This window comes from Methylobacterium nonmethylotrophicum, from assembly GCF_004745635.1.
Lineage (GTDB): Bacteria > Pseudomonadota > Alphaproteobacteria > Rhizobiales > Beijerinckiaceae > Methylobacterium > Methylobacterium nonmethylotrophicum.
This window is the reverse complement of record NZ_SRLB01000004.1, coordinates 282510-340180: the sequence shown is the minus strand read 5'-3', so window position 1 is coordinate 340180 and position 57671 is coordinate 282510. Positions and strand designations below refer to the sequence as shown.

Sequence of the window (57671 nt, the reverse complement as noted above, 5' to 3'; positions counted from 1 at the left end):
TCCCGGGACGAAACCTTGTCAGGCGCGTCTGCGCCAAGTCGATCGCTGAAACGAGGGCCGGCGGAAGGTTGATAACCTAGCGTCAGACCCTCATCGAAAACTTAACGACATTCCGCAGCGGCAATCCGCCCGCCGCCGGCGGCACGCCGGACGGCGCGTGCGGGTCGTTCGCGAAGGGTCTCGGGCCGGGATCCGCGGGCAGGTAGCCCTCGCGCCCGAGCCACTGGGCGAGGATCAGGAGCACGGCCTCGTCCCGGGTCAGGAAGGGCGCGTTCTCCGCACGCCACCGGTTGACGGCGGCCCTGACGCTGTCGAAGTCGCAGGGCGTCACGCAGAGCGGGCGGTTCATCGGGCGCCTCCCCCCGCCGGCACCGGCCCGGCCCGCATCGCGGCGGCCCCCGGGGCGGGACCGACGCGCTCCGTCCGCCGGAGGCGGGCCGCGAGAAGCACGAGCCGCAGCGCGCTCGTCGCGAGGATCGCGAGCATCACGCCGTTCAGCCCCATCCCGGCCGGGAACGCGAAGGCCGCCGCCAGGAGCGGGGTGACGGCCAGCACGGGCAGCTGGACCGCCGTCGATCCGGCAACGTCGCCCCGCGCCCGCAGGGCGGCGCCGACGCCGTAGCTCAGGCCGTCGAGGAGCAGGACCGTGCCGCCGACCGGGAGGAGCCCGGCGATGACGGTGCGCAAGGCCGGCTCGGGGGTGTAGAGGGACGCGACGCCCTCGGGCGCCGCCCAGAGCGCGAGGGAGAACGGCAGGAGGACGGCGGACAGCCAGGCGAGGTCGCGCCGCAGCCTCCCCGAGCCGCACGGCTCGGCGGCCGCCCGCAGGCCGACGGCGTCGCCGATCCCGATGGCCAGCAGCATCGCCGGCATCGTCAGCACCCAGCACGACGCGAAGGAGGCCAGCGCCAGCGGCCCGAGCCAGCCCGCGAACAGGATCAGCCAGACCGCGGAGGCGTGGAAGGCGGCGATCGTCCCGCCGGTCCCGAGAGCGAGGCGCCATTGCGCCCCGGCGCCGGCCCGGTCGCGACCCGCGCCGGGGGGCTCGCGCCCGTCGACCCGCAGCACCGCGGCGAGCAGGATTGCGGCGAGCGCGACCCGCACGAGCGTCGTGGCGAGCGCCGATCCGTAGGCGCCCCAGGCCGGGAAGCCCGCATGACCGCCGATCAGGAGCCAGTTGAGCAGGAGGTTGAGCGCGTTGGCGGCGAGGATCCACGCCGCCACGACGCCGCTGCGCCCGATGCCCTCGAGATACATCGCCGAGGCAAGCGCCGCGAGGGCCGCCGGCAGGCCGAGCGCCATGGCCCGGACGACCGCCGCCGCTCCCTCCGCGAGGTCCGGACGGTCGACGGCGGCCTGCAGCACCGGGCCTGCACCGGCCGCCGCGGCGAGCCCGGCGATTCCGAGCCCCAGGGCGAGGAGATTCGCCCGCCGCCAGTAGCCGCGGCGGGCGCCGCCCCGGTCCGACGCGGCGGCCACGAGCGGGAGCGCGCTCAGGATCGCCGCGCCGAAGACCTCCGTGAGGCGCCCGAAGGTGCCGGCCGCGAGGCTCGCCAGGGCGACCTCGCGGACGTCGTGGCGGGCGACCATCCAGCCGTTCGTGACGATCATCGCCGCGAGGCCCGCCCGCGAGACCACGAGCGGCAGGGCCACCCGCAGCAGCGGCAGGAGGCCCGACCCGGGCGGCCCCGAGGGGGCCGCGCCGGGCCGCGCGGCGAGGGCGACGCCCGCCATCACGCCGCCTGACGGATCGGCGGGGCGGCCTCGTCGGCGGGCTTGGTGCGGAAGCCCCGCAGCACCACCTCGACGACGCCCCCCACGGTGCCGGCCTGGATGATCTGCATCACGGAGACCGGGCGCCCGATGTCCTGCTCCAGGCCTTCGGCGAGTTCGACCGCCATCAGCGAGTCGAGCCCGAGTTCGGACAGGGGACGGTCGGGGCCGATCTGGGCTGCGTTCGTGCCGACGACGCGGGCGATCAGCTCCGGGATGCGGGTGAGGAGGAGCGCGCGGCGCTCGTCCTCGCCCAGGGCCTCCAGGGTCGCGGCGAGGGAATTCGCCCCCTCCACGGTCATGCTGACGCCCTGGGGCACCAGGCCGGAGAACCGGGGCGTGCGCGCGCCGGCCAGCATCTGGCCCAGCCGCATCAGGTTGAACTGCGCCGCCGACACCCGGCAGGCCTCGGCCGCCAGGAGGGATTCCAGCTCCTGGAACGCGTCCCGCACGGGCGTGGCCTCCATGCCGGTGCGCGAGGCCAGCATGTCCTGGACGGCCCGGTTGCGGGTGAGGAACCCCGCATCCTTGATCGCGCCCCATCCCACCGAGAGCGCCGGCAGGCCCTCGGCGCGCCGGCTCTGGGCAAGCGCGTCGAGGTAGCTGTTGGCGGCCACGTAGCAGCCCTGGCCCGGATTGCCGACCACGGCGCTCGACGAGGAGTAGAGCACGAAGGTCTCGAGCCCGTCCTCGCGCGTCAGCCGGTCGAGGGCGAAGGCGCCGATGACCTTGGCCGCCATAACGCGGTGCAGGAGCCCGCGGTCGACCTTGATCAGCGGGGCGTCCTCGATGAGCGCGGCGGCATGGAAGACGCCCTTCAGGGGCGCCATCGCGGCCCGGATCTCGGCGAGGACGGCCGCGACCGCCGCGGGATCCGAGACGTCGGCCGCGAAGGCCCGGATCGCGGCGCCCCCCGCCGCGAGCTCGGCGAGCGCCGCCCGCTCCTCCGCCCCCTCGCCGCCCCGGCGGCCGAGGAGCGCGAGGGATGTCGCGCCGCGCGCGACGAGCCAGCGCGCCGTCGCGAGGCCGAAGCCCGAGAGGCCGCCGGTGACGAGGTAGGTGACCCCGGGGCGGATCACCCCGGCGGCGGCGGGGACGACGGGCATCGCGGCCGCCCCGGTCTCCATCGAGACGACGAGCTTGCCGATGTGGCGCGACTGCTGCATCGCCCGGAACGCCTCGACGGCGCGCGAGACCGGGATCGCCTGATGGGGCAGCGGCCTCAGGTCGCCGCGCGCCATCGCCGCCAGCACGGCCTCGAACACCCGCCTGGCGAGGTCGGGCCGCTCGACCAGCAGCGTGTCGGCGTCGATGCCGAAATAGCTGAGGTTCTGGCGGAAGGGCCGCAGGCCGATCCGGTTGTTGGCGTAGAGGTCGCGCTTGCCGATCTCGAGGAAGCGCCCGAACGGCTTGAGCACCTGCAGGCCCTTGGTGATCGCCTCGCCGGCGAGCGAGTTGAGCACGACGTCGACGCCCCGGCCGCCCGTCAGGCGCATGATGTCGTCCGCGAAGGCGAGCGAGCGCGAGCTGACGACGTGGTCGGCGCCCATGGTGCGCACGAGCCGCTGCTTGTCGGCCGAGCCGGCGCTGGCGAAGACGATCGCCCCGCGCAGCTTGGCGATCTGCAGGGCCGCGAGCCCGACGCCCCCGGCCGCGCCGTGGATCAGCACGGTCTCGCCCGGTTCGAGGCGGGCGAGGTGGTCGAGGGCGTACCACGCGGTGACGAAGGCGGTCGGGATGGTGGCGGCGGCCTCGTGGCTCAGGCCCGCCGGCATGGGCGCGGCGGAGCCCGCCGAGGTCGTGACGTGGCTCGCGAAGCAGGACGATGCGAAGGCGATCACCCGGTCGCCGACCGCGTGCGTCGTGACGCCGGGGCCGACCCGGACCACCTCGCCGGCGCATTCCATGCCGATGGTCGGCCCGGAGAAGCCCTTCTCGACGGCCTCCTCGGGCAGGACGCCCATGGCCCAGAGCACGTCGCGGAAGTTGAGGCCCGCGGCCTTGACGGCGATCTCGATCTCGCCCGGGCCGGGCTCGCGCCGCTCGATCCCGCGCAGGTGCAGGGAATCGAGCCCGCCGCCGGGCCGGAAGTCGAGCCGGAAGGCCTGGGGCGGCGCGCCGGCGGCAGACGGGCGGGCGATGCGGGCCTGCTCGGCGCCCGAGGACAGCCGCGCCCGGGAGACGAAGCGCAGCCCGTCGCGCAGCAGGGTCTCGGTTTCGGCGTCGCGCCGCAGGAGGGCGGCGGCGATGTCCTCGCCCGCCTGCCCGTCATCCGCCGCGGCGTGGACGTCGATGAGGCGCACGCCGAGGCTCGGCTGCTCGTTGGCGATCACCCGCCCGAGGCCGCGCAGGGGCGCCTGGAACGGGTCCACCGCCTCCCGCGCGTCCGGCCCGGCCGAGGCGTGGCGGGTCACGAGGGTCAGGACCGGGGCGTAGTCCGCCACCTCCACGGCCCGCGCCTCGATGGCGCGCGCGAGCAGGATGGTCGAGAGGCAGCGCAGGTCCTGGCCGGCCAGGATGTCGGCGGCCTCCTCCGGGGTCGCGGCCCAGCCGGCGAGGTGCACGACCTCGCCGACATCGCTCTCCTCTGCGACCAGCGCCGCCATCGCCTCGTCGTTCAGGTCGGCCGCCGTGAGCGTGCGGGTGCGGACGGCCTGGCCGGCCGCCGCCAGGGCGGCGGCGGCCCGCGCCACGAAGGCGGAACCGGCCTCGGCCTCGCCGACGAGGAGCAGGCGCGCCGCGCCGCCTCCTGCGACCGCGCCGGCGGTGTCCGGCACCGCGTCGGAGGCGGGCCTGCGGGCGAGCACCAGGAACGGACCCGGCTCGGCGCCGAGCGGCGTCCCGGTCTCGAAGCCCGCGAGGCCGAGCCCGGCCAGCGCCGCCTCGGCGTCGAGCGCCTCCGCCTCGGGGAACAGGAGGGTCTCCATCAGGCCCTGGCCGGGCGCCACCACGAAGGCGAGCCCGCCGGGCGCGAGGGCGCCCGAGAGGTCGCGCGCATCGAAGGCGCCGTTCACCACCACGATGTCGGCAGCCCCCCGCGGCAGGTCGCCGAGCGCCTTCGTGTCCGCGCGGAAGAAGTGGTGGCCCGAGAACCGGCTCTGCGCCCGGCCGACCGTCTGCTCGGCGGCGTCCAGGAACAGGTAGTCGCTGCGCTCGGGCGGCAGGACCGGCAGCAGCGCGGCGGCGAGGCCGCCGGTGCCGCCGTTCGTCTCGACGACCCGCACCGGCCGGCCCGCGGGCCAGGCCGCCACCGCCGCCGCGAGGGCGTCCGCGACGAAGCGGTTGAAGCCGGCGCGCGTCGGCGCGGTGTCCTCCAGGCTCTCCAGCATGGCGACCGGCGTCTCGCCGGCGCCGCGCAGGCGGGCGGGCAGCTGCTCGGCGGCCCTGGCGACGGCCACGAGCTCGGCCCCGACCTGCGGGTGGGCGAGCATGGCCGCCCGCCAGAGGGCGTCCGCATCCTGCCCGGCGCGTGCCGGGGTTCCCGCCGCCTCCACGCGGGCGACGAGGCGGGACAGCAGCGCCTCGCCGTTCGCGTCGAGGCCGCCCTGCACCCCGTCGAGCACCGCCGCGACCTGCGCGGCGGCGACGGCCTCGACCGCAGCCCGGGCCTCAGTCGGCGCGGTCTCGTGCAGCTTACCGAGGGCCGGGGCGAGGGTCGCGGCGAGGTCGCCCGGGGCGGGCAGGAAGAGGGCGGTGGGGTGCCGCGGCGTCCAGGCCGGGTCCGGCCGCCAATCCTCCGCGAGGATCGGCAGGACGCTGCTGCGGAACTCCACCTTCTGGAAGCGAGCGCCTTCGAGCACCATCACGACGCGGCCGTCTGTGTCGGCGACCGTGATGTCGGCAAGCCCCGAGCGCGCCGATTCGTGCCGGAGCGCCACGTGGCAGAGGATGCGGGCCGGCAGGGGCGCGAGGGAGAGGATCCGGTCGACCTGGACGGGGATCGTGGCGCAGTCGCGGGGCTCGCACTGGCCGATCAGGCTCACCAGCACCTGCAGGCAGCTGTCGAGCAGGGCCGGATGCGCGTGGTAGCCCGACAGCGCGCCGTCGAGGGCCGGCAGGGCGACCTCGCCCAGAGCGGCGCGCCGGGCCTCCCCGGGCTCCGTCATGGCGACGGAGATCACGCCCTGGAAGGCCGGGCCGTAGCTCATGCCGCGGCGGTGGCAGCCGGCATAATGCGCGGCGGCGTCCAGGACCGCGGGCATCCCGGCGAGGAGCGCGGCGCGGTCGAGGCTCCGCACGCCGTCGCCGTCGGGGAGCTTCGTCACCCGGCCCTTGACGTGGTCCGTCCATTCCGGCGCGGCGGCATCCGGCCGCGACCGGATACGCAGGGTGCCGTCCGCCGCGTCGAGGCAGGTCTCGACCATCGGCTCGACGCCCTCCGGCAGCGTCAGGGGCCGCAGGATGTCGAAGGTCTCGAGGGCGAGCGCCGCGCCGCCGTGGACCATGCGGCCGGCCGCCAGGCTGAGCTCGATGTAGCCGGCCGCCGGGAACAGCGGTGTGCCCTGCACGACGTGATCATTCAGGTAGGGCAGCAGCGTCGTCTGGATCAGGTTGTTCCAGACCCCGTCGCCGCCGGGCAGGCGGTGCCCCAGCAGCTCATGGTCGCGCTCGACGATGATGGGGCTCGCCGGCAATTCGCAGCCGCCGCGCCAGTGCCGCTCGCGCATCCACGGATAGGAAGGGAGCTCGGCGAGGATTGCGGGCCGGCGGAAGATCGCCTCCGGGGTTCCGGCGCCGGCCGCGTAGGCGGCGCAGACCGCATTGGTGACGGCCTCGTCCTCGGGGGTGACCTTGCCGCGGGTGGGGCGCCGCAGGGTTCCGAAGGCGGTCGCGGCCGAGCCCTGGCTCGCCTTGATGGCCTGGTTCAGGTAGTCGACCAGGACCGGATGCGGGCCGATCTCGATGAAGGCCTCGATACCCTGCTCGGCGAGCGCATGCTCGGCGGCGTCGGCGAACTTCACCGGCGCGCGCACGTTGCGCCACCAGTAGCCCGCGTCGAGGGCGGTGCCGTCGAGGATTGTCCCCTCCACCGTCGAGACGAACGGGACCGTGGCGGCGCCGGGCGCGAGGCCCTGGAGCTGCAGCAGCAGGCTCGCCTGGATGGAATCCATGGCCGAGGTGTGGAACGGGTAGTCGATCTGGAGCAGGCGGGCGAAGTGGCCCTCGTCGGTCAGCCGGTCGACCAGGGTCTCGAGCGCGGCGGGATCGCCCGCCACCGTCACGGCCTGCCGCGCGTTCACCGCGGCGATCTCGAGCCAGCCGCCGGTCGCCGCCATCGCCTCGGTGGCCTCGGCGGCGCTCAGCGAGATGGCGGCCATGCGGCCGCGGCCGGCGGTCTGCGCCTGGAGGCTGCTGCGGTGGAAGATGACCGCGACGGCCTGCTCGCGCGTCAGGGCGCCGGATGCGGCGGCAGCCGCCACCTCGCCGACGCTGTGGCCGAACACGGCCGCGGGCTGCAGGCCCGCCTCCCGCAGGACGGCCGTCAGCCCCATCTGCAGGGCGAACAGGAGCGGCTGCCCGATCTCCGTGAGGGCGATGCGGCTCTCGGATTCGGGCTTGGCCATCTCGGCGATCAGCGACCAGCCGGCGAGGGGCGCGAAGAGCGCGTCGACCGCCTCGACCTCCGCGCGGAACACGGGGTTCTGGGCGAGCAGTTCGCGCCCCATGCCCCACCATTGCGGGCCGTTGCCGGAATACACGAAGGCGAGGCGGCGGGCCTTGGCGCCCGCGCGCCCCGTGGCGAGGCCCGGCGGCTTCTCGCCGGCGAGGAACCGGTCGAGGGTCTCGGCGGCCCGGGCGGGGGTCTCGGCCATGAGGGCGAGGCGGTGGGCGTGGCGGCCGCGGGCGAGGGCGGCCGTCGCGCAGATGCGGCGCCACTCGGCGTCCGGGGCGGTCCGCAGCATCCGCGCGTAGTCGCCCGCGACCGCCTTGAGGGCCTCCGGCGTGTGGCCGGAGATCATCAGGAGGCGATCCCAAGTCCCACCGGCAAAAGTCCCACCGGCAAAAGTCCCGCCCGCGAAGGTCCCGGCTTCCGGCGCCTCCTCGGGCGCGGCCTGCCGGTCCTCGGTCTTCCGGTACTCCTGGATCACCACGTGGGCGTTGGTGCCGCCGAAGCCGAACGAGTTGAGCCCGAAGATCAGGGGCGCGCCGTCCCGCGGGAGCGGAACCGCCTTGTCGACCACGGAGAGCTTCCAGCCCTCGAAATCGATCTTGGGGTTGGGCGTCTCGAAATGCAGGTTGGCCGGGATCTCGCCGTGGCGCAGCGACAGCAGCACCTTGGTCAGGCCCGCGATGCCCGCGCCCGGTTCGAGATGGCCGATATTCGACTTCACCGACCCGATCAGGCAGGTCGAGCCGTCGGCGCGCGGGCTGCCGAGGACGCGGCCGATCGCCCCGCACTCGATCGGATCGCCCGCCGCGGTGCCGGTCCCGTGCGCCTCCACGTAGAAGACCTGCTCGGGGCTGAGGCCGCACCGGCCGTAGACCTCGCGCAGCAGCCGCTCCTGCGCCTCGCCGCTCGGCAGGGCCATGCCCATGGTCCGGCCGTCCGAGTTGACGCCGGTGGCCAGGATGACGCCGAGGATCGCGTCGCCGTCCCGCTCCGCGTCGGACAGACGCTTCACGATCACCATGCCGCCGCCCTCGGACCGGACGTAGCCGTTGCCCGACGCGTCGAAGCTCTTGCAGCGGCCGTCCGGCGAGAGCATCGAGGCGCGCGAGAAGCCGATCCAGGGCTTGACCCCCATCAGGAGGTTGACGCCGCCGACGAGCGCCATCGCCGTCTCCCCGGCGGCGAGGCTGGTGCAGGCCTGGTGCAGGGCGACGATGCTCGACGAGCAGGCCGTGTCGATCGACAGGCTCGGCCCGTGCAGGTCGTACACGTAGGAGATGCGGTTGGCCGCGATCGCGAGCGAACTGCCGATATTGGTGTAGGCGTCGGCCCGGTCCGTGGCGAGGTTCGAGTAGTCGGTGCTCGAGATGCCCACGAACACGCCGGTGCGCGAGCCGGCGACGTCGGACGGGACGATCCCGGCGGATTCGAACGCCTCCCAGGCGAGTTCGAGGAGCAGCCTGTGCTGCGGATCGACCTGCTTGGCCTCCCGGGGCGACATCCCGAAGAAATCCGCGTCGAACAGGTCGATCCTGTCGAGGAAGCCGCCGGCCTTCGTGTAGATGCGCTGCGGCTGATCGCGGTCCGTGCCATGGAACCCGAGGTCCCAGCGGTCGCCCTTGGCCTCGCCGATGCAATCGAGTCCGGATTTCAGGTTGACCCAGAGCTGATCGAGATTGTCGGATTTCGGATAGCGTCCGCTCACCCCGATGATCGCCATCGGCACGGTCTCCGTCTGCATCTGCGCGCTCATCGTTCGGCCTACCTAAGAGTTCGACAGGGACGCAGTCACCGCGGACGCATCCCGATTCTGCCTGCCCCTGTCATACGCGAGGCGATATCGCCGAAAAGCAGTCTTCGAATGGATTCACATCCATTTGCTCCGCTGAGAGTTAATGCCGTTTCTCGCGCCAGCTGCGTTAACTAAACGTCCACGGACTACGTATAGCGTGAACTTTGCGGCATATAGCGGATACTCCCCTTGGGAAGAGTCGCCCTAGGAGGTTGGCGGGCGGAGCGGTGGGATCGGCCCGGCGGTCGGAATCGGCCGGACGCCGCTGCGGCGTCGTGACCTGGTCGGCGAGAGCAAGGCTCGCCGCCGTGCGGGTCTGCGACACGCGGGGGCCACGGGCTCCGCGAAGGGCGAGATCACGGACGGTGGAAGGAATGGACGATCGCAGTCCAGGGCTGCCCGGCGCGCCGAGCGCGCGCCGCATCAGGCCCGAGATCCTCGGCAAGATGGCCGATGTCCCGCTTCGACGGGTCTCGGCCGCTTCAGCCGCTCCGGCGCTCGAGCGCGCGTCGTCCGATCCGTGCCCGGGCGCGGCCATGGCGCTCACCCGCGCCGGCCTGCCGACGATCGCCTTTCTCGAGCCCGAGGAGGTTCCGTCGGCGGTGGCCGGCATCGGCGCCCTCCCGGCGGAGATCCGCCGCCTCTGCGGCGCGGCGCTGGACCCCTCGCCCGCCGCGCTCGCGGCGGCGATGTCGGCCCTCTGCGCCGCGGCCCGCCGCAATCCGCTCAAGGTGCGTCGCTCCATCGAGGCGACGCTCGCGGCGAACCTGCCGTCGGACACCGACACCCACGACGACTTCTTCGCGATTCGCCGCGCCTCGAAGCCTGATCCGGCTCTGTACATCCTGTCCCTGATGCAGGCCCTGATCGCCTTCCGGCAGGATCTGACGGAGACGCCGGCGACGGTCGGGGTGCCGGTGCTGTCCGCGATCGAGACGGGCCTGCTGAGCGCCGTCGCGCTGGCCCTGGGCGAGGGACCGCGCCTCTCGCCGGGGCGCCTCCCGGTCGCCGCCTCCGCCGCCTTCGCGGATCATCCCGCACGCCGCTGGATCCGGGGGCATCAGGTCTTCGCGGCCCTCAGCCAGGGGCTCATCGCCGCGATGGCGGCGCTGCAGGCGTGCCGGGATACGCCGCCGGCGCGACGGGAGGCGCTGCGTCACGTGGTGACCGGTCTCGATGCCTGCGCGGCGGCGTTCCGGTTCGCCGCGGATTTCCCGGATCACCTCTACGACGCGCAGATCCGCCCGAGCATGGGCCAGCCGCACATGCCGCGCGGCTTCAGCGGGCTGCTCTCGGCCGACCACATGCACCTCGTGCGCACGATGAGAGACATGAAGGGGATCTTCGAGGGCCTCCGGGCGGACGAGCCGGAGGGGCACGCCGGCGTCGTGGCGGCCTTGGGCCGCGTCTACGACAGCCACAAGCTCGTCTGCGCGACCTTCGTCGGCAGCGAGCGATCCAGCCTGCTGATGGTCGGCGAGAGCGGCCGGTCCAGCGTGGAGCAGCTCGATCGCTTCAAGTCGATGCGGATCCGCAATCTTGGCTGAGATGCGTTCCCCTTCGGGCCTCCCACCCGGTCCCCTGCCGGACGGCGTCCGGAGCGGGACGCCGGAGGCTGCACCCGCGCGCGGCCTGCCCTCCGGGTCCGCGGCGGGTGGCGGCTTTCCGCGCCGGCCGCGGCCGGAAGCGCCGGCGCGGCGCGCCGTGACCCGTGGCGCGGCGCCCGCCGATGCGGGCCCGCGGGAGCCCGTCGCCGCGCCCGTCGACACGCCCCGCCCGAGGGACGCATGGGGCGGGATGACGACCCTCCTGGCGTGGCGCAACCTTCGGCACGACCCGGTCCGCTTCGCGGCCACGCTGATCGGGATCGTGTTCTCGGTCACGCTGATGACCATCCAGCTCTGCCTGCTCGCGGGTTTCGGCAGCACGGCCTCCGGCCTCGTCGACCACGCCGACGCCGACATCTGGGTCACCTCGCGCGCCACGATCAACGTCGACCAGTCGGTCGTCATGCCGCAGCGCAACTTCTACAAGGTCCTGACCGTCGCGGGCGTGGCGGAGGCCGCCCGCATGACGGTGCGGTTCGTGGAATGGCGCAAGCCGAACGGCGGCAGCGAGCTCGTCATCCTGGTCGGCAGCGTCATCGCGAGCCGGATGGGCCTGCCCTGGAACCTCGTCGGCCTCGACCCCTCGCGGCTGAACGAGCCGGATGCCGTGGCGATCGATTCGCTCTACGCGAGACGGCTCGGCGTCGCGGAGATCGGCCAGGAGATCGAGATCCGCGGCCGGCGGGCCAGGGTCATCGGGTTCACCGACGGCGTGCGCACCTTCACGCAGTCGCCCTACGTCTTCACGTCCTACAACAACGCCCTCAAGTTCAACGACGTGCGCGACGGCGACACCAGCTACGTGCTGGTCCGGCTCGCGCCGGGCGCGTCGCGCGAGCGCGTCGTGGCGGATCTGAAGGAGCGGGTGCCGGACGCCGACGTGCTGACGAGCGCGGAGTTCGCGGAGCGGACGCGGCGCTTCTGGATCTACGCCACCGGCGCCGGCCTCTCGCTCTGGCTCGGTGCCGTCCTGAGCGCGCTCGTCGGCGTCGCGATCGTCGCCCAGACGCTCTACGCCGCCACGCTGGAGCGCCTGCACGAATACGCGACGCTCGTCGCGATGGGCGCGCCCGCCCGCTACCTCAACCTGATCGTCGTCAAGCAGGCCCTCATCGCGGGCGTCATCGGGACCGCGCTGAGCTTCGCGATCTCGGGACTCATCGTCATGGTCATGCATCGCGGGCCGGTTCTTCTCGAGCTGACGCCCGGCCTGGTCCTGGGCGTCTCGCTCTTCACGCTGGTGATGTGCATGCTGGCGTCGCTGCTGGCGGTGAAGAAGCTCGTCTCGATCGATCCGACGAGCGTGTTCAAATGACGGAGCCGGTCGCAACCGCGCGGGAGGTGAGGTTCCGCTACGGCGAAGGGCCGACGGCGGTCGAGGCGCTGCGCGGCGTCTCCCTCGATGTCGAGGCCGGCGAGGTCCTGATGATCCGCGGTCCGTCCGGGAGCGGCAAGACCACGCTGCTCCAGCTGCTCGGCGCCCTGAAGGCGCCGAGCGACGGCGCGCTGACGCTGTTCGGAACCCGCGTCGACGGCCTGCCCGCCGCTGCGTTGCGCGCCATCCGGGTCAGGCGGATCGGCTTCGTGTTCCAGTCCTACAACCTGTTCCCGACGCTGCGGGCCTGGGAGAACGTGGCCGTGTCCCTGGATCTCCAGGGTGTCCCGCGTGCGGCCGCGCAGGTCCAGGCGCGCCGCCTGCTGGCCGATCTCGGACTCGCCGAGCGGGCCGACTTCTACCCGGCCAAGCTCAGCGGCGGGCAGCGCCAGCGCGTGGCGATCGCCCGGGCGCTGGCGCACGATCCCACGCTCATTCTCTGCGACGAGCCGACCGCCGCCCTGGACTGGACGTCCGGCCGGATGGTGACCGACTGCCTGAGGTCCCTCGCCCACGACCAGGGCCGCGCGGTCGTCATCGTCAGCCATGACGCGCGCATCGAGCCGCTGGTCGATCGCATCGTCACGATCGAGGACGGACTGATGATCGATCATTCGCAGCATACGCCGCAGGAGGCACGGCCATGAGCGCCGACACGGCAGGATCGCAGACGCCGCGGCGCTGGCGCCGGACGGTCCTGGTGGGCTTCGGTCTGGCGCTCTGCGCGGCCGCGGCCGGCGCCCTCGTCTGGCCCGCACCCCAGCCGGCCGGCGCGATCGCCGCCCCGAGGCCGCCCGACCGGTCGATGGTCGTCGGCCTCGGCCGGCTCGAGCCGCTCTCGGGCGAGGTCGACCTCGCGTCGGAGACGAGCGGGGTGCTGGCCGCTCTGCGCGTCCGCGAGGGCGATCACGTCAGCAAGGGGCAGCTCATCGCGGAGCTCAGCAACGAGGATCTGCTCGCGCGCATCGATCAGGCGAACGCGACCGTCCAGATGCAGCAGGCCCGCCTCGAGCGTCTGAAGAACGGCGCCAGGGCCGAGGAGCGCAGGCAGGCCGCCGCGGCCGTCGATGAGCAGAACGCCAACCTCGGCCGGCTGCAGCGCGACCTCGCGCGCCAGAAGCTCCTCTACGAACGCGGCTACGCCTCCAAGGCGCAGCTCGAAACCGCCGAGGCGTCGCAACGCGTCGCCATGGCCAAGTACAAGTCGTCGTCCGAGTCCCTCGCCCAGATGAATGCGGGCCCGCGCCGGGAGGACGTGCTGAGCGCCCAGGCCGAGGTCGAGCTCGCCCGGGCGCAACTGGCCGAACGCCGTTACGCCCTGGAGAAGACGCGGATCCGCGCGCCCTTCGACGGCGTCATCCTGCGGGTCTACAAGCGCGTCGGCGAGAGCGTCTCGCCCGGCATGGGATCGCCGATCGTCCAGATCGGCGACCTCAAGCAGATCGTGGCGCGCGTCCAGATCGACGAGGCCGACATCGCCCGGATCGCCAAGGGGGCCAAGGCCTATGTCAGCGCGCCCGCCTATCCGGGCAAGCGCTTCCCGGGCCTCGTCACCGACATCAGTCCACGGGTCGGGGCGCGGAGCATCCAGACGGGCGCGCCGACCGAGAAGCGGGACGGCAACGTCCTCGACGTCCTCGTGACCCTCGACCCGGGCGTGATCCTGCCGATGGGACTGCGGGTCGACTGCTACGTGGAGTAAGCAAGGATATCGACGTGCCGAACCGTCTGTCCCGCGCTCGTCCGGTGCTTTACCGCGAATTAACCTAGGTAAGGTTACGCAGGAGTGAAGACGGGCGACCGTACGGACGGCGCGGGAAGCTGGCGAATTGCATGTCCGACAGACCTGCGCAACGTGACGGGAAAGTTCGGCAGGATCTTTTGCCGGGAAGGCGGCGAGCGGCGCGGCGCACCACCGCCACGCTGTCCATCGTCGCCGCCTTGGTCGGGTTGTTTCCCTGCGCCAGCCCTGCGGGAGGCGCCGGGACGCTCTACGAGGCCTTCCGCCTGGCCCATGCCGGCAATCCGACCATCGGCGCCGCGCGTGCGGCCGTCAGGGTCGGGGTCCAGGACGTCGCGGCGTCGGCCACGGGCTTCCTGCCGGACATCAGCCTGAACTCCGACTACGCCTATCGCGACCGGAAGGGGAGCGCCCCCGGCTACCCGAGGACCGAGTTGGTCAGCCACCCCCGCGGTTTCGGGATCGGGCTCACCCAGAATCTCTGGAACGGGTTCAAGACCTCCAACAGCGTCGCCCGCGACGACGCCGCTCTCCTGTCCCAGAAGGACCGGCTCGTGGAGACCGAGCAATCGATCCTCCTCGACGCGGCGACGGCCTATCTCGACGTCCTGCGGGACACCGCCATCCTCACCATCCGCCGGACGAACCACGACATGCTGGCGGAACGTCACAGGCAAACGCTCTATCAGTTCAAGATCGGTCAGATCACGAAGACCGATGTCGATCAGACGGCGGCCAGCCTGGCGCGCAGCCAGGCCGACATCGCGCTCGCCCAGATGAACCTCGAGACCAGCCGCGCGGTCTTCAAGTCGGTCGTCGGCCGCGATCCGGGAGCGCTGGCCCGGACGGGCCTGCCGATGGCGCTGATGCCGAAGAGCCTCGAGGCCGCCATCGCCAAGGCGCTGAAGCACAATCCGGCCATTCGCGCCGCGCAGAATGCGATCACGGCAGCGGATTTCAACATCGCGGTTCAGAAGGCGGGCTACATGCCGTCGCTCGATCTCGCGGTTTCGGCCGACAGGCGGTGGGATCCCGACAGCTATCAGGCCAAGACCCAGCTCAATCAGGCCTCGGTCGTCGGGCGACTGGTCGTCCCGATCTTCGATCGTGGCTTCACGCCGGTCGCCGTCGCGCGTGCGGGCGAGATCCGCGGCCAGCGGGAGGCCGAGCTCGATCGTGAGCGCGCCGCCGTCCGGGCGAACGTCGTCCAGAGCTGGGGCGTGTACACCGCCTCGGAGAGCACGATCCGTTCCGCCCAGGCGCAGATCGTCGCCAACGACCGCGCCCTCCAGGGCGTCACCCTGGAGGCGAGCGTCGGGCAGAGGACGACGCTCGACGTGCTCATCACCCAGCAGGCGCTGCTCGATTCCCGGGTGAGCCTCGAAGTCGCCGAGAGGGACCGGATCGTGGCGGGCTTCCGCCTGCTCGCGCTTCTGTCGGATCTGTCCCTCGACACGATCCGCCCGCAGGACCTCCGCTACGCGCCGATCGGTGCGCCGCCGGCGATGCCCTTGCCGGAGAGAAACCCGCTCCTCGTCGGAGGCTTCGAGCGGCTGACGCTCCGGGCGGCCTTCGACGCCACCGTCGATTGACCCGCCTGCCCTGTCCCCAGGGTCCGAGGCCCGGGGCATGGAGCCGCGAGGCAGCGATCGACCCCGGTCCCGTCGGGACGGGCGGGCATCCGCGACCGCGGATCGATGCGGGGCCGCAGGTCCGCGTCGGCGATCCGCGCCCGCCCTGGCGGCGGAGATCCCTCTCGCAGGGCCGGGATCGGCCCGAAGGACCAGATCTGCGCCTGCACCATGCGACCGCGGCGACCCTGCGCGATGTGCGGCGCCCTCCCCTGATGCCGGCTGCGATGCCGTCCTCCCGGTCGCAGTCCACCACGGCCTGACGCGGCCGCGCAGCGCTGCTCCGTCCGGGTCCCCGACCTGTGATGGCACCGGCCAGCGCACCTGAGCCGTCCGGCAGTCTCGAAGCGGTGAATTCCCTCCCATGCCTCAACGGAATGTTCAGGGGATTGCGCTCAACTCTGCGGCAGGAGGTGATCGTATGCCTGTTCGGGGATCCGGGTGCTCCGCGTGGCCGGGGTTGGGCACGGAGGCTGCGCCCCTCGCTCCGGCGCGGACGGGCACCCGCGGACCGTCAGCGCCGGCGCGTCCGACGCCGTAGCAAGGGCGATCGGCAGGATACCCGCGGGCGTGGACATCGAGGCCGCGCCACGGCGTCGCCGCCACCCGACCGTCAACGGCCACGCCCTCCCGCACGGTGAGACCACCGCCTGCCGGTCTTGCGGCCGACCTGTCGTGACGAACGGCAGCGCGAGCCGGCCTCCACCCCTTCTCGTTCCTCCTGGTGTCAATCGGGCATGCTCATGCGACATTTGGCGCTCACACTCGTCCTGGCGCTCGCTGCCGTCGCGGCCGCGTTGCCCGCATCGGCGCAAACGGCGGTCGGCGTTCCCGCGCCCGCGAGCGGGATCGGCCTGTCCGGCACGACGATCTCGGTCACGCCGACCTACGCCAACGGCTGGTACGCGAAGGATCTCTTCGTCTACACGCGGGACGCCAACGGCGCCGTCCTGACCCAGCAGGTGGTCGCGTCCTACAACTTCTCCGGCGGCCTCACCGGCGTCGGCCAGGTGCGGACGGTCGCGCTCGGACCCGCTGCGAGCGCCGGCATCGGCATGCGGATCTGGTTCAATGCCGACAAATCGCGCAACGGCACACCGTTCGTTGTCTATAGCGACGGGTCCAATGCCAGCCAGTTCATGAGCGCGAGCGGAACCTGCACGGCTTCTGGCGGCCGAACAGACAACTGGAACGATGGCGGTTCGGGCGGCTACACCAACTTCGGCTACAAGGTCGCCTGCACCGGGACCGCGACGACGGGGACGGGCACCGGGACGGGCGCGGGCACGCAGACCGGCACGTCGACCGCCGGCATTGGTGGCGGGACGGGCACCGGCACGTCGGTCACCCTGACCCTGACGACCATCAACGGCTGGTACGCGAAGGAGCTGTTCCTGTTCACGCGCGACGCGAACGGCGCCGTCGCCACCCAGATGACCGTCAGCTCCTACAATTTCGGCGCGACGCCGGTCGGGATGAACACGCCGTCGTCGCCGCTGGTCGTCCCCGCGGGATCGAGCTGGGGCGTCGGCCTGCGCGTGTGGGCGAACGGGGACAAGTCGCGCAGCGGCCAACCGATCGTCTCCTACAGCGATACGCCGGGCCAGCCGGCGCTCACGACGTCGGGCAGTTGCAGCACGGGCGACCGGCGCGATTCCTGGGGCGATGCCGGGCGCGCGGGCACCAACGTGATCTACACCCTCTCCTGCGCGGCCGCCGCGACCACCGGCACGGGTGGCGGGACGGGGACCGGCACGAATGCGGGCGGCACCGGGACGGGGACCACGGGATCGCCACCCGGAGAGGCCGCCCCGACGAGCGCCTCGATCCTGATCAACCGCCGCTCCGGCAACTGCCTGGACGCAGCCGGCAACGTGCCGACGCAGCAGATCTGCCGTGATCTGCCGAGCCAGAACTGGACCTTCGTTCCGACCGCGAGCGGCTACCAGATCAAGAGCACGACCACCGGCCAGTGCCTCGCGGTCCAGGATGCGGTGACCGGCAACGGTCCGACCGTGGTGCAGCAGGGCTGCTCGACGGCGGCCAACGCCCTGTTCCGCCTGCGCAAGCTCGACGCATGGGTCGAGATCGTTCCGACGCATTCCGGCCGGTGCATCAGCGGCACCGGCCCGAACGAGAATCGCAACGCGGGCGAGCGTGTCGTCCAGTGGGATTGCGACACTGGCGATGCGCAGCGCTGGACGGTCCTCGGGGCCGAGGGCCGCGCGAACTCGGGCTGGACCGCTCCGAGGACGATCGGCATCGTGCCGGTGGCCGGCACGGTGCTGCCGAACGGCAAGGTGCTGTTCTGGGCCGCCGAGCAGCGCGACAGCTTCACCAGCGGAACCAACACCTGGACGACGCTCTACGATCCGGCGACCAACCAGGCGACGGACCTCAACGTCACCCAGACCGGCAGCGACATGTTCTGCCCCGGCACCAACCTGCTGCCGGACGGGCGCGTCCTCGTCACCGGCGGCCTCACCGCCGGGAACGCCACGGCCTACGATCCGGCGACGAACACCTGGTCGCGCGTCGCGAACATGAACATCACCCGCGGCTACAACGCCAGCACCACCCTCTCGACCGGCGACGCCTTCACCTTTGGCGGGTCGTGGTCGGGCGGCGTCGGCAACAAGGACGCCGAGATCTGGTCGTCCGCGTCGAATTCTTGGCGCGTGCTGCGCAACGTGAAGGGCAACGACGCGGCCGATCCCAGCGTTCCCGTCTATCCGGGCGATACGCATTACTGGCTGTTCGCGAGCTCGAACGGCTCCGTCTTCCATGCCGGCCCGAGCACGCGGATGCACTGGATCACCACGAGCGGCGACGGCAGCCTGCGGGATGTCGGCCCGCGCGGCACCGACCGGTTCTCGGTCAACGGCACCGCGACGCTGTACGACATCGGCAAGATCTACAAGGCGGGCGGGGCACCGGACTATAACGGCGCGCCGGCCATGGACACCGCCTACACCATCGACATCGGCGCCGGACCGACCGGCACGCCGGGCGTCGCGCAGGCCGCCCCGATGCTGTTCGCCCGCGCCTACATGAACAGCGTCGTGCTGCCCGACGGCGACATCGTGTCCGTCGGCGGCCAGAACGTCGCTGCCGCGTTCACCGACAACCTGCCGGTGATGACGCCGGAGATCTGGTCTCCGAAGACCGGCAAGGTCCGGCGGCTCGCCCCGATGGCGGTCCCGCGCACCTACCACAGCCTGGCCCTGCTGCTCCTCGACGGGCGGGTTCTCGTCGGCGGCGGCGGCCTCTGCGGCGGCTGCGGCGGCGCGAACCACCTCGATTTCGAGATCCTGTCGCCCCCCTACCTCTATGATGGCCAGGGCAACCTCGCGAGCCGTCCGAGCCTCACCCAGGCCCCGACGAGCGCCGGCCTGGGAGGGACGCTCGCGGTGACGACCAACCGCGCCGTGACGTCCTTCTCGCTGGTGCGCCTGAGCAGCGTGACCCATTCGACCAACAACGACCAGCGCCGGGTCCCGCTCGCCATCGCGAGCGCCGCCGGGACCTCCTACCAGCTGACGCTGCCGAGCGACCCCGGCATCCTGCTGCCGGGGACCTGGATGCTGTTCGCGATGGACGCGAACGGTGTGCCGAGCACCGCCCGGGTCGTGCGGATCAGGTAACGCCGGTCTTCTCCCGCTTCGTGCCGCGGGCCGCCGAGCCCCCGGCCGATTGTTCATCTGCGGCAGCACGAGATGAGAACGGGGGCGGGAGCGGCCTCCGTTGCGGCAGCCACGCTCGATCAGCCCGCGTTAACACCTCGCTTACCACCGCAGACTAGCCTGACGGCAGACCGGCCTTCGGTGAATCACTTCGCCGTGCCGCGTTCAGCCTGCGTCCCACCGGGCCAGCCGCCGCAGCCCCGTCGAACCGCCGATCCCGTGCCAGGCCGACCATGGCTCCCTCCCGTCCCGCCCTCGCCGCAATCCTCGCCGGCCTCACCTGCCTGGGACCGTCCGCCCGCGCCCAGGACGCTCCGCCCGCGCCGCCGGCGCGCCACGGCGGCAGCCTCCTGGCCGGACACTTCCGGCTCTCGGCCCATGACGGGGCAACGGTCGAATCCGACGACCTCGCGGGCCGGCCCTACGCGCTGTTCTTCGGCTTCACCCACTGCCCGGACGTCTGCCCGACGGCATTGGCCGAGCTGTCGCTCGCCCTGCAGCGGCTGCCGCCCCGCACGCTGCCGGTCTACTTCGTCTCGGTCGATCCCGAGCGCGACACCCCCGAGGTCCTCCGGCGCTACATGGAGAGCTTCGATCCGGGCATCGTCGGCCTCTCGGGCTCGCGGATGGCGGTCGACGAGGCGATTCTCAGCTTCGGCATCGTCGCCCGGCGCACCGACCTGCCCGGCGGCGGCTACACCTACGGCCACACGGCCGCGATCTTCCTCGTCGACGGCGACGGTCTGATCGTCGACCGGCTCGGCAGCGGCCTCGGCCCCACGGCCCTCGCGGCCCGCCTCGCCGCTCTGGCGGGTCCGGCGAGCCCGCCCGCCGACGCGCGCCGGTGACCGCGGCCTGGCGCGCCGGCGCCGCCGGAGATCCGGCCGCCGGGCTCTCCCTCGTCGAGATGCTCGTCGTGCTGGTCATCCTCGGGATCGCCGCCGCGCTCGGCGGCCCGACGCTCGCGGCCCTGCTGCCCGGACAGCGGCTCGACGCCGCCGCGAACGCGGTGGCGAACGAGCTGTCGCTCCTGCGGGGAGAAGCCCTGCGCACGGGGCGGCCCGCCAGCCTCGTCTACGATCCGCAGGCCGCCCGGTTCGTCTCCTCGCGCCGCGTCGCCCGGCCCTTGACGATGACGGCGCTGAGCGTCTCCGTCGCGGTGCCGCCAGACAGCCGGTCCGGCCCGGGCGAGATCCGCTTCCTGCCGAGCGGGGCCGCCACCGGCGGCCGGATCGTGCTCGCCCACGGCGCCGGGCGGCGGGTGGTGACGGTGAGCCGGGTCACGGGCGTCGTCAGGCGCGGGGAGATCGCACCGTGAGGCGCGCGCAACGTGTCGCCGGCGGGCGTAGCGGCGAGGAGGGCTTCACCCTCGTCGAGGTGCTCGTCGCCTTCGCCATCGTCGCGCTGGTCAGCCTCACGGTCATCCGTCTGGCCGGCGACATGGCGGTGGCCGGACGCCGGGTCGAGACGGCGGCGATCCGGCTCGACGAGGCCGAGGGCATCGTCCTGCTGCGGGCCGCCGCCGGCAGCCTGCGGGCCGGCATCGAGCAGGGTCGCTTCAGCGACGGCCAACCCTGGACCTTGAGCGTCGTCGATGTCGGCCCGGCGCTCGGCTGGCGCGATCTGCCGCCGCTCTGGCGCGTCCGCCTGGCCCTCGGCGGCCCCGACGGCAGCCTCGTCTACGCCACGCTCATCGCCGGAGGGCTCGGCGGTGGCTGAGGCGGGGCCGGAATCCGGCGAGGCGGGCTTCACGCTGGTCGAGGTGCTCGTCTCGCTGGCTCTCTGCGCGCTCGTCGCGCTCCTGACGCTCCAGACCCTCCAGGCGACGGGCCTGATCAGCCGCGCCGCGCGCCGGCTCGAAGCGCAGGAGGAGGTGCACCTCGTGCGCGAGCATCTCCGGCGGGCCTTCGCCGATCGCGCCGCGCGCCGGCCGGGCGGACCGCACCCGCCCTTCATCGGCCATCCGGACCGCCTGGTCGCCACGGTGCAGGCCAACCGCGACGTGGCGCGCGGGTCCGAGCGGCAGCTCGATCTCGGCACGGCGATGGGCGACGACGGCCTGCTGCTCGTCGAGACGAGCGGATCCGTCGACGCACCGGGCCGGCCGGACCTGCTGCTCGACCGGATCGCGGGATTGCAGCTGCGCTACTTCGGGGCGCAGGGGCCGGATCCCACGCCCCGCTGGGCGACGCGCTGGACGCGCCGCGACCGCCCGCCCGTCCTGGTCGAGGTCACGGTCGCCTTCCCCCCGGCCGACGGACGCCGCTGGCCGCCCCTCGTCCTCGCCCTGGGGAGCGGCTCATGAGCGCCGGGACGGCGGACCGGCCGTCGCGCCTCGGCGAGGCCGGGTTCGTCCTGCCCTCGGTGCTGGCGATCCTGCTCGTCGTCGCGGCCGTGGCGGCCAGCGCGGTGCAGGTCCTGCACGCGCGCGGCGCCGCGACCTCCGGCCGTGCGGCGAGCCTTCGGCTGCAGGGCCTCGCCGACGGGGCGGTGCGCCTGGCGGCGACGTCGCTCGTGGTGCAGCATGCCCGCCGCTTGCCGGGGCTCGGGCTGCCGGAGGACGGGACGCCGATCCTCTGCTCCTGGCCCGGCGGTTCCCTCGTCCTCGCCGTGCAGGACCAGGCCGGCCTCGTCGATCTCAACGGGGCCCCGCGCACCCTGCTGGAGGATGCGTTCCGGGCCCTGGGCATCCCCGACCGCGAGGCGGCCGCGATCGCGGCCGAGACCGTGGACGCCCGCGATCCCGACGACGTGCCCGAACCGAACGGCGCCGAGGCGCCGCAGTACCGCGCCCGAGGGCTCCCGGGTCCGCGCAACGCCCCGTTCGGATCGGTCGACGAGATCGACGGGTTGCCGTCGGTGACCGAGCCCATCGCGGCCCTGCTGCGCCGGGCCGTCACCGTCCACAATCCGGCCGGCGGGATCGATCCTGCCGTGGCGCCCGCGGGCACCTTCAGGGGCACGGCCCGGACCGAGGCCCTGCGCCATTACGGCGCTGCATCGTCGCATCGGGCCTACGCGATCACCGCCGTGGCCGCCTCCCCGACCCGCGCGCGGGCGGGCCGCAGCGCGGTGGCCGCGGTGAACGCTCCCGGCATCGGGACAGGCCTGATCGCGTGGCGCTTCGCGACGGACGACCTCGAGGGCGCCGCGCCGCACCCCGCCTGCGGGAGGATCCTCTCGGCGCTCGATCCGGCCAATGACAGGTAGGCCACACGAGGAATGGCGGGGTTGCCCCGCCGTGTCCCATGCGCCGCCGGCGGCAGCCGCCGCTCGGCGCCGTGCCGGGAGCCCCCGCGGCAGGGCGGATTGCCGCCCTGACGCCGTCCCGCTGCCCGCCAGAGCCGACAAGGACCCGCGTTCGGGCATGCGACGTGACTCAGCGACTTGCGAAACGAGCGCAAATCCTCGAGGGGCGCGCCGACCGGGACCTCACCACGACGGCCGTTCCACCCGCGTCGCTGTGAGGTCCTGCTCGTGACCCGACCCCGGATCTCTCATCCGGGGCCGATCCATGATCGAAAGCAGCAATCCGCTCGAACGCCACCATCGCCGTCAAGGCGTACGGACGATTGCAGTCCCCGACCGCGGCGAAACATAGATACGGTCACCCAGCTGGAGATTCTTGAAAAAAGCCGATCCGACCATCGGAGTGAAGCTGTAGCTCGATTCGCCAAGGATATAAAATACGTTGTCCATTGCCATTCCAGCCGGCAAGGTCAAGCGCGAGCCGATCGTCCGACTCTGGCCTTGAAGGGCGGAACTCCACACGACCGTTCCGCTCCCGGTGCTGTCGGCAGCAAGCAGGGACACGACGATCGATGCCGGCGCTGTCGCGTACGGGCTGATGATCGCGTTGGCGGCGCCCAGAATCATCGACATGTCACTGTCGGTGATCGTCTGATACTGACTCACGATCTGGCCGATCGTGGATGAGGTCGCCCGCATCTTGGTCTGGATGACGACGGCGGCGCCGATCTGCGAGATGCCGAGTGCCAGCAGAAGGAGGGCCGGCAGGACGAGCGCGAACTCGATGGCTGCGATGCCCTCGCATCGCCGCGCCGCCATCGCCAACATGATCGCGACGCGGCGCAGGCCGTGGGGAAGCCTGCCGGCGGACCGGATCACGAGTAGGGCTCGACACGGAGTGCGGCGACACCCATCATGAGATGGTATCCATTCGCGGTGTTCGGGATCGCATAGGTCAACGGGCCGCCGAACACTCTCCACCGATAAATCACCCGCACGATCACGACTTTGCCGTCCTGCCCCGGATTGAACGACCATGTGTTGTTGACGTTCCCTTGCGAGTCGTATGTCAGCATCGGTTGATTATAGCTGGAACCTGAGAAGGAAGAATACGCGTTCACATCAACGTATACCGCGCTACAGTCGAATATGTTATACAGCTTGGCACAAACTGCGCTCTTGAATTGCGATTCGCTCACCTGATTAGACTGCACTTGCCCGGTCAGTATTTTCCGGCTCGCGGAGTCCGTCGCATTCTGAAGCACACGTTCGGCCACGAACAGGAGGCCGCATTGCAGAATGTGCAGCATCAACGCGATGAAGATCGGCGCGATCATCGCGAATTCGACGGCACTCGCGCCGTCGGACGACGACACGAGGCGCGAGACCGGTGATCGCGACGCGGGTTGTTCGGACATCGGGACGGCTGCGCGGCTAGTTCGTCAGGTACGGCGCAACCTTCGTCGCCACCGTACCCATCGTGCACCGGATGGTCGCGACCAAATCCATGTACGAGCTGTCGCCGCCGTCCTCGTAGTTCACCGTCATGCCCTGGCTGGAGGTGCAGTCCCCCGTGAACCTGAACGCCCCCATCTGCGCCATGGTCGGCGCTGAGGTCGGTGGGGATGTGACGGTGTTCGTGTATGACACGCCGCAGAAGCCGGGGCAGTACGAGCTGGTGCTGGCGCTGTAGTAATTGATGACCGAAATTCCCCACACAGCCGCACTCGAGTCGAGGACCGCGGTCGAACTCGCCTGGCCGATCGGCGGGCTTGTCCAGCCATTCGACGGAAAGCGGAAATCGTAAGTCATCAGCTGACTCTGCGACACGATGTTGCCCGAGGTATCCTTCGTCCACACCGACATGACCTTCGGATACCACCCTTGCGCCTTCGTCGGCGTGGTCACGAAGGAGACCGGACGCTGCCGCGGCTTCATGTTGCTCGCTTTCGATGTGACGCTCACGGTTACCGCGCTGGCCGGCAGGATCCGCGCGAACGCGAGCGAGACCGATCCGCTGACGCTGCCCGTCAAGCACCCGCATGTCTTGTCGAACACGAAGACCGGGGCGTTGAGCGTCAGCGAACCATCGCTCACGTTGCCGGTGAAAACGGTTTTCGCCATGCTCGTTTCGGATCCGGATGCAGTGAGGCCAGCCAGAACGGCGGCATCCATGGCGCTCTGGATCTTGCCGACCGAGAGCAAGCTTCGTGCATAGTCGATGCCGGCGGCCGCAGCGGCGATCAGGGGGATCGCGCAAACGGCAAAAGTGACTGCAACGCTGCCTGCGGCAGACGAGACAAACCGATGCGTGACACGACCGGTCGCATTCACGCGTCTCGATGTGCCGTCATTGACAATCCGCGTTGTCATAGCTTGTCGACTTTACATTTTCGTTCCGCATGGTAATATCAGCAGATAAAGAAAAAAGTTAATTTGCCATGAAGTTTTTGATTCGAGCTCCGCCTTTCCGTCAAACGATCGATGTGCATCGAAATCAGTCACTTTTTGCAACCACAGATTGCGCCGCGGATCCTTGCCCGCGAGGCCCGCCTTCGCGCGCGTGATCGATCCGCAGGGCCACGCTTCCCCGTCGCCTTCGCGGGGCGCCGGCGGCACGCCGTTCGCCGTCTAAGGCTCCGCCGTGAATCGGAAGGCCCTCGACGCCATGCCGTTCAGGGTGCGGTCATCATCGGCCTCCCTTGCGACATCCGAAGCATCGCAGGGCTGTGATCCGCTGCGGTCTGCGGTCGTCGCACGGTGCGAGACATGCGCCCCGACAGGCGCCGGACGACGGAATTCGGGTCCTTGACGGGGCGCCGATCGGGGCCCCGCTCGATCAACCGTTTCCACCACCGGGTCATATCCTGGCGCCTTCGCATCAGCGGCTGGCGCCTGTCGGCACGAACCCGTTCGGGCTTAGAGCGCCTAACAGAACCGGTCGATCCGGTGGAGGGTGATGAGGCTGGCCTGGAGGACCGTGAAGGCCACATAGATGTCGGCGCGGCGTTCGTAGCGGACGGGCACGCGGCGGGCGCGATTGAACCAGGCACGGCTTCGCTCGACCACCCAGCGATGTCGCCCCAGCCTGTCGCTTCGCTCGACGCCCCGACATCGACGAGGCCTTCACGGTCCTCCAGGCCAGCCTCATCACCCTCCACCGGATCGACCGGTTCTGTTAGGCGCTCTTAGCGGAGAGGCAAAGCCAGGCAGACCGCAACCAGGATCACCCCGTAGGCCACGGCCCGGAACACCCGGTCGGAGGCGCGGCGGAAGCCGTGCGATCCGGCCGCGAGGCCGAGGCCGTAGGGCAGGAGCAGCGGCAGGGCCTCGGCGAAGCGGGGGCCCGACAGCACCCCGGTCGCCGTGAACACGACACCGGAAACCAGGGTCGAAAGGCCGAAATACGCCATCAGGTTGTCGCGGACCTGCGGCGCGGAGGCGCGCTGGCTGGCAAGCCAGAACACCGCGAGCGGCATGCCGCCGAGCGCCGCAAAGCCGCTCGCCAGCCCCGAGGCGCCCCCGGTCGCGAGCGAGAGCGGCAGCGAGGGCGCGGTCCGATAGCGCCAGCCCGAGACCAGGGCGGCGAGCGCCAGCAGGATCGCCCCGGCGGTGATCCAGCGGGTGAGGTCCGGATCGAGGCGGGTGAGGAGCCAGACGCCGACCGGCAGGAACGCGGTGGAGCCGACAAGCAGCGGCACCACCTCGCGCCACGTCGCCCGCGGGGCGGAGCGCGCGCCGAACCACAGCGAGAACGGCGCGTCGACGACCCAGATCAGCCCGACCGCCGCCGCCGGCCCGACGGCGGCCGCCGCGACCGGCACGAACACCATTGCGAAGCCGAAGCCGGTGAAGCCGCGCACCAGCCCGCCGACCAGTGCGGCGAGGACCAGGGTGGAGGATCTCGCATCGAGAGGCAGGACACCCGGAGGGACGAGGGCGGCGAGATCGAGCGACATGATGCCACCACGCTCCCTACGGCTACGGTTCGTCAAGGGTGTCGGCCGCATGACTGTTCACGGAACGTCCCGCGGTGGCGGCGCGGCGCGTTCCCGGCTAAAGCCCGACGCTCTTCGCGCCGGGACGGATTCGCGGCATGCTGCGGGCGCCGCCCGCACCGATCGTTCAAGGACACCCAAGCGGCGATGAGCGAACCGATCCGCATCCTCGGCCTCGATCCGGGCCTGCGCCGCACCGGCTGGGGCCTGATCACCGTCACGGGCACCCGCCTCGCCTTCGTGGCGAGCGGCACCGTGACCTCGGACGGCGACGACGACCTCGCCACCCGCCTGCGCACCCTGCACGAGGGCCTGACCAAGGTCGTGGCGACGCTGCAGCCGGACGAGGCGGCGGTGGAGGAGACCTTCGTCAACAAGGACGCGCAGGCGACCCTCAAGCTCGGCCATGCCCGCGCGGTGGCGCTGCTGGTGCCGGCGCTCGCCGGCCTGCCGGTGGCGGAATACGCCGCCAACCTGGTGAAGAAGACCGTGGTCGGCGCCGGCCATGCCGAGAAGGACCAGGTCGGCGCCATGGTGCGCTTCCTCCTGCCGAAGGCCACCGCCGACACGGCCGATGCCGCCGACGCCCTGGCGGTCGCGATCACCCATGCCAGCCACCGGGCGGCGCGGGCGCGGAATGCGGCGCAGGCCGCCGCGGCGGGCCCGGCGGCGGCGCGGATCGCGAAGGCGGTGGCGCGGGGCTAGGCCCGCAGTCCTGTGCCGGGGCATCCGCGTCCCGGCGGCCGTCGTCGGAGGCCTGCGACCGGTCCCGGGCGCCGTGCGACCCTCCGCCGCCGGAAGCGGCGCGAACACGCTGGTGCTCTGGTGTCCGGGTAAGCCGTGCGTGAGCATGGCGCGAGGACCGATCGGGTCCCCGAGCGCGCCCGCACCGAGCAAGCAGAGCGCGTGGCCCGGACCGGCGAGGTTCGATCCGGAAGGCAACCGATCCGGCTGGGGAGATGCAACGCAGGCTTGCTGGGACGCGCGAGGCCCCTCTAAGCTCGCGGCGCGGGTTCCGCGGGACGGGGTCTCCATCGCATGGATCGGACAATCGGCATGCGGCTCGTCCGGGGACGCGACTTCGCCATGGGCTCGTCCGACTTCTATCCGGAGGAGGCCCCCGTCCGGCGGGCCACGGTCGGAGACTTCTGGGTCGACGCGCATCCCGTCACGAATTCACAGTTCGCCGAGTTCGTCGCGGCGACCGGATATGTCAGCTTCGCCGAGGTCCCGCCCGATCCGCGCGACTATCCCGGCATGCCGCCGGACATGGCGAGAGCGGGATCGGCCGTCTTCGTGTCGCCGGGCGGATCCGCCGGTGCGCGATCCCCTGCCTGGTGGCAGTTCGTGTTCGGGGCGGATTGGCGCCACCCGCGCGGCCCCGATAGCACGATCGAGACGATCATGGACCATCCCGTGGTCCATATTACCCACGGCGATGCCGCGGCCTACGCCCGATGGGCGGGAAAGGCGCTCCCGACGGAGGCGGAATGGGAGTTCGCGGCCCTCGGCGGCCGGGACGGCACGATCTACCCGTGGGGCGACGAGCTCGCGCCGGGCGGACGGATGATGGCCAATTACTGGCAGGGCCGCTTTCCCCACGAGAACACCCGGGAGGACGGATTCGACGGGACGTCACCGGTTGGATCGTTTCCGCCGAACGATTTCGGCCTGTACGACATGATCGGCAACGTCTGGGAGTGGACGGAGGACTGGTTCTCGGCCCAGCCGGCCGCGACCGAGCGCTCCTGCTGCGGACCGACGCGGGCCCGTGCCGCCAGCGAGGCGGAGAGCTACGACCCGGGCGGCGGATCGCGGGTCGGCCGCAAGGTGCTCAAAGGCGGGTCCCATCTCTGTGCCGCCAACTACTGCCGGCGCTACCGACCGGCTGCACGCCACGCCCAACCCGTCGACAGCCCGGCCTCGCATATCGGTTTCCGCTGCATCATCCGGCAAACCGAGGCCGGCCTCGAGGATATGTGAAAATATTCCCCCGAACCGCTTGTATGTCCTGCCGATTCGCGCGAGCCTTCCCGAGTTCCTCCGGGACGTCGGTCGCGGACGGTCTTGGGGCGCACGGGGAGAGCACGATGTCCAGCCTGAAGGCCGTAACGTCCGTCCGGCGTGGATGCGGGGAATGACCGGCACCCCGTACCGCTTGCTCCTGGCGGCGCTCATCCTCCCGCTCGGCGGCGGGGCGCAGGCCTTCGAGGGCGGGACCAGCGCCTATCTCAAGGGCTTCCGGGACTTCATGTCCGGATACCTGCCCCAGGAACCGGGCTTGTCTCTTCGCGAGGACATCTACGTCTATGGCGGACGGAACGAGCGGACGCTCCTGAGCGGGCGGCTCCAGCTTCAGCTGGACACGCAGGTCATCGCCAACATCGTGCGGCCGACCTTCGTCACGCCCTGGACGATCCTCGGCGCCAATTACGGGGTGGCGCTGTCCTGGGCGCAGCCGAACATCGCGCTCGAGGGGCAGCTTCAGACGCCGCTCGGAACGGTCGGCAATGCCGGGGAACGCTTCGGCATCGGGGATGTCGCCCTGAGTCCCATCGTGCTCGGATGGCACGCGGGCAGCTGGCACATGAACGCAGCCTTCGCGGTGTACCTTCCGGTCGGCGACTACGACGTGGCGCGCACCATCAATGCCGGCAACAACTACTGGGCCGTGTCTCCGCAGGTCGGCGTGACCTACTTCGACCCGCAGACGGGATGGGATCTATCCGTCGCCACGGTCTACGTGACCAGTTGGGAGAACCCGGCCACCCGCTACGAGTCGGGTGACGCCCTCCACGTCGACTTCGCTGTCGGCAAGCAGGTCTCGTCGAACCTGAAACTCGGCATCGTCGGATACGGCCTGTGGCAGGTGTCCGACGACGCGGGCGCGGGCGCGAGGCTGGGCCCGAACCGGGCCCGCGTCTACGGACTCGGGCCCGCCCTCACCTACAGCTTCAAGGTCGCCGACACCCCCGTGTCGATCCTCGGCAAGTACTACCGCGAGTTCGGCGAGAGGAACACCTTCGTGGGCAATTCCGGCACGATCAGCGTGAGCGTCAGGTTCTAGAGGCTGCCAGAGCGCGTCAGGATCGAACGGCGCTCCGGCGCCCGCGTGCCGCGCACGGTCGGGCGAAACGCTCCCGGTCGGTCGCCTGTTGGAGAGGGGATTGATGATGCAGGGTTCCGTGTCCAAGCAGTCAGAACCCGGCCTCGACCGGGGGCGGCGGAGCTTCATCGGGCTCGCCGGATCGGCGGCGGTCGGCCTGTGGGGCCTGTGCCGGTTCGGCGAGGTCGCGCGAGCGGCCGATGCGCCGAACGGCCCGGCCGATCCGCTGCTCGCCACGGCGGAGCGCACCAGCGATCACCGCGAACCCGCGATCCGGCGCCCGGCGCAGGAGGAGGAGATGCGGCGCAAGCTGGCCTCACTCCAGCAGCGGACCGGCCGCAAGCCGAACATCGTCATCGTGCTCATGGACGATGTCGGCTGGGGCGATTTCGGCGCCTATGGCGGGGGCGCCGCCGTCGGTGCGCTGACGCCCACCCTCGATCGGCTCGCGCAGGACGGCCTGCGGCTGACCTCCGCCTATTCCCAGCCGTCCTGCACCCCGACACGCGCCTCCCTGCTCACCGGCCGCCTCCCGATGCGCAGCGGCCTGCTCAGGCCCTTCCTGCCCGGCGAGAACGACAAGACGGCGGGCCTTGGAGGCGAGGTCACCCTCGCCGCCCTGCTGAAGCAGGCGGGCTACGCCACCCAGGCGATCGGGAAATGGCATCTCGGCTCCAGCCCCGGAGCCCAGCCGCAGAATGTCGGCTTCGACGCCTACTACGGCATCCTGACGTCGTCGGACGACTACACGGCGTGGCGGGAACCGTGGCGCAACCCGGAGATCGCCAGCGACCCGGCGCGCACGGAATGGGCGTCCAAGGGCGAGATCATGGCGATCGTCGAGGGCCGGTCCGGCAGCCCGGGACAGCCGGTCTACCCGCTCGATCTCGACACCATCCGGTTCGTCGACGAGAAGCTGTCCGAGCGGGCGGTCGGCTTCGTGGAGTCCCGGAAACAGGAGGATCCGCCCTTCTTCCTGTACCTGGCGACGCGCGGCGCCCATTTCGACAACTACGCCCATCCCGCGTTCAGCGGCCGCTCGCCGGCGCGGTATCCCTACAAGGACGTCATCCAGGAGCTCGATGCCAGGGTCGGCCAGGTCGTCGAGGCCCTGCGGCGGACGGGGCAGCTCGACAACACCCTCGTGGTGGTCACGTCCGACAACGGACCGATGGCGGAAACATTCCCCGATACCGGCTACACGCCGTTCCGCAGCGCGAAGGGAACCGCCTACGAGGGCGGCGTCCGCACGCCCCTGATCGCCCATTGGCCCGGGATGATCGCGCCGGGCCGCGTCTCCGACGGTCTCTTCGACCTCACGGACCTGTTCGTGACCTGCCTCACCCTCGCGAGTGCGGGAGAGCGCGTGCCGAGCGACCGCTACATCGACGGGATCGACCAGGCCGGATTCCTGCTCGCCGATGCGGGGCAGAGCGCCCGGCGCGTGCAGCACTACTGGCGTGGCCAGAGCTTCATGGGCGTGCGCGTCGGCGAGTACAAGCTGATGGTGCGGCACCAGGAGGTGACGAGCCCCGACACGTTCCCCTACGAGAGCCCGTTCCAGTCCACCGTCTCTCCCGCGGGATCGGGGGAGAGGATCTACAACCTCTACATCGACCCGCGAGAGCAGAACGCGATGCTCCCGCTGAAGCAGATCCACTACCCGACGCTCGCCGCCGCCGCCGCCCAGCACCTCGCAACGTTCGAGAGGTACCCGCCTAAGCTGCCGATGCGGTGACCTCGGGCTTGAACCTCGGCCGGGAGGCCGATGCCGCGCGAATCGTCGCCCGATTCCGGACCGGCGCGGGCCATCCGCGCGACTCGATGGAACAGATCGGAGGCCGGGCGTTCCGCGTCGGCTCTCGGCCGGCTCGCGCCGTGACGAGGGAGGCCTGATCGCCCGCGCCGGCTGCCGGGCGCCGGGCCTGCTGCCCCTCCGGCTTCCACGCGTCCCGTCGCAGGATCGAGTCGGCCCGGCCGCTCGCTGTCCAACCCACGACCGCGCGGTGACGCCTCGCGATCGTGACCGGACAGGCTTGAATTAAAAAACGATCGTTCGTATGAATGGAGAAAATCCAGGGAGGGCGCGATGATCCCGAACGCCGTGCGTGAGTTCAATTTCGGCCTGGGCGAGACCGCCGAGGCGATCCGCGACAGCGTGCGCTCTTTCGCGCAGGACAGGATCGCGCCGCGGGCCGAGGAGATCGACCGCACCAACACCTTCCCGCGCGACCTCTGGCCCGAGATGGGGGCGCTCGGCCTCCACGGCATCACGGTCGAGGAGGAGTACGGGGGCCTCGGCCTCGGCTACCTCGCCCATTGCGTGGCGATGGAGGAGGTGTCGCGGGCCTCGGCCTCGGTCGGCCTGTCCTACGGCGCGCATTCGAACCTCTGCGTCAACCAGATCCGCCGCAACGGCTCGGAGGCGCAGAAGCGCCGATACCTGCCCAAGCTCATCTCCGGCGAGCATGTCGGGGCGCTCGCGATGTCTGAGCCGGGCGCCGGCTCGGACGTGGTGTCGATGCGCACCCGCGCCGAGAAGAAGGGCGACCGCTACGTGCTGACCGGCTCGAAGATGTGGATCACCAACGGTCCGGTCGCCGAGACGCTGGTGGTCTACGCCAAGACCGACCCGCAGGCGGGCCCCCGCGGCATCACCGCCTTCCTGGTCGAGAAGGGCATGAAGGGCTTCTCCACCGCCCAGAAGCTCGACAAGCTCGGCATGCGCGGCTCGGATACCTGCGAATTGGTGTTCGAGGAGTGCGAGATCCCGGAGGAGAACGTGCTCGGCCAGGTCGGCCGCGGCGTCAACGTGCTGATGTCGGGCCTCGACTACGAGCGCGCGGTGCTCGCCGCCGGACCGCTCGGCATCATGCAGGCCTGCCTCGACGTGGTGATGCCCTACGTGCACGAGCGCAAGCAGTTCGGGCAGCCGATCGGCGAGTTCCAGCTCGTCCAGGGCAAGCTCGCCGACATGTACGTCGCGACCAACGCCGCCAAGGCCTATGTCTACGCCGTGGCCCAGGCCTGCGACCGTGGCGAGACCACCCGCGAGGACGCCGCCGGCGCGATCCTCTACGCCGCCGAGCGGGCGACGCAGTGCGCGCTGGACGCGATCCAGCTGCTCGGCGGCAACGGCTACATCAACGACTACCCGACCGGGCGCCTGTTGCGCGACGCCAAGCTCTACGAGATCGGCGCCGGCACCAGCGAGATCCGCCGGATGCTGATCGGCCGCGAGCTCTTCGCCAAGTCCGCCTGAAAGCCTGCTTGAGCCATTTTCCCAGCAACTGACCTCATCCTGAGGTGCGAACGCAGTGAGCCTCGAAGGAGGCCTCCAGTGATCTCGGCGATACCTGGAGGCCTCCTTCGAGGCCCGCTTCGCGGGCACCTCAGGATGAGGTGAGAGGGTCGGAGACGCCGAATGATCTGCAGCTCTCGTCGGATTAAGCCGCTTACACAGGCTCTGAGGTCCTAAAGCCGATGCCGGTCATCCCCACCAGCGCCGACCTCGCCTCCGGGGCGGCGGAGCAGAACCGCGTGGCCTGGAGCGAGCTGCGCGCGGCCCTGAAGGCGCACCGCGCCAAGGCCGCCGCCGGCGGCCCGGAGCGCGCCCGGGAGCGCCACGTCGCCCGCGGCAAGCTGCTGCCGCGCGACCGGGTCTTACGCCTGCTCGATCCGGGCTCGCCCTTCCTGGAGCTCGGGGCCCTGGCCGCACACGGGATGTACGGCGACGACATCCACGCCGCCGGAATCATCACCGGCATCGGCCGGGTGGCGGGCCGCGAGGTGATGGTGGTCTGCAACGACGCCACCATCAAGGGCGGCACCTACTATCCCCTGACGGTCAAGAAGCACCTGCGGGCGCAGGAGATCGCAGCCCAGAACCGCCTGCCCTGCCTCTACCTCGTCGATTCCGGCGGCGCCAACCTGCCGCAGCAGACCGAGGTGTTTCCCGACCGCGAGCATTTCGGCCGCATCTTCTACAACCAGGCGCAGATGTCGGCCGCCGGCATCCCGCAGATCGCCTGCGTGATGGGCTCCTGCACCGCCGGCGGCGCCTACGTGCCGGCGATGTCGGACGAGAGCGTGATCGTGCGCCGCCAGGGCACGATCTTCCTCGGCGGCCCCCCTCTCGTGAAGGCCGCGACCGGCGAGGTGGTGAGCGCGGAGGATCTCGGCGGCGCCGACGTCCACGCCCGCCTGTCGGGCGTCGCCGATCATTACGCCACCGACGATTCCCACGCCCTCGCGATCCTGCGCCGCATCGTCGGGGGCCTCAACACCGTCAAGCGCCCGGATCTCGACATCACGGCCTCCGCCGAGCCCGCCTATGCGGCCGACGACCTCGATGCCCTGGTGCCGGTCGACCTGCGCAAGCAGTACGACGCCCGCGAGCTGATCGCCCGCCTCGTCGACGGCTCGGACTTCGACGAGTTCAAGCGGCTCTACGGCACCACGCTGGTCACGGGCTTCGCCCGCCTCCACGGCATGCCGGTCGGGATCCTCGCCAATAACGGCATCCTCTACTCGGAGAGCGCACTGAAAGGCGCGCACTTCATCGAATTGTGCTGCCAGCGGCGCATCCCGCTGGTCTTCCTGCAGAACATCTCGGGCTTCATGGTCGGGCGCGAGGTCGAGGCCGGCGGCATCGCCAAGAACGGCGCGAAGCTCGTCACCGCCGTCGCCACCGCCGCGGTGCCGAAGCTCACCGTGATCGTCGGCGGCTCCTACGGCGCGGGCAATTACGGCATGTGCGGCCGCGCCTACTCGCCGCGCTTCCTGTTCGCCTGGCCGAACTCGCGCATCTCGGTGATGGGCGCCGAGCAGGCCGCGAGCGTGCTGGCGACCGTCAGGCGCGACAACATCGAGGCCGGCGGCGGCACCTGGAGCCCGGAAGACGAGGAGGCGTTCAAGGCGCCGATCCGCGCCGGGTTCGAGGAGGAGGGCTCGCCCTACTACGCCACTGCGCGGCTGTGGGACGACGGCATCATCCTGCCGGAGGAGACGCGCCGGGTGCTCGGCCTCTCCCTCTCGGCCTGCCTCAACGCGCCGGTGCCGGAGACCCGGTTCGGCCTGTTCCGGATGTAAGACTGCCATGACCCACCGCCGCCTCGCCTCCGTCCTCATCGCCAATCGCGGCGAGATCGCCTGCCGGGTGATCCGCACCGCCAGGCGCCTCGGGATGCGCACCATCGCGGTCTATTCCGAGGCCGACCGCGACGCGATGCATGTCGCGCTCGCCGACGAGGCGCACCCGATCGGCCCGGCCCAGGCCGCCGACTCGTATCTGCGCATCGACCGCATCCTGGACGTGGCGCGGGCGAGCGGGGCGGCGTGCATCCATCCGGGCTACGGCTTCCTGTCGGAGCGGCCGGACTTCGCCGAGGCCTGCGCGGAGGCCGGCATCGTCTTCGTCGGCCCGCCCGCCTCGGCGATCCGCGCCATGGGCCTCAAGGACGCCGCCAAGGCGCTGGTCGCCAAGGCCGGCGTGCCGGTGGTGCCGGGCTATCACGGCGCCCGCCAGGAGCCCGACTTCCTCGCCGCCGAGGCCGCGGCGATCGGCTATCCCGTCCTCATCAAGGCGGTGGCCGGCGGCGGCGGCAAGGGGATGCGCCGGGTCGAGGGGCCGGCGGCCTTCGCCGATGCCCTCGCCTCCGCCCAGCGCGAGGCGCAAAACGCCTTCGGCGACCCGCGCGTGCTGGTCGAGAAATACGTTCTGGCTCCGCGCCACGTCGAGATCCAGGTTTTTTGCGATGCCCACGGCAACGCCGTCCATCTGTTCGAGCGCGACTGCTCGCTCCAGCGCCGCCACCAGAAGGTGATCGAGGAGGCCCCCGCCCCCGGCATGCCCGACGCGGTCCGCGCCGCCATGGGCCGGGCCGCCGTCGAGGCCGCGAAGGCGGTGGGCTATGTCGGCGCCGGCACGGTCGAGTTCATCGCCGACGGCCGCGAGGGCCTGAAACCCGACGGCTTCTGGTTCATGGAGATGAACACCCGGCTCCAGGTCGAGCACCCGGTGACTGAGGCGATCACCGGCCACGACCTCGTCGAATGGCAGTTCCGGGTGGCCTCCGGCGAGCCGCTGCCGGCGACCCAGGACGATCTGACCATCCACGGACACGCCGTCGAGGCGCGGCTCTACGCCGAGGACCCGGATCACGGCTTCCTGCCCTCGACGGGTCCCCTGCGGGCGCTCGACCTGCCTTCGGGCGAGGGCATCCGGGTCGATACCGGCGTGCGGGCGGGCGACCGGGTGACGCCGTTCTACGACCCGATGATCGCCAAGGTGATCGCCCACGGGGCGACCCGTACGGAAGCCCTGGATCGCCTGGCGGGGGCGCTCGGCCGCACCGTGGTGGCGGGGCCGAAGACCAACGTCGCCTTCCTCAAGGCGCTCGCCGAGGCGCCCGACTTCCGCGAGGGCCGCTTCGACACCGGCTTCATCGACCGCGACCTGTCCGCCCTCACCGCTCCGAGCCCCCACCGCGACGCCGCGATCCGGGCCGGTCTCCGGGCCTTGGTGGCGCGCGAGCGCCCGGCCGGGACCGGCTCGCCCTGGGACGCGGCGGACGGGTTCCAGCTCGGCGGGCCCCGCCGCCAGACCTTCCCGTTCGTGCTCGAAGGCGAGCCGGCGGAGGCCGCTCTGCGCTGGGGCGCCTCCGGCCTCGATGTGGTCTACGGCGCCGAGGGCCCGGATCCCGCCGCCCTCGCGGTGATCGACGCACCGAGCGGCGTGCTGGTCCTCTCCGAAGGCCGCCAGACCGCGCTCTCGCTGCCCGATCCCTTCGCGGTCGATCTCGACCACATCGACCAGGGCGGCACCATCAAGGCGCCGATGCATGGCCGCCTCGTCGCCGTGCTGGTCGCCCCCGGCGAGAAGGTGGTGCGCGGCCAGCGCCTCGCGGTGGTCGAGGCGATGAAGATGGAGCACGCGCTGACCGCCCCGAGCGACGGCACGATCGCCGAGGTGGCGGCGGAGGCCGGCCAGCAGGTCGCCGAGGGTGCCCGCCTGATCACCCTGACCACGGAGGACGCCGCGTGAGCACGATTCCCGCTTCGACCCACCCGCGCGGCGGGCTGTACTTCGAGGATTTCGAGGTCGGCGCCACGTTGCGTCATCGCCTCACCCGCACGGTGACGCAGATGGACAATATGCTGTTCTCCAACATGACCCTCAACCCGCAGCCGCTCCACATCGACGCGCATTTCTGCGCCACCGAGACGGAGTGGGGCAGACCGCTGATGAACTCGCTGTTCACCCTCGGCCTGATGATCGGCATCTCGGTCAACGACACCACGGTCGGCACCACGATCGGCAATCTCGGCATGACCGAGACGCGCTTTCCCGCGCCCCTGTTCGAGGGCGACACGGTGAGCGTGACGACCGAGGTGGTGGCCAAGCGCGAGTCGCGCTCGCGGCCGACCGCCGGCATCGTCGAGTTCGTCCACCGCGCCTACAAGCAGGACGGGACGCTGGTCGCCGAGTGCCGCCGCCAGGCGATGATGCGCAAGCGCCCCGCCCAGGAGGCCTGACCATGCGCTCCCTGCTGTTCGTGCCCGGCGATTCCCCCCGCAAGCAGGAGAAGGGCCTGGAGGTCGGGGCCGACGCCCTGATCCTCGACCTCGAGGATTCGGTCGCGCTGGCAGAGAAGCCGAAGGCGCGCGAGGTCGCCGCCGCGTTCCTGGCCCGGATGCGGCAGCAGGCCGGGCGGCCGAAGCTCTACGTCCGCGTCAACGCGCTCGACACGGGGCTCACCGACGACGACCTCGCGGCGGTGATGCCGCACGCCCCCGACGGGATCATGCTGCCGAAGGCCGAGGGCGGCCCGTCCGTCGCGGCGCTGGGCGCGCGCCTCGCGGTGCACGAGGCCGAGCACGGGCTCCCCGACGGCGCGACCCGCATCCTGCCGATCGCCACCGAGACGGCGCGGGCGGTGTTCGCGCTCCAGAGCCTGCCGGGATCGAGCCCGCGGCTCGCCGGCGTCACCTGGGGGGCGGAGGACCTCTCGGCCGATCTCGGCGCGGAGACCAACCGGGGCGAGGACGGCGCCTGGAGCGCGCCGTTCCAGCTGGCCCGCAACCTCACCCTGATGGCGGCGGCGGCGGCGGAGGTCGACGCCATCGACACCATCAACGCCCATTTCCGCGATCTCGAGGGCCTCGCCCGCGAGTGCCGCACGGCGCGGCGCGACGGCTTTGCCGGCAAGATGGCGATCCATCCGGCGCAAGTCCCGGTGATCAACGAGGCCTTCACGCCGACGCCAGCCGCGGTCGCCCAGGCGCGGACGGTCGTGGCCGCCTTCGCGGCGGCGCCGGGCGTCGGCGTGGTCGGGATCGACGGCGAGATGTTCGACCGCCCGCACCTGCGCCGGGCGGAGCGGCTGCTGGCGCGGCTGGGGTGAGGCGCGGCAGATGGGAGCCGACGGGGACAAGCCGGCTCGGCGTGCTCTGGAAGACTGCGCCGTCGAAGAATTCCGGGCCGGGCTGCTGACCCCGCCCGAACTGCGCCGCCGCCTCGGCTTCGGCACCCGGACGATGCTCGACGCCTTTCTGAAGGAGCGTGGCGTGTACACCGATCACGATGACGCGGACCTGATGCAGGATCTGCGTGACCTCGATCGCCTCGGCCTGTGACGCTCGGGGGGAGCGCATCGCCGGTCTGACCTTGCGAGCCAGGATTGTTCGCGACGGCGATGCGCGATGTCAGGACGCGGCGACCGGCGCCACGTCGCCCGGGATCCCGAGCGCGAGCCGATCGATCCTCTTGGCGATCTGGGCGAACGCCGCCGCATCGGGCAGCGTCGAGAACCGCGCGGCGCATTCGGGATGTTGGAGGACGCGCGGCATGTCGGAACGGCACTCTGAGGACGCGCTTCCAGAGACTCTGCCCACGATGCAAGCGGCGACCTGTGCCGCAATCGCCGGCCCTTTCACCAAGATCGGTATTCACCGATTCCCAGCCTGACGCACCGCGCGACCAACGCGCGGGCAGGCCATACCGGAAGGACGCCCCACCATGCCCCACGACGACGCCCACGCCTCCGCCACCCCCGAATCCGCCCTGCTCGCGCGCCTGCCGGCGGCCCTCGCGGCCGCCCTGCGGGCGCCCGCCTACGCGGCCCACCTCGCCGGCATCGATCCCGCGGCCGTGACAGACCGGGCGGCGCTGGCCCGCCTGCCGGTCCTGCGCAAGGGCGAGATGCCGGCGCGCCAGCGCGAGGCCCTGCCCTTCGGCGGCTTCGTGCCGGGGGTCGCGGGCGGGTTTCCCCGCCTGTTCACCTCGCCGGGCCCGATCTTCGAGCCGCAGCGCTCGGGCGAGGATCCGTGGGGCGGCGCGCCGGCGCTCGCCGCCGCCGGGTTCCGGCCCGGCGAGGTGGTGCTCAACACCTTCGGCTACCACCTGACGCCGGGCGGGTTCATCTTCGACACCGCCGCGCGGGCGCTGGGCTGCGCGGTGATTCCCGCCGGGCCCGGCAACACCGAGCAGCAGCTCGACCTGATCGAGGCCTACCGGCCTGCCGGCTATGTCGGCACGCCGGACTTCCTCAAGGTGCTGCTCGATTCCGGCCAGAAGGCCGGGCGGGACGTGTCGTCGCTCGTCAAGGCGCTGGTCTCGGGCGCCGCCTTCCCGCCCTCGCTCCAGGCCGAGTTCCGGGAGCGCGGCATCGCGGCAGCCCAGGCCTACGCCACCGCCGATGTCGGCTTCATCGCCTACGAGACGCCGGGGGAACCCGGCCTGCGCGTCGGCGACGGTGTGATCCTCGAGATCGTGCGGCCGGGCACCGGCGACCCGGTGCCGGAGGGCGAGGTCGGCGAGATCGTCGTCACGGTGCTCGACCTCGACCGGCCGCTGATCCGCTACGCCCTCGGCGACCTCACGGCGGCTCTGCCCGGGGGCCGCATCCGCGGCTGGATGGGCCGGGCCGACCAGGCCGCCAAGGTGAAGGGCATGTTCGTGCGCCCCGAGCAGGTCGCCGAGATCGCCCGGCGGCACCCGGATCTCGGCCGCCTGCGCCTGGTGGTGACCCGGGCCGACGAGGCCGACGCGATGACCCTGCGGGCCGAGAGCGCCTCCGCCGAGGCCGCCCTGGCGGAGGCCGTGTCCGAGACGTTGCGGACGGTGACGAAGCTGCGCGGCACGGTCGAGCTCGTCGCCCCCGGCAGCCTGCCCAACGACGGCAAGGTCATCGCCGACGAGCGCCCGGTCGGCTGACGCGGCGGGCGGGACCTCGCCCCGGCCGTCGGCCTCGCGCACAGTCGAGTCGTGCGCATGGAAAATACTTTTTCAATCCGGGGCGGCGACATTCGCCGCCTCGTCACGGACAGCCCGCAACTTGTCCCGTGCGATACCAGAGCATCGCCCGCCGCTGCGCCGTCCGGTTCTGGACCGCGATTTTTCCATCATGCCGTGCATCGCATCGCGTTGATGTCGCTTCAGGCTGTGCTAGTGTCTCAGTACGAAGCAGGGGCGGGCTCATGTCGAACGTGGCCGGCAAAGCCTATGGCATGAACGTCGTGACGCCGATCAGGCCGCGATGGACTTGGCTGAACCGCTTCATCTTCATGGTGGCGCGGGCTTTTCCGGGCACCCTGTCGGGACTGCTCGGATTGTCGCTGATCCATTTCGCCCGCTGGGTCATCATCCGGCGCGACCAGTGGCCGAGCCGCGGCCAGCCGCGGCAGACCCTCGCCAACGACTACATGCTGTTCTGCAGCAACTTCAACGGCACCTGGGACCAGTACATCGACGCCTTCGCGGATGGCATCCCCAACGGCCTCGACCTCTTCTGGTACGGCAGCACCAAGTATCCGAACTCGATCCCGATCTCACCGTTCAAGTCCTACATCCGGGCGAACCAGATCGATACCGGCTACTACTACAACGCCACGCCCGGCAGCGGCCAGCGCGACATCAAGCTGGCGCTGCAGCTCGCCGCCGCCCTGCGGGCGGTGAAGCCGGACGGCGACGACGCCGCGGTCGCGGCAGCCTTCCGCAAGGTGCTCACCGGGAACCAGGGCTGCCTCGGCGCCCCGGGCTACGGGCCGGTCGCGAGCCGCGACACCGCGATCGCCGACCTGCACCGCTGCGCCATGGTGCGGGAGCGCTGGGGCCGGGACGGCAGCGGCCCGCCCCCGGCGCAGGTCGTGGCGCCGGCGCCCGCCACGGCGAGCCTCCAGACGGCCGAGGCCGCGCCCGGTGCCGACCAGTCCGCGGCGGTCCGGGCGATGGTCGACGCCCTGCTCAGGGGCCGCACACGGGGCAGCGGCAGGGACGGCCGCGGCAAGGAGCGCTGACATGCCGAACCTCGACGGCGGCCACTACTTCTTCACCGCGATCGTGCCGATCAAGAACGACGTCATCGTCGAGCACGAGGGCCTGCGCAGCTCCCCCGTCCACATGGTGCGCGAGGCGCTCGAGACCCTGCCGACCGCCCTGCAATCGCCGGAGGCGGTGACGGTCGGGATCCAGAGCCCCTTCGCCCGCTCCCTGCGCACGCATTTCGCTCGGCTGGTCATGCTCGACCAGCCGTTCTTCAACGGGCGCGATCACAGCGACGCCGTGGCGGACGCCCTGCACGGGACCGACCTGCTGGCGGCGCAGCCGAACGACGTCCTCGCCTGCCCCTACCTCCTGGTGATGATTGACTTCGACCCGCAGGCCGGCGCGAACGAGCCGCGACGCTACTGCGAGGAGCTCTGGACCCTGATGCCGCGGGAGCTCGAGGCGGTGTTCCGCTTCTGCTACGGCTTTTCCGCCGTGCGCGACGCCCGCAGCTTCGCCGACTTCCTCCTGCCCTGCCAGGTCGAGACGACGATGCCGTTCAACGACTACTGGATCGGCCCGCCGCAGCTGCCGTCGCTGTCCCGGGCGCTGCTGGTCGCCCTGCCGCTGATCGGCGTCGCGCTGCCGGTCATCGCGGCCCTCCTCCACCGCGTGAGCTGGCCGACCGGGCTGGTCCTGGCGCTGGTCCTCGGCCTCGCCGGCCTCGCGGTCGATGTGGGGATCGTGATGCTCCATGGCGCCCGGCCCCTGCCGGCGGCGCCGGATGCGAGCCTGCGTCACGTCCTCAAGGCCCTCTACCTCCAGCAGGCCTTCACCCGCTTCGCGATCGACCACCAGGGTGCGGCGCCGCAGGCGCTCGGCGCGGCCTTCCGCCAGTTCCTGGCCACCCATCGGCCCCGGGACCTCGAGGGGCCGACGCAGAACCCCGGCGTGATCGGCAGCTAAGCATCATTCCGCCGGTCGCGAGCGACCGGTGCCGACGTGGTCACCGGTTCGGCGGCGAACCGAAGGATCGCGCCAATGAAAATGATGCAAAAACAAGAGCTTAGGCAGAGTTGCGCCATGACATTCTGCTTAGCGCCACGACCCCGCCCTTGCGGCCGGCACGTCTCGGGCCGGCCGGCACTCCCGCCCGGGACATCACGGCCATGACGACCCTCCTCGACCTCGCCGACATCCAGGGCGGCATCCTGCGGGCCTATGGCCGCCAGGGCTTCCCCAAGGCCCGCGCCTTCTTCCTGACCGTGCGCGGCGACGGCAAGCAGGGCCGCGCCTTCGTGGAGGCCTTGCGCCCGCGCGTCACCACGGCGGCGCGCTGGCACGATCCGCACCGGGGCGAGGCGCTGCTGCGCACCCGTGCCCCGCGCGTCAAGGACGTGGCCCGCGCCGCGAGGCAGGACGACTATCCGGGCGCGGTGACGCTTCGCAAGCCGAAGGTGACCCTCAACCTCGCCTTCACGTTCCGCGGCCTCCTCGCCCTCGGGGTGCCGGTCCGCACCCTGCGCGGCATGCCGGACGAGTTCATCGACGGCATGGCGCAGCGGGCCGAGATCCTCGGCGACGATCGGTTCCTGGACCGGCGCGACGCGGTCTGGCGCGACTCGACCGGCGACACCCGCGTCCACATCCTGGTGATGCTGAACGCGCAGATGAACCGCGACGGCACCCCGGTCGCGGAGCTCGAGGACGAGACGAAAGCCCTGCGGGACCTCTGCGCGGCCTCGGGCGGCGAGGTCGTGCTCCTGCCCGGCACCGGGCCGGACGGGGCGGACTTCCAGGAGATGTCCGCGGTGCTGCGCCCGGGCGAGGACGGCCCCGTCCCGACCAACAAGGAGCATTTCGGGCTCTCCGACGGCTTCGGCGACCCCGTCTTCGAGGGCCAGTTCCCGGCCGGGGCGGAGCGGCTGCGGGTGGTCGGCGGCGGCAAGCTGATGCCGGACCGGACCTGGGCGCCGCTCGCCACCGGCGAGTTCCTGCTCGGCTACCCGGACGAGGCGCAGGAGATCCCCGGCGCGGCGATGCCGATCGAGTTCAGCCGCAACGGCACGTTCATGGCCTATCGCAAGCTGCACGAGAACGTCGCGAGCTTCGCCGCCTATATCCGCGACCAGGGGCAGGCCTACGCGGCCATCCACGGCATCCCGCCGGCCGAGGCCGAGGCGACCCTGCGCGCCAAGCTCGTCGGGCGCTGGGAGGACGGGATCCCGCTCCAGGCGGCACCGACCCATGCCGACTGGCAGGCCTTCCAGGCGGCCCTCGCCGAAGCCCGGGCGGCCGACGACAAGCCGAAGCTCGCCGCCCTCGCCCTGCGCTACACCGACTTCACCTACCGCGACGACCTCGCCGGCACGACCTGCCCGGTCGCCGCGCACATGCGCCGGGCCAACCCGCGCGACATGCTCGACCCGCATCCGAAGAGCGGCGACGGCTCGGCGCTGGTCAACCGCCGCCGCATCCTGCGCCGCGGCCTGCCCTATGGCGGGCCGGACCAGGGCGGCAGCGGCACGGATGCGGGCGAGCAGGGCATCATCTTCCTGGCGCTCTGCGCCAACCTGTTTCGCCAGTTCGAGTTCGTGCAGCAGCAATGGATGCAGTACGGGCTCGACTTCAACGTCGGCAGCGACACCTGCCCGGTGATCGGCAACCATCCGCCGAGCCGCGATCTGGCGCAGGATGCGAAGCTCGTGATCCCGGTCGACCCGAAGGGCGGCCGGCTGCCCTTCCTGTGCGGCCGGATCCCCCAGCTCGTGGAGCCCCGCGGCGGCGACTACTTCTTCGTGCCGAGCATGACGGCCCTGCGCCTGATCGGCACCGGCATCACCGACCCGACCTGAGGCCGCCATGTGGCTCCTCAACCTTCCGGTCATGCTCTGGCGGCGCCTGCTCCTCGTGGGCGAGGGACTCGGCGCCGCGCTCCTGCTCGCGGGGGAGGCCGCAGCGGCCATCTCGCGCGGCTCCGGCCCGGTCGGCGCGCGTCTCGCCGCGCTCTTCGCCTCGCCGGTCGGGCAGCGCCGGGTCTTCGCGGTTCTGCGCCTCGTCCAGCCCAACCTGCGGTTCGGCACCGTCCTCGTCGCGGCTTACGCCAATTCCGGCACCGCGATCGTGACCCGGCGCGACGACGTGATCGACGTCCTGTCGCGCGACGACGATTTCGGCGTCGTCTACGGGCCGCGGATGAAGGCCATCACCGACGGCGAGAACTTCTTCCTCGGCATGCAGGATACGCCGCGCTACACCCGCGACGTCTCCGCCATGCGGCTGGTGGTCCGGCGCGAGGACGTGCCGGCAGTGGTGGCGCCGTTCGTCGCCCGGGAGGCGCTAAGCCGCGTCGCGGCCGCGGGCGGGAGGATCGACGTACCGCAGGCGCTGACGCTTCCGGTCGCCGCCGGCCTCCTCGACCATTACTTCGGCACGCCCGGCCCGTCGCGGGCCGAGATGGTCGACTGGACCACGACCTTGTTCTGGTACCTCTTCCTCGACCTCCAGGCCGACCCCGCCCTCGACGCGAAGGCGGCCTCCGCCGCCGCTTCCTTCCGCGACTGGCTCGGCGGGCACATCGCGGCCCGCAAGGCCTCGGGCGAGACCCGCGACGACGTCCTCGGCCGCTGCCTGGCGCTCCAGGCCTCGGGCACGCCGGGCCTGGACGACCGCGCCATCCGCGACAACCTGATCGGCCTCCTGATCGGGGAGCTGCCGACGACCTCGGCCGCCGCGACCCTGGCCCTCGACGAATTGCTCGACCGGCCGGCGGCGCTCGCCGGCGCCCAGAAGGCGGCGCGGGCCGGCGACGACGACGGCGTCGCCGGCCACGTGTTCGAGGCCCTGCGCTTCCGCCCGCTCAACCCGGTGATCTACCGCCGGGCGATGCGCGACGCGACGGTGGCCGGCGGCACCCTGCGCGCCCGCCGCATCCCGGAGGGCACGATGGTGTTCGCCGCCAACCTCTCGGCGATGTTCGACCCCCTCGCGGTGCCGCAGCCCGGCCGCTTCCGCATCGACCGGCCCTGGGACACCTACATGCTGTGGGGCCACGGCCTGCATCTCTGCTTCGGGGCGCACCTCAACCGCGCGACCCTGCCCGGCCTGCTCAAGCCCCTCCTCGCCCGCCGGTCCCTGCGCCGTGCCGAGGGCCCGCGCGGGCGGATCGACCAGCAGGGCACGCCGTTCCCGGTCCATCTCGAGGTGATGTTCGAGGGCTGAGGGGCGGCCGGGAGCCGCCCCCGTGGCCATCAGGCCGCCCGGACCTGCGCCAGGAAGCGCTCGACCTCGGACGAGATCGCCTCGGACTGGCGCGACAGATCCGAGGCCGAGACCAGGACCCGGCTCGCCGCCGCCCCCGTCTCCTCCGCCGCCCCCGCCACCCCGGCGATGTTACCCGTCACCTCGCCGGTGCCGGACGCCGCCTGGGCGATGTTGCGCACGATCTCCCGGGTCGCCGCGCCCTGCTGCTCCACCGCCGCCGCGATCGAGGTCGCGACACCCGAGATCTCCTCGATCCGCGCCGTGATCCCGCTGATCGCGCCGGCCGCCTGGCCGGTCGAGGCCTGGATCGCCGCGATCTGGCTGGTGATCTCCTCGGTCGCGCGCGCCGTCTGGCCGGCGAGTTCCTTCACCTCGGCGGCCACCACCGCGAAGCCGCGGCCGGCCGCACCGGCGCGGGCGGCCTCGATGGTGGCGTTGAGGGCGAGCAGGTTGGTCTGCGCGGCGATCGACGAGATCAGCCCGACCACGTCGCCGATGCGGGCGGTGGCCTCGGTCAGCGCGCGGACCTGATGCGCGGTCTGCCCGGCCTCCATGACCGCGGCCTGGGCGAGGCGCGCCGAGCCGTCGACCTGGCGGCCGATCTCCTGGACGGAGGCGCCGAGTTCCTCGGCCGCCGCCGCGACGGTGCCGACGTTGGAGGATGCCTCCTCGGCGGCGGCGGCCACTGCGGTCGATTGCGCGGCGGTCTGGGCCGCGGTCGCCGTCATGGCCTGGGCGGTGCCGCGCAGCTCGCCCGCCGCGGTCGTCACCGTGGCGGCCACGCCGGTGATCGCGGCCTCGAAGCCCTGGATCAGGTCGTTGAGGGCAGCGGCGCGGCGCATCCGGCGCAGTGCCTCGGCCTCGCTCTCGCCCTGCAGCCGCTCGCGCTCGATCGCATGGTCGCGGAAGACCAGCACGGCGCGGGCCATCGCCCCGACCTCGTCGCGCCGCCCGGCCTCCGGCACCGCCAGGTCGGTGCGCCCTTCCGAGAGGGCGGTCATCGCGGTGCGCAAGGACTCCATCGGCCGCACCACCGAGCGGACGATCCGGAACGAGGCGGCGCCGAGCACGAGCACGATGACGAGGCCGGCGAGCGCGAGGCGCTCCACCTGGGCGACGATCATCGCCCGCAGGTCGCTGACATGCTCGCTGACGCCGATATAGAAGCCCCACGGCGCGTAGAAGCGAAACAGCCCGACCTTCGGCACCGCCGCCGCCTCGCCCTCCGGGACCCAGGCGTAGCGGAACGTCGCCGCCCCGTCCCGCGCCGCCCGGGGCATGACGTCGGCGACGTACCGGAACCCGCTCGGGTCGGTGGCGCCCATGAGGTTGCGGCCGACCACCTTCGCGGAGGGATGCGCGATCACGGTGCCGGCGGCGTCGTTGACGAACAGGTAGGTGTCGCGCCCGTGCCGCATCGCCGCGATGTCGGCGAGCGCCGCCTCGCGGGCCGCGGCCTCGCTCACCTCGCCCGCCGCCGCCTTCTTCCGGTAGCGCTCGACGACGTTGGCCGCAGCCTCGGTGATGAGGGACAGGCGCTCGATGCGCTGCGCCACCATCGCCTCGTACTGGTAGGTGAGCGCGATCCCGCCGAGCGCGGCCAGGCTCAAGGTCGCGAGCGCGATCAGCAGGGCGAACTTGCGGGGAAGGGTGAGCACGAACATGGGACGGCCACTCCGGATCCGGTCCTTGCCGGATGTCTCGCCGGACCTAGGGGCGCGGTCGTGAACGGTCGGTGTAGATTGTCATCGCTTGGAGCGATTCGCGTGCGATCGCGGAGGCCTTGCCCTCACGGCATCGGATCCGGTGGCGTCGTTGCCCTCCGGGGCCTGTGAGATGGGCAACGACGTGCAGCACCGCAGCGGGCTTGTCTCTCCCACCCGCGACGTCATCCTGAGGTCGTGAACGGGAGGAAATCCATCGATCGCGTCGTGCGGGCTCTAGCGCGCGGCCGCGCCCTACCCCACTCCCGCCCGCAGGGCCCCGCGCCGTCGCGGCGGCGCCGCAGCGACCGCCGCCTCCTCGCCGCGGGCGAGCGCCAGCACCATGCCGGTGAAGATCTCCTGCAAGGCCGTCGTCGAGAGCCGGCCGTTCGGCTTGTACCAGGTGCAGATCCCCGACAGCATGGCGAGGATCGCGAGCGTCGCCATCCGGGTGTCGGCGAGCCGAAACTCGCCGGTGGCGCAGCCGTGGTCGAGGATGTCGCCGAGCTTGCGCTCGTAGTCGCGCCGCATCGCCACCACCGCGGCGAGGTTGTCGGGCTCGAGGCTGCGCAGCTCCGAGTAGCAGATGAACACCTCCTGCGGCCGTTCGACGTGGTAGGCGACGTGGAACTCCGTGAACCGGGTCAGCCGCTCCTCCGCGCTCCCCTCCGGCAGCAGGGCCGCGTCGAGGGCGGCGTGCAGGTCGAGCATGTGCCCGCGGATGAGGTCGAACAGGAATTCCTGCTTGTTGCGGAAGTAGTTGTACAGCGAGCCCTGCTGGATGCCGACCTCGGCCGCGAGCTGGCGCAGGCTCATGGCGGCGTAGCCGTGGGTGGCGATGAGGCTCAAGCCTGCCCGCCGGATGGCTTCCTCGGTCCGCGGTCCCGACGAGCCTGCGATACGCGCCATGCTGACCCCTGACCCTGTCCTCACGGGGTCCCCGACCCCACGACTTTCGTCGCGCGAGTGTAGCACTTGACGCTCGGAAAAAAACAGTCGAACGTATTTTCAACGCGGATGAGCGGGACGCATACCCGGCATTCGAGAGTGGCAGAGCGGCGCCGGCACGAGCGCGGCCGCCATCCCAGGGAGGTTCAGGCGTGGCGGAGACCCTCGCGGTTCGCCAGATCTCGTTGCGCTTCGGCGGCGTCAAGGCGCTGACGGATGTCAGCTTCGCGGTCGAGAAGGGCGAGCTTTTCTCGATCATCGGCCCCAACGGCGCCGGCAAGACCTCGATGATCAACTGCATCTCGGGCCGCTACCGGCCGTCCGAGGGCCAGATCCTGCTCGACGGCCGCGACATCACGAAGGCCACGCCGAACCAGCGCCCGAAGCTCGGCATCGGCCGCACCTTCCAGAACCTCGCGCTCTTCCACCACATGAGCGTGCTCGACAACATCCTGGTCGGGCGCCACCACCTGATGCGCAACAACTTCGTCACCGGCTCGCTCTACTGGCTGCCGGGGGTGCGCAGCGAGGAGCTGGCCCACCGGCGCCGGGTCGAGGAGATCATCGACTTCCTCGACCTCCAGGCCTACCGCAAGGCGCCCGCCGGCACCCTCTCCTACGGGTTGCGCAAGCGGGTCGAGCTCGCCCGCGCCATGGCGCTCGAGCCCAGGCTGATCCTCCTCGACGAGCCGATGGCCGGCATGAACCTCGAGGAGAAGGAGGACATGGCCCGCTACATCGTCGACCTCAACGAGGAGTTCGGCATGACCGTCGTGATGATCGAGCACGACATGGGCGTGGTCATGGACATCTCGCACCGGGTGATGGTGCTCGATTTCGGCCGCCGCATCGCGCTGGGCCGCCCCGAGGCCGTTCTGGCCGACCCGCATGTGCGCAAGGCGTATCTGGGCGAGGAGGACGAGGAGCAGGCCTCGCCCGAGCCGGTGAGGGCGGTGTCGTGATGACCGACTTCACCGAACGCGCGCGGGCCGCCGACACCTTCCCGAAGCTTCTGCGCCTCAACGCCGCCGAACATCCGGGCGACGTTGCGCTTCGCGAGAAGATCTTCGGGCTCTGGCGCCCGACGACGTGGGGCGAGTACCACGCCCGTACCCGGGCCTTCGCGCTCGGCCTCTCGGATCTCGGCATCGACGGCGGCGACGTCGTCGGGCTCATCGGCGACAACCGGCCCGACTGGGTGGCGGGCGAGATCGCCGCCCACGCGCTGGGTGCGCTCTCCCTCGGCCTCTACCGCGATGCGCTGGAGGACGAGGTCCAGTACCTCCTCGACTTCGCCGAGGTGAAGGCGGTGATCGCCGAGGACGAGGAGCAGGTCGACAAGCTCCTGAACCTCGCCGACCGCGTTCCGTCCCTGCGCCACATCGTGTTCTGCGATCCCCGCGGGATGCGCAAGTACGACGACCCGCGGCTGATCTCGGCCGAGGCGCTGGCGGCGAAGGGCGAGGCCCTGCACGCGGCCGATCCCGGCCTCTACGACCGGATGGTCGACGCGACGGACGGCGAGGCGGTGGCGATCCTCTGCACCACGTCGGGCACCACCGCGCGGCCGAAGCTCGCCATGCTGAGCGGCGGCCGGGTCCTGCGCCACTGCGCCCGCTACCTCGCCGCCGACCCGAAGGGGCCGGAGGACGATTACGTCTCGGTGCTGCCGCTGCCCTGGATCATGGAGCAGGTCTACGCCCTCGGCCAGGCGCTCCTCTCGCGGATGAAGGTCAACTTCGTCGAGGATGCCGACACCCTGATGCACGATTTCCGGGAGATCGCCCCGACCTTCGTGCTCTTCGCCCCGCGCGTCTGGGAGGCTTTGGCCGCCGACGTGCGCGCCCGGATGATGGACGCCTCAGCCCTCAAGCGCGCCCTCTACGAGCGCGGGATGAAGATGGGCCTCGACGCCCTCGACAAGGGCACGCGCTCCACCGCCGCCGACGCCCTGCTGTTCCGGGCCCTGCGCGACCGCCTCGGCTTCACGCGGCTCACCTCGGCCGCGACCGGGGGTGCTGCGCTCGGCCCCGACACGTTCCGGTTCTTCCGCGCCATGGGCGTTCCCTTGCGCCAGCTCTACGGCCAGACCGAGACGCTCGGCGCCTACACCCTGCACCGGGGGAAGACGGTCGATTTCGACACGGTCGGCGTGCCCTTCGACGACAGCATCGAGATCCGGGTCCTCGATCCCGACCGCAACGGCATCGGCGAGGTGCTGGCGCGCCACGCCAACATGTTCCACGGCTACTACAAGGCCGATCCGAACGCGCCGAGCGACGTGCGCGAGGGCTGGATGCACACGGGTGACGCCGGCTACGTCGACCGGAAGGGCGAGCTCGTCGTCATCGACCGCATCAAGGATCTCGCCGTCAACGCCCATGGCGAGCGCTTCTCGCCGCAATACATCGAGAACAAGCTGAAGTTCTCGCCCTACGTCGCGGAAGCCGTCATTCTCGGCGCCGGGCGCGAGTACCTGGCGGCCCTGATCTGCATCCGCTACGCGGTGGTGGCGAAGTGGGCCGAGAAGAACCGCATCGCCTTCACCACCTACTCGGACCTCGCCGCGAAGCCGGCAGTGATCGCGCTGATCCGCCAGGAGGTGGAGCGGGTCAATGCCGGCCTCACCGAGGTGCAGCGCATCGCCAAGTTCGTCCTCCTCTACAAGGAGCTCGACGCCGATGACGGCGAGTTGACCCGCACCCGCAAGGTCCGCCGCGGCGTCATCAACGAGAAATACGCCGACCTGATCGGCACGATCTATGCCGGCGCGCCGAGCCACCGGGTCGACACGGTGATCCGGTTCCAGGACGGCACCACCCAGCGCATCCGCACCACCCTGCCGGTGATCGACCTCACGGCGGCCCCCGCCACCCTCTCCGCCGCCGAATAGGGCCCTGAGGCATGAACACCCACCTGCTGCTCCAGCTCGTCGTCAACGGGCTGATCGTCGGCGCCCTCTACGGCGTGGTCGCGATGAGCTTCGTCCTGATCTACAAGGCGAGCCAGGTCGTGAACTTCGCGCAGGGAGAGTTCCTGCTGATCGGCGCCTGGGTGTGCTGGTGGCTGCTCACCACCTACCAGCTGCCGTTCCTGGTCGGCATGCTCGTCACCTTCGCGTTCATGCTGGTCTTCGGCATCGCGCTCCAGGTGGTGGTGCTGCGGCCCCTGATCGGCGAGCCGATCATCTCGGTCATCATGGTGACGATCGGCCTGTCGATCTTCTTCCAGGCGCTGTGCAAGTGGCTGTTCGGCGTCTTCGCCCAGCCCTTCCCGCCGATCTTCAAGACGCAGGCGGTCGCGATCCTCGGGCTCGAGATCCAGACCGTGTATCTCATGAGCCTCGGCATCTCGGTCGCCATGATGGCCGGCTTCGCCTGGTTCTTCCGCTACTCGAAGCACGGGCTCGCCATGCGGGCCACCGCCTTCAACCAGCAGGTGGCGCAGTCGCTCGGCATCTCGGTGCGCAACGTCTTTGCCCTCGCCTGGGCGATCTCGGCGGTGGTCTCGTCGGTCGCCGGCATCGTCGTCGGCATCGTCAACGGCGTGTCCTCGGCGCTCTCGCTCTACGGCATCAAGGTCTTCCCGGCGGTGATCCTCGGCGGGCTCGACTCGGTCGTCGGCGCGGTGATCGGCGGCCTCGTCATCGGGGTGCTGGAGAACGTCGCCCAGTACGTCGACGGCCAGTACCTGCACTGGGGCAACCTCTACGAGATCGTCCCCTTCTACGTCCTGGTGGTGATCCTGATGATCAAGCCCTACGGCCTGTTCGGCACCCGCGACATCGAGCGCGTCTGATGGCGACCCAGAGCCTGATCCCCGCCGGCGACTACCGCACGACGTATGCCGCCGACACCACGATCTTCCCGACCGCCGGCAGCCGCTACGCGGCCTGGGCGGGGCTGGCGGTCCTGTGCCTCGCCCCCCTGGTGCTCGACCGCTACTGGCTGAGCCTCCTGATCCAGATCGGCTACTTCGCGGTGGCGGCTCTGGGCCTCAACATCCTGGTCGGCTTCACCGGCCAGATCTCGATCGGGCACGCCGCCTTCTTCGGCTTCGGCGCCTTCGCGTCGGCCTGGCTGTCGAACAACCTCGGCATCCCGGTCTTCTTCGCGATCCCGCTCGCCGGGGTCGTCACCACGGCGGTGGGGCTGATCTTCGGGCTGCCGGCGGCCCGGCTCAAAGGCCTCTACCTCGCCATCGCGACCCTCGCCGCGCAGTACATCCTGCAGGACTTCTTCGCCCGGGCGAACTGGTTCACCGGCGGCGTCGCCGGCACGGCGGCCGAGGCGTTCTCGATCTTCGGCTTCCACTTCGACACCGACCACCGCTACTTCTACGTCGTGCTGGCCTACCTGGTGCTGACCTTCGTGCTCGCCACCAACCTGATGCGCTCCCGCGACGGCCGGGCGCTGGTGGCGGTGCGCGACCACTACCTCTCGGCGGAGATGATGGGGATCAACCTCACCCGCTACCGCACCCTGTCCTTCGGATTGTCCGCCTTCTACGCCGGCATCGGCGGGGCGCTCTACGCCCACTACCTGCAATTCGTCTCGGTCGAGGGCTTCGGCATCCTGCTCTCGATCCAGTTCCTCGGCATGATCATCATCGGGGGCTTGGGGTCGATCATGGGCACCCTCATGGGCACCGCCTTCATGGTGCTGGTGCCGGAGGCCATGGGCTGGCTCACCGACGCGGTGCGGGGATCGGCCCTCGACCGGGCGCTGTCGCTCAAGGACAACCTGTCCTTCCTGCGCGAGATGGCGATCGGCCTCGTGATCGTGCTCTTCCTGATGTTCGAGCCCGACGGGCTCGCCCACCGCTGGCGCCAGATCAAGGCGTACTGGAAGCTGTACCCGTTCTCGCACTGAGGCCCTGTTCAACCCTGAAAGACCGCGCATGAGCGTTGCTCTCGTCCCACCCACAACCTCATCCTGAGGTGACCAGCGATCGAAGATCGCTGGGCCTCGAAGGAGGCCTCCAGGGATCGCAGAGACGTCTGGAAGCCTCCTTCGAGGCTCGTTTCACCCGCACCTCAGGATGAGGTCGTGGGTGGGATAGCGGAACAGAGCACGCACACGAATTCCGTCACCATCGACGAGGCTGGCGAACCAGCCCGCCAACCGGAGGAACCCGAAAAGATGCTTCGCCTGTCCCTCGCCTCGGCCGCCGCCCTCGCCCTCGCCGTGCCGGCGCTGGCCGCCGAGATCCCGATCGGCCACCTCGCCGACCAGAGCGGCGCCACCTCCGACGTCGGCGTGCCCTACGCCCAAGGAGTCGCCGACGCCCTCGCCTACGTGAACCGCAAGGGCGGCATCAAGGGCGAGACGATGGCGGTCGAGTCGGTCGATTACGGCTACCAGGTGCCGCGCGCCGTCGCGCTCTACAAGAAGTGGACCGGCGGGCGCGACAAGGTCGCGGCGATCCAGGGCTGGGGCACCGCCGACACCGAGGCGCTCTCGGCCTTCGTCACCAAGGACGAGGTGCCGTATATCTCCGGGAGCTACGCCGCGCAGGTGAGCGACCCGACCGGCGCCAGCGGCAAGGCCAAGGCCGCGCCCTACAACTTCTTCTACGGGCCGTCCTACTCGGATGCCCTGCGCGCCATGCTCATGTGGGCGGCCGACGACTGGAAGGCCAAGGGCAAGACCGGCAAGCCGAAATACGTCCATATGGGCGGCAACCACCCCTACCCGAACTCGCCCAAGGAGGCCGGCGAGGCGATGGCCAAGGACCTCGGCTTCGAGGTGCTGCCGGCGATCGTCTTCGCGCTGGCGCCCGGCGACTACACCGCCCAGTGCCTCACCGCCAAGAACGCCGGCGCCAACTACGCCTATCTCGGCAATACCGGCGGCTCGAACATCTCGCTGCTCAAGTCCTGCAAGTCGGTCGGCACCGACATCCAGTTCATGGGCAACGTCTGGGGCATGGACGAGAACGCCGCCAAGGCGGCGGGCGATGCGGCCAACGGCGTGGTCTTCCCGGTCCGCACCGCCGCGGTGAGCGGCAGCACCGCGCCGGGCATGGCGGTAGCGGCCGATATCTCGAAGGTCTCCGACCCCGCCGGCACGGCTTACCGCCCGGTGCACTACTACTCCGGCATCTGCGCCGCCCTCTACATGACCGAGGCGCTCGCCTGGGCCAAGGACAACGGCGGGCTCGCGGGCCCCAACGTCCGCAAGGGCTTCTACCAGAAGAAGGACTGGGTCCCGGCCGGCATGGAGGGCCTCTGCGTCCCGTCGACCTGGTCGCCCACCGACCACCGCGGCATGATGGAGGTGCACCTCTACCGCGCCAAGGTCTCGGGCGCGACGGACGGGGCGCTGCCCGACCTGATCAAGGCCGGCACGATCAAGCTCGAGCCGGTCAAGACCGTGACGCTGCCGAGGAAGAGCGAGTGGCAGGGGTGGTGAGGCTCAGGCCCAACGGGTGACCCGCCCGTACCCCTCCCCCCTCTGCGGGGGAGGGTTCGACGTCGCAATTCGCTCAACGAAAGCCGCCCGATGTCGCAGGTCATGACCCTGGAGCGCCCGATCCCCCACGCCGCGCAGGCTCCCCTCCTCTCCCTGCGCAACGTCGAGGTCGTCTACGACGACGTGATCCTGGTCCTGCGGGGCCTGAGCCTCGACGTGCCGGCGGGCTCGATCACGGCTCTGCTCGGCGCCAACGGCGCCGGCAAGTCGACGACGCTCAAGGCCATCTCGGGCCTCCTGCGCTCGGAGGACGGCGAGGTGACCCGCGGCGAGATCGTGTTCGACGGCGCCCGCATCGACGGCATCGAGCCCGACCGGATCGTGCGCCGCGGCATCTTCCAGGTGATGGAGGGCCGTCGCATCGTCGCCGACATGACGCCGATGGAGAACCTGCGCCTCGGCGCCTTCTCGCGCCGCGACAAGGAGGTCGGCCAGGATCTCGAGCGGGTGCTGACCTACTTCCCGCGCCTCAAGGAGCGCACCGGGGCCGCCGGCTACCTCTCGGGCGGCGAGCAGCAGATGCTGGCGATCGGCCGCGCGCTGATGGCCCGCCCCCGCCTGATCCTGATGGACGAGCCCTCGATGGGCCTCTCGCCGCTCCTGGTGAAGGAGGTCTTCGGCATCATCCGCCAGATCAACCGGGACCTCGGCGTCACCATCCTGCTCGTCGAGCAGAACGCCCGCGCCGCCCTCTCGGTCGCCGACCGCGGCTACATCATGGAGCAGGGCAAGGTCGTGCTCGACGGCACGGTCGAGGAGCTGCGCACCAACGAGGACGTGAAGGAGTTCTACCTCGGCGGCGCCGGCGACCAGCGCAAGAGCTTTCGCAACCTGAAGAGCTTCAAGCGGCGCAAGCGGTGGATCTGAGGAGGCCTCGGCCGTGGGCGTGCGCCCGGCAGCACGCCCATCGACGTCTCTCGCTGTCACCCCAGGGGCCGCCGAAGCCGAGAACCCGGGACGTCGCGGAGATTCCCCCAGGGAGCCCCGTTTCGGCTTGCATCGAGCCACGGCGACATCGAACGACGTCCCACCAGGGCTGCCCACCGGTCTCCTCGGGGATGGGGTCGCGGGTGGGGGGAGGCGGACGAATCAGGCAGACAGGCCTCCAGCGGCACCCGCAGACCGGAGCCCCCGCATGAATGCCCGCTTCTCCCTGATCGACGTCTTTCACGACGGTGCCTTCACCGGCAATCCGCTCGCGGTGGTGAGCGGGGCCGAGCCCGACACCGCCACGATGCAGACGATGGCGCGCTGGTTCAACCTGTCGGAGACGGTGTTCCTGCTGCCGCCGACGAATCCGGACGCCGATTACCGGGCGCGCATCTTCACCCTCGCGCACGAACTGCCCTTCGCCGGCCACCCGACGCTCGGCGCCTGCCATGCGTGGCTCGGCTCGGGCGGCAGGCCGCGGCGGCCGGGGCGCATCGTGCAGGAATGCGGCGCCGGCCTGGTGCCGATCCGACAGGACGGGGACCGCCTCGCCTTCGCAGGCCCGCCGCTCCTGCGCGAGGGTCCGGTGGACGCGGCGACGATGCGGGACGTCGTGTCGGTGCTGCGGATCGCCCCCGACACGATCGTCGAGGCGCGCTGGGCCGATAACGGTCCCGGCTGGGTCGGGGTGATGCTGGCCTCGGCCGAAGAGGTGCTGGCGGTCGAGCCGGTCCGACGCCACGAGGGCCGGATCGATATCGGCCTCGTCGGCGCCCATGCTCCGGGCTCCGAGGTCGCCTGGGAGATCCGCACGCTGTTCAGCGACGGCACCGGCGCGCTGATCGAGGATCCGGTGACCGGCAGCTTCAACGCGGCGGTGGCTGCCTGGCTGCGGGAGACCGGCCGCGCGACCGGTCCCTACGTCGCCGCGCAGGGCACGAAGCTCGGCCGGCGGGGCCGGATCTTCGTCGATTACGACGGCGCCGACTGGATCGGCGGGCGCACCCTCACGGTCGCGGAGGGGATCCTCCCCCTCGATCTCTAGTCCGGACGGCGTCCGGGTCGCCCGGCCCTTCGGCGCAGGATCTCAATTCGCGTAGCTGAACGCGCCGTCGCGCCAGACATAGAGCACGTAGCCAGGGGCCGTCACGTCGCCCTTCTGGTCGAAGCCGACATTGCCGAGCACCAGGTTGAACCGCTCGGCGTGCAGGGTCTCGGCGACCGCCTTCGGGTCGGTGGACTTGGCGAAGTTGCCGGCCTCGGCCAGGGCCTGGAGAGCCGCGTAGCCGTAGAGGGTGAAGCCGGCGGGGTCGATCCCGTCGGCCTGCAGCGCCTTCACGGCGGCGGCGGCCTCCGGCTTGCGGCGCAGGTCCGGATTGAACGTCATCAGCACGCCGTCGCTCGCCGGACCCGCCAGCACCCCGAACTCGCGGGTGGCGATGCCGGAGGTGCCGAACCATTGCGGGCGGTAGCCCTGCTCGGCCGCCTTGCGCACCAGCTTGCCCATCTCCTGGTAGTGGCCGCCGTAATAGACCACCTCGATCCCCGCCCCCTGCAGGCGCTTGATGAGCGCCGCATCGTCGCTCTGGCCCGGGACGATGGCGGCGAAGAGGGTCTCGTTCTGGCCGATCTTGTTGAGGTTGGCCTTGGTCGACTCAGCGAGGTTCCGCGACAACGGGGTGTCGTCGTACAGGATCGCGATCTTCTTGTCCCGGAAGCGCTCGGCCAGGATCGTGGCCGAGAGCCGGCCCTGGTCGTCCTCGCGGCCGGAGACCCGGAAGATGGTCGGCAGGCCGCGATCGGTCAGGCGCGCGGCGTTGGAGGCCGGGCTGATCATCACCGCACCGGCCGCCGCGTAGACGTCGGAGGCGGCGAGCGAGGCGCTCGAGCAGACATGGCCGATCACCAGCCGGATGCCGGCGCGCACGAACCGCTCGGCCACCGCCATCGCCTGGCCGGGGTCGCAGGCATCGTCCTGCACGTCGAGGACGATCGGCTCGCCGGCGATTCCGCCGCGGGCATTGGCGTCCCGGACCGCGGCCTGCACGCCCTGGAGCACCTGCTCGCCGATGCCGGCGACGGCGCCGGTGCGCGGCACCGCGACCCCGACGGTCACGTCGGCGCGGGCGGCCACCGTCCCGGTCAGCAGCGCTGCGATCGCCAGCCACAGGGCGGCGACGGCCCTGGTGCGCGTCATCCCCGGCGCTCCCGCATGCTTCGAACCACTCCGTCCTCCGGCACCATCGTTCCTGCCGCGTCCCGGCCGCTTAGCACGGCCGAGGCCCCCTGTCCGCGCGGACCCGCGAGGGCGCCGCTGTATCGGGCGCGAGCCCGGAGGAGCGCAAGGGGGCCGCGGCGCGTAAGGGGGACGCGGCGCGTCAGGGTGCGGCAGCGATCATAGCACGGACGCCCCGGCTGGAACGCCCGTCCGGCGCCGGATATTGCATCCGGGGGCGGAATATCGACGGTTTCGGGAGGATCTCGGGATGAATCGGACGGACGGCATCCGGATCGCGGTGCTC

Annotated in this window: 45 protein-coding genes and 1 pseudogene (1 of these 46 only partly in view); 34 read left to right on the top strand and 12 right to left on the bottom strand. The window is 71.3% G+C overall.

Annotated features, from left to right (window positions below; translation table 11 throughout):
• Positions 1-82: 82 nt before the first annotated feature.
• Genes EU555_RS06545 through EU555_RS06535 form a run of 3 tightly spaced genes read right to left on the bottom strand, consistent with a single transcriptional unit; the run spans position 83 to position 9125 of the window.
• Positions 83-349 carry a hypothetical protein gene (locus EU555_RS06545; protein WP_135413854.1) on the bottom strand — a complete coding sequence of 89 codons (267 nt, stop codon included), beginning with the start codon at positions 347-349 and terminating at the stop codon, positions 83-85.
• On the bottom strand, positions 346-1734 hold the full coding sequence (locus tag EU555_RS06540) for an MATE family efflux transporter (RefSeq protein WP_135413853.1): 1389 nt from the start codon (positions 1732-1734) through the stop codon (positions 346-348). Before EU555_RS06540 ends, EU555_RS06545 begins: the two co-directional genes overlap by 4 nt.
• Positions 1734-9125, bottom strand: a complete 7392-nt coding sequence (locus EU555_RS06535) for a type I polyketide synthase (protein ID WP_167858463.1) — start codon at positions 9123-9125, stop codon at positions 1734-1736. Before EU555_RS06535 ends, EU555_RS06540 begins: the two co-directional genes overlap by 1 nt.
• Before the next feature lie 425 nt (positions 9126-9550).
• Here EU555_RS06535 and EU555_RS06530 point away from each other — a divergent pair, with 425 nt between their 5' ends.
• From EU555_RS06530 to EU555_RS06480, 11 genes are all read left to right on the top strand, one after another.
• Entirely contained in the window at positions 9551-10723 is a 1173-nt protein-coding gene (locus EU555_RS06530; RefSeq protein ID WP_135413851.1) for a hypothetical protein, read from the top strand.
• Between the two features lie 250 nt (positions 10724-10973).
• The gene (locus EU555_RS06525; protein ID WP_167858462.1) at positions 10974-12098 is read left to right on the top strand and encodes an ABC transporter permease; all 1125 of its coding nucleotides are present in this window, start codon (positions 10974-10976) and stop codon (positions 12096-12098) included.
• Complete coding sequence (locus EU555_RS06520; protein ID WP_135413849.1) at positions 12095-12805, top strand: ABC transporter ATP-binding protein; 711 nt, start codon at positions 12095-12097, stop codon at positions 12803-12805. Before EU555_RS06525 ends, EU555_RS06520 begins: the two co-directional genes overlap by 4 nt.
• The gene (locus EU555_RS06515; RefSeq protein ID WP_135413848.1) at positions 12802-13860 is read left to right on the top strand and encodes an HlyD family secretion protein; all 1059 of its coding nucleotides are present in this window, start codon (positions 12802-12804) and stop codon (positions 13858-13860) included. The genes EU555_RS06520 and EU555_RS06515 overlap by 4 nt, the downstream gene beginning before the upstream one ends.
• 131 nt (positions 13861-13991) lie before the next feature.
• Positions 13992-15491, top strand: a complete 1500-nt coding sequence (locus EU555_RS06510; protein ID WP_135413847.1) for a TolC family outer membrane protein — start codon at positions 13992-13994, stop codon at positions 15489-15491.
• Positions 15492-16267: 776 nt separating this feature from the next.
• A complete protein-coding gene (locus EU555_RS06505) occupies positions 16268-19174 on the top strand; it encodes an RICIN domain-containing protein (protein ID WP_135413846.1) in 2907 nt (968 codons plus the stop codon).
• Positions 19175-19446: 272 nt separating this feature from the next.
• Positions 19447-20061 carry an SCO family protein gene (locus tag EU555_RS06500; RefSeq protein ID WP_135413845.1) on the top strand — a complete coding sequence of 205 codons (615 nt, stop codon included), beginning with the start codon at positions 19447-19449 and terminating at the stop codon, positions 20059-20061.
• Positions 20058-20531, top strand: coding sequence for a GspH/FimT family pseudopilin (locus EU555_RS06495; RefSeq protein WP_245524163.1), 474 nt, complete (start codon positions 20058-20060; stop codon positions 20529-20531). The genes EU555_RS06500 and EU555_RS06495 overlap by 4 nt, the downstream gene beginning before the upstream one ends.
• Positions 20528-20932 (top strand): prepilin-type N-terminal cleavage/methylation domain-containing protein, encoded by a 405-nt coding sequence (locus tag EU555_RS06490; protein ID WP_135413844.1) that lies wholly within the window; start codon positions 20528-20530, stop codon positions 20930-20932. Before EU555_RS06495 ends, EU555_RS06490 begins: the two co-directional genes overlap by 4 nt.
• Positions 20925-21518, top strand: a complete 594-nt coding sequence (locus tag EU555_RS06485) for a prepilin-type N-terminal cleavage/methylation domain-containing protein (protein ID WP_167858461.1) — start codon at positions 20925-20927, stop codon at positions 21516-21518. Before EU555_RS06490 ends, EU555_RS06485 begins: the two co-directional genes overlap by 8 nt.
• A complete protein-coding gene (locus tag EU555_RS06480; RefSeq protein ID WP_135413842.1) occupies positions 21515-22423 on the top strand; it encodes a type II secretion system protein GspK in 909 nt (302 codons plus the stop codon). The genes EU555_RS06485 and EU555_RS06480 overlap by 4 nt, the downstream gene beginning before the upstream one ends.
• A 345-nt stretch (positions 22424-22768) precedes the next feature.
• On the opposite strand, the gene EU555_RS06475 is transcribed toward EU555_RS06480, so the two are convergent.
• From EU555_RS06475 to EU555_RS06455, 5 genes and pseudogenes are all read right to left on the bottom strand, one after another.
• Complete coding sequence (locus tag EU555_RS06475; RefSeq protein ID WP_167858460.1) at positions 22769-23341, bottom strand: TadE/TadG family type IV pilus assembly protein; 573 nt, start codon at positions 23339-23341, stop codon at positions 22769-22771.
• On the bottom strand, positions 23338-23880 hold the full coding sequence (locus EU555_RS06470) for a TadE/TadG family type IV pilus assembly protein (protein ID WP_135413840.1): 543 nt from the start codon (positions 23878-23880) through the stop codon (positions 23338-23340). Before EU555_RS06470 ends, EU555_RS06475 begins: the two co-directional genes overlap by 4 nt.
• Positions 23881-23896: 16 nt before the next feature.
• Positions 23897-24796 (bottom strand): pilus assembly protein TadG-related protein, encoded by a 900-nt coding sequence (locus EU555_RS06465; RefSeq protein ID WP_167858459.1) that lies wholly within the window; start codon positions 24794-24796, stop codon positions 23897-23899.
• A gap of 594 nt (positions 24797-25390) precedes the next feature.
• A pseudogene (locus tag EU555_RS06460) lies at positions 25391-25573 on the bottom strand (IS5/IS1182 family transposase); the annotation flags it as partial.
• Between the two features lie 77 nt (positions 25574-25650).
• Positions 25651-26421 (bottom strand): sulfite exporter TauE/SafE family protein, encoded by a 771-nt coding sequence (locus EU555_RS06455; protein WP_167858458.1) that lies wholly within the window; start codon positions 26419-26421, stop codon positions 25651-25653.
• A 186-nt stretch (positions 26422-26607) separates the two neighbouring features.
• On the opposite strand from EU555_RS06455, the gene ruvC reads away from it, so the two are divergent.
• The 10 genes from ruvC to EU555_RS06405 all read left to right on the top strand — a co-directional run bounded on the left by ruvC (position 26608) and on the right by EU555_RS06405 (position 38203).
• Positions 26608-27165, top strand: coding sequence for a crossover junction endodeoxyribonuclease RuvC (gene ruvC, locus EU555_RS06450; RefSeq protein ID WP_135413837.1), 558 nt, complete (start codon positions 26608-26610; stop codon positions 27163-27165).
• Positions 27166-27516: 351 nt separating this feature from the next.
• Positions 27517-28443, top strand: a complete 927-nt coding sequence (locus EU555_RS06445; RefSeq protein ID WP_135413836.1) for a formylglycine-generating enzyme family protein — start codon at positions 27517-27519, stop codon at positions 28441-28443.
• A gap of 154 nt (positions 28444-28597) precedes the next feature.
• Positions 28598-29527: a SphA family protein gene (locus EU555_RS06440; RefSeq protein WP_167858457.1), complete on the top strand. Its 930-nt coding sequence runs from the start codon at positions 28598-28600 to the stop codon at positions 29525-29527.
• Positions 29528-29630: 103 nt separating this feature from the next.
• The gene (locus EU555_RS06435; protein WP_135413834.1) at positions 29631-31304 is read left to right on the top strand and encodes a sulfatase-like hydrolase/transferase; all 1674 of its coding nucleotides are present in this window, start codon (positions 29631-29633) and stop codon (positions 31302-31304) included.
• A 351-nt stretch (positions 31305-31655) separates the two neighbouring features.
• Positions 31656-32828, top strand: a complete 1173-nt coding sequence (locus EU555_RS06430) for an isovaleryl-CoA dehydrogenase (RefSeq protein WP_135413833.1) — start codon at positions 31656-31658, stop codon at positions 32826-32828.
• Positions 32829-33049: 221 nt separating this feature from the next.
• A complete protein-coding gene (locus EU555_RS06425) occupies positions 33050-34657 on the top strand; it encodes a carboxyl transferase domain-containing protein (RefSeq protein WP_135413832.1) in 1608 nt (535 codons plus the stop codon).
• A 7-nt stretch (positions 34658-34664) separates the two neighbouring features.
• Positions 34665-36611 carry an acetyl-CoA carboxylase biotin carboxylase subunit gene (locus EU555_RS06420; protein ID WP_135413831.1) on the top strand — a complete coding sequence of 649 codons (1947 nt, stop codon included), beginning with the start codon at positions 34665-34667 and terminating at the stop codon, positions 36609-36611.
• Positions 36608-37102 (top strand): MaoC family dehydratase, encoded by a 495-nt coding sequence (locus EU555_RS06415; RefSeq protein WP_245524162.1) that lies wholly within the window; start codon positions 36608-36610, stop codon positions 37100-37102. Before EU555_RS06420 ends, EU555_RS06415 begins: the two co-directional genes overlap by 4 nt.
• 2 nt (positions 37103-37104) lie before the next feature.
• A complete protein-coding gene (locus EU555_RS06410) occupies positions 37105-37971 on the top strand; it encodes an HpcH/HpaI aldolase/citrate lyase family protein (protein WP_135413830.1) in 867 nt (288 codons plus the stop codon).
• A 10-nt stretch (positions 37972-37981) separates the two neighbouring features.
• A complete protein-coding gene (locus EU555_RS06405) occupies positions 37982-38203 on the top strand; it encodes a hypothetical protein (protein ID WP_135413829.1) in 222 nt (73 codons plus the stop codon).
• A 69-nt stretch (positions 38204-38272) separates the two neighbouring features.
• On the opposite strand, the gene EU555_RS36045 is transcribed toward EU555_RS06405, so the two are convergent.
• On the bottom strand, positions 38273-38416 hold the full coding sequence (locus tag EU555_RS36045; protein WP_167858456.1) for a hypothetical protein: 144 nt from the start codon (positions 38414-38416) through the stop codon (positions 38273-38275).
• A gap of 169 nt (positions 38417-38585) precedes the next feature.
• Here EU555_RS36045 and EU555_RS06400 point away from each other — a divergent pair, with 169 nt between their 5' ends.
• The 5 genes from EU555_RS06400 (at position 38586) to EU555_RS06380 (ending at position 45053) form a co-directional block, all read left to right on the top strand.
• Positions 38586-39782 (top strand): phenylacetate--CoA ligase family protein, encoded by a 1197-nt coding sequence (locus EU555_RS06400; RefSeq protein ID WP_135413828.1) that lies wholly within the window; start codon positions 38586-38588, stop codon positions 39780-39782.
• Between the two features lie 263 nt (positions 39783-40045).
• Positions 40046-40864, top strand: coding sequence for a hypothetical protein (locus EU555_RS06395; protein ID WP_205820812.1), 819 nt, complete (start codon positions 40046-40048; stop codon positions 40862-40864).
• A 1-nt stretch (position 40865) separates the two neighbouring features.
• Complete coding sequence (locus EU555_RS06390; protein ID WP_135413827.1) at positions 40866-41798, top strand: hypothetical protein; 933 nt, start codon at positions 40866-40868, stop codon at positions 41796-41798.
• Between the two features lie 203 nt (positions 41799-42001).
• Positions 42002-43687 (top strand): Dyp-type peroxidase, encoded by a 1686-nt coding sequence (locus tag EU555_RS06385; protein ID WP_135413826.1) that lies wholly within the window; start codon positions 42002-42004, stop codon positions 43685-43687.
• Between the two features lie 7 nt (positions 43688-43694).
• Positions 43695-45053: a cytochrome P450 gene (locus tag EU555_RS06380; protein WP_135413825.1), complete on the top strand. Its 1359-nt coding sequence runs from the start codon at positions 43695-43697 to the stop codon at positions 45051-45053.
• 29 nt (positions 45054-45082) lie between these two features.
• Here EU555_RS06380 and EU555_RS06375 read toward each other — a convergent pair whose 3' ends face one another.
• Positions 45083-46759 (bottom strand): methyl-accepting chemotaxis protein, encoded by a 1677-nt coding sequence (locus EU555_RS06375; RefSeq protein ID WP_135413824.1) that lies wholly within the window; start codon positions 46757-46759, stop codon positions 45083-45085.
• A 294-nt stretch (positions 46760-47053) separates the two neighbouring features.
• A complete protein-coding gene (locus EU555_RS06370) occupies positions 47054-47707 on the bottom strand; it encodes a TetR/AcrR family transcriptional regulator (protein ID WP_135413823.1) in 654 nt (217 codons plus the stop codon).
• Positions 47708-47898: 191 nt separating this feature from the next.
• On the opposite strand from EU555_RS06370, the gene EU555_RS06365 reads away from it, so the two are divergent.
• The 7 genes from EU555_RS06365 to EU555_RS06335 all read left to right on the top strand — a co-directional run bounded on the left by EU555_RS06365 (position 47899) and on the right by EU555_RS06335 (position 56194).
• Positions 47899-48708, top strand: coding sequence for an ABC transporter ATP-binding protein (locus EU555_RS06365; RefSeq protein WP_135413822.1), 810 nt, complete (start codon positions 47899-47901; stop codon positions 48706-48708).
• Complete coding sequence (locus EU555_RS06360) at positions 48708-50639, top strand: long-chain fatty acid--CoA ligase (RefSeq protein ID WP_135413821.1); 1932 nt, start codon at positions 48708-48710, stop codon at positions 50637-50639. Before EU555_RS06365 ends, EU555_RS06360 begins: the two co-directional genes overlap by 1 nt.
• An 11-nt stretch (positions 50640-50650) precedes the next feature.
• On the top strand, positions 50651-51544 hold the full coding sequence (locus EU555_RS06355; RefSeq protein ID WP_135413820.1) for a branched-chain amino acid ABC transporter permease: 894 nt from the start codon (positions 50651-50653) through the stop codon (positions 51542-51544).
• Positions 51544-52617 carry a branched-chain amino acid ABC transporter permease gene (locus EU555_RS06350; RefSeq protein WP_135413819.1) on the top strand — a complete coding sequence of 358 codons (1074 nt, stop codon included), beginning with the start codon at positions 51544-51546 and terminating at the stop codon, positions 52615-52617. Before EU555_RS06355 ends, EU555_RS06350 begins: the two co-directional genes overlap by 1 nt.
• A 270-nt stretch (positions 52618-52887) precedes the next feature.
• Positions 52888-54159, top strand: coding sequence for an ABC transporter substrate-binding protein (locus EU555_RS06345; protein WP_135413818.1), 1272 nt, complete (start codon positions 52888-52890; stop codon positions 54157-54159).
• Between the two features lie 90 nt (positions 54160-54249).
• Entirely contained in the window at positions 54250-55086 is an 837-nt protein-coding gene (locus EU555_RS06340; RefSeq protein ID WP_135413817.1) for an ABC transporter ATP-binding protein, read from the top strand.
• Positions 55087-55354: 268 nt separating this feature from the next.
• On the top strand, positions 55355-56194 hold the full coding sequence (locus tag EU555_RS06335) for a PhzF family phenazine biosynthesis protein (protein WP_135413816.1): 840 nt from the start codon (positions 55355-55357) through the stop codon (positions 56192-56194).
• Positions 56195-56236: 42 nt separating this feature from the next.
• On the opposite strand, the gene EU555_RS06330 is transcribed toward EU555_RS06335, so the two are convergent.
• Positions 56237-57346, bottom strand: coding sequence for a branched-chain amino acid ABC transporter substrate-binding protein (locus EU555_RS06330; protein ID WP_135413815.1), 1110 nt, complete (start codon positions 57344-57346; stop codon positions 56237-56239).
• Positions 57347-57635: 289 nt separating this feature from the next.
• On the opposite strand from EU555_RS06330, the gene EU555_RS06325 reads away from it, so the two are divergent.
• On the top strand, positions 57636-57671 hold the 5' portion of the coding sequence (locus tag EU555_RS06325) for a D-2-hydroxyacid dehydrogenase family protein (RefSeq protein ID WP_135413814.1). The gene runs 933 nt beyond the window's last position; 36 of the gene's 969 nt are visible here — the first part of the coding sequence; the start codon lies at positions 57636-57638; the stop codon falls past the right edge of the window.

Bases quoted from the DNA above. Each gene is read 5' to 3' on its own strand.
- EU555_RS06545 (WP_135413854.1), bottom strand. From the start codon at position 349: ATGAACCGCCCGCTCTGCGTGACGCCCTGCGACTTCGACAGCGTCAGG.
- EU555_RS06540 (WP_135413853.1), bottom strand. From the start codon at position 1,734: ATGGCGGGCGTCGCCCTCGCCGCGCGGCCCGGCGCGGCCCCCTCGGGG.
- EU555_RS06535 (WP_167858463.1), bottom strand. From the start codon at position 9,125: ATGCAGACGGAGACCGTGCCGATGGCGATCATCGGGGTGAGCGGACGC.
- EU555_RS06530 (WP_135413851.1), top strand. From the start codon at position 9,551: ATGGACGATCGCAGTCCAGGGCTGCCCGGCGCGCCGAGCGCGCGCCGC.
- EU555_RS06525 (WP_167858462.1), top strand. From the start codon at position 10,974: ATGACGACCCTCCTGGCGTGGCGCAACCTTCGGCACGACCCGGTCCGC.
- EU555_RS06520 (WP_135413849.1), top strand. From the start codon at position 12,095: ATGACGGAGCCGGTCGCAACCGCGCGGGAGGTGAGGTTCCGCTACGGC.
- EU555_RS06515 (WP_135413848.1), top strand. From the start codon at position 12,802: ATGAGCGCCGACACGGCAGGATCGCAGACGCCGCGGCGCTGGCGCCGG.
- EU555_RS06510 (WP_135413847.1), top strand. From the start codon at position 13,992: ATGTCCGACAGACCTGCGCAACGTGACGGGAAAGTTCGGCAGGATCTT.
- EU555_RS06505 (WP_135413846.1), top strand. From the start codon at position 16,268: ATGCTCATGCGACATTTGGCGCTCACACTCGTCCTGGCGCTCGCTGCC.
- EU555_RS06500 (WP_135413845.1), top strand. From the start codon at position 19,447: ATGGCTCCCTCCCGTCCCGCCCTCGCCGCAATCCTCGCCGGCCTCACC.
- EU555_RS06480 (WP_135413842.1), top strand. From the start codon at position 21,515: ATGAGCGCCGGGACGGCGGACCGGCCGTCGCGCCTCGGCGAGGCCGGG.
- EU555_RS06470 (WP_135413840.1), bottom strand. From the start codon at position 23,880: ATGTCCGAACAACCCGCGTCGCGATCACCGGTCTCGCGCCTCGTGTCG.
- EU555_RS06455 (WP_167858458.1), bottom strand. From the start codon at position 26,421: ATGTCGCTCGATCTCGCCGCCCTCGTCCCTCCGGGTGTCCTGCCTCTC.
- ruvC (WP_135413837.1), top strand. From the start codon at position 26,608: ATGAGCGAACCGATCCGCATCCTCGGCCTCGATCCGGGCCTGCGCCGC.
- EU555_RS06445 (WP_135413836.1), top strand. From the start codon at position 27,517: ATGCGGCTCGTCCGGGGACGCGACTTCGCCATGGGCTCGTCCGACTTC.
- EU555_RS06440 (WP_167858457.1), top strand. From the start codon at position 28,598: ATGACCGGCACCCCGTACCGCTTGCTCCTGGCGGCGCTCATCCTCCCG.
- EU555_RS06435 (WP_135413834.1), top strand. From the start codon at position 29,631: ATGATGCAGGGTTCCGTGTCCAAGCAGTCAGAACCCGGCCTCGACCGG.
- EU555_RS06430 (WP_135413833.1), top strand. From the start codon at position 31,656: ATGATCCCGAACGCCGTGCGTGAGTTCAATTTCGGCCTGGGCGAGACC.
- EU555_RS06425 (WP_135413832.1), top strand. From the start codon at position 33,050: ATGCCGGTCATCCCCACCAGCGCCGACCTCGCCTCCGGGGCGGCGGAG.
- EU555_RS06420 (WP_135413831.1), top strand. From the start codon at position 34,665: ATGACCCACCGCCGCCTCGCCTCCGTCCTCATCGCCAATCGCGGCGAG.
- EU555_RS06410 (WP_135413830.1), top strand. From the start codon at position 37,105: ATGCGCTCCCTGCTGTTCGTGCCCGGCGATTCCCCCCGCAAGCAGGAG.
- EU555_RS06405 (WP_135413829.1), top strand. From the start codon at position 37,982: ATGGGAGCCGACGGGGACAAGCCGGCTCGGCGTGCTCTGGAAGACTGC.
- EU555_RS36045 (WP_167858456.1), bottom strand. From the start codon at position 38,416: ATGCCGCGCGTCCTCCAACATCCCGAATGCGCCGCGCGGTTCTCGACG.
- EU555_RS06400 (WP_135413828.1), top strand. From the start codon at position 38,586: ATGCCCCACGACGACGCCCACGCCTCCGCCACCCCCGAATCCGCCCTG.
- EU555_RS06395 (WP_205820812.1), top strand. From the start codon at position 40,046: ATGTCGAACGTGGCCGGCAAAGCCTATGGCATGAACGTCGTGACGCCG.
- EU555_RS06390 (WP_135413827.1), top strand. From the start codon at position 40,866: ATGCCGAACCTCGACGGCGGCCACTACTTCTTCACCGCGATCGTGCCG.
- EU555_RS06385 (WP_135413826.1), top strand. From the start codon at position 42,002: ATGACGACCCTCCTCGACCTCGCCGACATCCAGGGCGGCATCCTGCGG.
- EU555_RS06380 (WP_135413825.1), top strand. From the start codon at position 43,695: ATGTGGCTCCTCAACCTTCCGGTCATGCTCTGGCGGCGCCTGCTCCTC.
- EU555_RS06375 (WP_135413824.1), bottom strand. From the start codon at position 46,759: ATGTTCGTGCTCACCCTTCCCCGCAAGTTCGCCCTGCTGATCGCGCTC.
- EU555_RS06370 (WP_135413823.1), bottom strand. From the start codon at position 47,707: ATGGCGCGTATCGCAGGCTCGTCGGGACCGCGGACCGAGGAAGCCATC.
- EU555_RS06360 (WP_135413821.1), top strand. From the start codon at position 48,708: ATGACCGACTTCACCGAACGCGCGCGGGCCGCCGACACCTTCCCGAAG.
- EU555_RS06355 (WP_135413820.1), top strand. From the start codon at position 50,651: ATGAACACCCACCTGCTGCTCCAGCTCGTCGTCAACGGGCTGATCGTC.
- EU555_RS06350 (WP_135413819.1), top strand. From the start codon at position 51,544: ATGGCGACCCAGAGCCTGATCCCCGCCGGCGACTACCGCACGACGTAT.
- EU555_RS06345 (WP_135413818.1), top strand. From the start codon at position 52,888: ATGCTTCGCCTGTCCCTCGCCTCGGCCGCCGCCCTCGCCCTCGCCGTG.
- EU555_RS06340 (WP_135413817.1), top strand. From the start codon at position 54,250: ATGTCGCAGGTCATGACCCTGGAGCGCCCGATCCCCCACGCCGCGCAG.
- EU555_RS06335 (WP_135413816.1), top strand. From the start codon at position 55,355: ATGAATGCCCGCTTCTCCCTGATCGACGTCTTTCACGACGGTGCCTTC.
- EU555_RS06330 (WP_135413815.1), bottom strand. From the start codon at position 57,346: ATGACGCGCACCAGGGCCGTCGCCGCCCTGTGGCTGGCGATCGCAGCG.